58 protein-coding genes, 1 tRNA gene and 1 pseudogene are annotated in these 48,848 nt (G+C 71.2%); 29 read left to right on the top strand and 31 right to left on the bottom strand.

The genetic code is table 11. The features are described from left to right. Positions 1-32: 32 nt before the first annotated feature. Both OUY22_RS11760 and OUY22_RS11755 read right to left on the bottom strand, forming a co-directional pair. Positions 33-695, bottom strand: coding sequence for an HAD family hydrolase (locus tag OUY22_RS11760; protein WP_270154904.1), 663 nt, complete (start codon positions 693-695; stop codon positions 33-35). Then, complete coding sequence (locus OUY22_RS11755) at positions 692-1,534, bottom strand: GntR family transcriptional regulator (RefSeq protein ID WP_270154906.1); 843 nt, start codon at positions 1,532-1,534, stop codon at positions 692-694. Before OUY22_RS11755 ends, OUY22_RS11760 begins: the two co-directional genes overlap by 4 nt. A gap of 138 nt (positions 1,535-1,672) precedes the next feature. Between OUY22_RS11755 and OUY22_RS11750 the strand changes: the two genes are divergently transcribed. From OUY22_RS11750 to OUY22_RS11705, 10 genes are all read left to right on the top strand, one after another. Beyond that, on the top strand, positions 1,673-1,999 hold the full coding sequence (locus OUY22_RS11750; RefSeq protein ID WP_270154903.1) for an SCO3933 family regulatory protein: 327 nt from the start codon (positions 1,673-1,675) through the stop codon (positions 1,997-1,999). A gap of 97 nt (positions 2,000-2,096) precedes the next feature. Further along, positions 2,097-3,467: an FtsK/SpoIIIE domain-containing protein gene (locus tag OUY22_RS11745; protein ID WP_270154902.1), complete on the top strand. Its 1,371-nt coding sequence runs from the start codon at positions 2,097-2,099 to the stop codon at positions 3,465-3,467. Positions 3,468-3,552: 85 nt separating this feature from the next. Then, entirely contained in the window at positions 3,553-4,248 is a 696-nt protein-coding gene (locus tag OUY22_RS11740; RefSeq protein ID WP_270154901.1) for a DUF2637 domain-containing protein, read from the top strand. Then, positions 4,245-4,664 (top strand): hypothetical protein, encoded by a 420-nt coding sequence (locus OUY22_RS11735; protein ID WP_270154900.1) that lies wholly within the window; start codon positions 4,245-4,247, stop codon positions 4,662-4,664. Before OUY22_RS11740 ends, OUY22_RS11735 begins: the two co-directional genes overlap by 4 nt. Then, the gene (locus OUY22_RS11730; protein ID WP_270154899.1) at positions 4,661-4,801 is read left to right on the top strand and encodes a hypothetical protein; all 141 of its coding nucleotides are present in this window, start codon (positions 4,661-4,663) and stop codon (positions 4,799-4,801) included. Before OUY22_RS11735 ends, OUY22_RS11730 begins: the two co-directional genes overlap by 4 nt. Further along, a complete protein-coding gene (locus OUY22_RS11725) occupies positions 4,798-4,947 on the top strand; it encodes a hypothetical protein (RefSeq protein WP_270154898.1) in 150 nt (49 codons plus the stop codon). The genes OUY22_RS11730 and OUY22_RS11725 overlap by 4 nt, the downstream gene beginning before the upstream one ends. 451 nt (positions 4,948-5,398) lie before the next feature. Continuing rightward, positions 5,399-6,763: a replication initiator gene (locus tag OUY22_RS11720; RefSeq protein ID WP_270154897.1), complete on the top strand. Its 1,365-nt coding sequence runs from the start codon at positions 5,399-5,401 to the stop codon at positions 6,761-6,763. Then, positions 6,753-6,935 (top strand): helix-turn-helix transcriptional regulator, encoded by a 183-nt coding sequence (locus OUY22_RS11715; RefSeq protein WP_270154896.1) that lies wholly within the window; start codon positions 6,753-6,755, stop codon positions 6,933-6,935. Before OUY22_RS11720 ends, OUY22_RS11715 begins: the two co-directional genes overlap by 11 nt. Then, on the top strand, positions 6,935-8,167 hold the full coding sequence (locus OUY22_RS11710; protein WP_270154895.1) for a site-specific integrase: 1,233 nt from the start codon (positions 6,935-6,937) through the stop codon (positions 8,165-8,167). Before OUY22_RS11715 ends, OUY22_RS11710 begins: the two co-directional genes overlap by 1 nt. 138 nt (positions 8,168-8,305) lie before the next feature. Next, on the top strand, positions 8,306-8,689 hold the full coding sequence (locus tag OUY22_RS11705; RefSeq protein ID WP_270154894.1) for a hypothetical protein: 384 nt from the start codon (positions 8,306-8,308) through the stop codon (positions 8,687-8,689). A gap of 95 nt (positions 8,690-8,784) precedes the next feature. On the opposite strand, the gene OUY22_RS11700 is transcribed toward OUY22_RS11705, so the two are convergent. The 3 genes from OUY22_RS11700 to cysS all read right to left on the bottom strand — a co-directional run bounded on the left by OUY22_RS11700 (position 8,785) and on the right by cysS (position 11,304). Continuing rightward, positions 8,785-8,857: transfer RNA gene (locus tag OUY22_RS11700), tRNA-Thr, on the bottom strand. A gap of 21 nt (positions 8,858-8,878) precedes the next feature. Next, on the bottom strand, positions 8,879-9,835 hold the full coding sequence (rlmB, locus tag OUY22_RS11695) for a 23S rRNA (guanosine(2251)-2'-O)-methyltransferase RlmB (protein ID WP_270154893.1): 957 nt from the start codon (positions 9,833-9,835) through the stop codon (positions 8,879-8,881). 77 nt (positions 9,836-9,912) lie between these two features. Then, positions 9,913-11,304: a cysteine--tRNA ligase gene (gene cysS, locus OUY22_RS11690; RefSeq protein ID WP_270154892.1), complete on the bottom strand. Its 1,392-nt coding sequence runs from the start codon at positions 11,302-11,304 to the stop codon at positions 9,913-9,915. Between the two features lie 147 nt (positions 11,305-11,451). On the opposite strand from cysS, the gene OUY22_RS11685 reads away from it, so the two are divergent. Next, complete coding sequence (locus OUY22_RS11685; RefSeq protein ID WP_270154891.1) at positions 11,452-12,570, top strand: DUF2637 domain-containing protein; 1,119 nt, start codon at positions 11,452-11,454, stop codon at positions 12,568-12,570. A gap of 101 nt (positions 12,571-12,671) precedes the next feature. Here the strand turns inward: OUY22_RS11685 and OUY22_RS11680 are convergent, their stop codons facing one another. From OUY22_RS11680 to OUY22_RS11665, 4 genes are all read right to left on the bottom strand, one after another. Continuing rightward, a complete protein-coding gene (locus tag OUY22_RS11680; RefSeq protein ID WP_270154890.1) occupies positions 12,672-12,953 on the bottom strand; it encodes a GlsB/YeaQ/YmgE family stress response membrane protein in 282 nt (93 codons plus the stop codon). A gap of 93 nt (positions 12,954-13,046) precedes the next feature. Next, positions 13,047-13,334, bottom strand: a complete 288-nt coding sequence (locus tag OUY22_RS11675) for a GlsB/YeaQ/YmgE family stress response membrane protein (RefSeq protein ID WP_270154888.1) — start codon at positions 13,332-13,334, stop codon at positions 13,047-13,049. Between the two features lie 138 nt (positions 13,335-13,472). Further along, positions 13,473-13,952, bottom strand: a complete 480-nt coding sequence (gene ispF / locus OUY22_RS11670) for a 2-C-methyl-D-erythritol 2,4-cyclodiphosphate synthase (RefSeq protein WP_270154887.1) — start codon at positions 13,950-13,952, stop codon at positions 13,473-13,475. 17 nt (positions 13,953-13,969) lie between these two features. Next, positions 13,970-14,452, bottom strand: a complete 483-nt coding sequence (locus tag OUY22_RS11665) for a CarD family transcriptional regulator (RefSeq protein WP_043624891.1) — start codon at positions 14,450-14,452, stop codon at positions 13,970-13,972. Positions 14,453-14,690: 238 nt separating this feature from the next. Here OUY22_RS11665 and OUY22_RS11660 point away from each other — a divergent pair, with 238 nt between their 5' ends. Then, a complete protein-coding gene (locus OUY22_RS11660; protein WP_270154886.1) occupies positions 14,691-15,272 on the top strand; it encodes a copper chaperone PCu(A)C in 582 nt (193 codons plus the stop codon). 74 nt (positions 15,273-15,346) lie between these two features. On the opposite strand, the gene OUY22_RS11655 is transcribed toward OUY22_RS11660, so the two are convergent. Further along, positions 15,347-16,039, bottom strand: coding sequence for a response regulator transcription factor (locus OUY22_RS11655; RefSeq protein ID WP_270154885.1), 693 nt, complete (start codon positions 16,037-16,039; stop codon positions 15,347-15,349). Beyond that, positions 16,036-17,205 (bottom strand): sensor histidine kinase, encoded by a 1,170-nt coding sequence (locus OUY22_RS11650; protein WP_408638144.1) that lies wholly within the window; start codon positions 17,203-17,205, stop codon positions 16,036-16,038. Before OUY22_RS11650 ends, OUY22_RS11655 begins: the two co-directional genes overlap by 4 nt. Positions 17,206-17,337: 132 nt before the next feature. On the opposite strand from OUY22_RS11650, the gene phoU reads away from it, so the two are divergent. Beyond that, positions 17,338-17,982, top strand: a complete 645-nt coding sequence (phoU, locus tag OUY22_RS11645; RefSeq protein WP_270154883.1) for a phosphate signaling complex protein PhoU — start codon at positions 17,338-17,340, stop codon at positions 17,980-17,982. Here the strand turns inward: phoU and OUY22_RS11640 are convergent. Continuing rightward, on the bottom strand, positions 17,952-18,512 hold the full coding sequence (locus tag OUY22_RS11640) for a hypothetical protein (protein WP_270154882.1): 561 nt from the start codon (positions 18,510-18,512) through the stop codon (positions 17,952-17,954). The genes phoU and OUY22_RS11640 overlap by 31 nt on opposite strands. Before the next feature lie 61 nt (positions 18,513-18,573). Between OUY22_RS11640 and OUY22_RS11635 the strand changes: the two genes are divergently transcribed. Together OUY22_RS11635 and OUY22_RS11630 are read left to right on the top strand one after the other, a co-directional pair. Then, positions 18,574-18,810: a winged helix-turn-helix domain-containing protein gene (locus tag OUY22_RS11635; protein WP_270154881.1), complete on the top strand. Its 237-nt coding sequence runs from the start codon at positions 18,574-18,576 to the stop codon at positions 18,808-18,810. Continuing rightward, positions 18,807-19,802 (top strand): annotated as a pseudogene (locus tag OUY22_RS11630) (sensor histidine kinase); the annotation flags it as partial. The gene OUY22_RS11635 and the pseudogene OUY22_RS11630, both read left to right, overlap by 4 nt. 183 nt (positions 19,803-19,985) lie before the next feature. Here OUY22_RS11630 and OUY22_RS11625 read toward each other — a convergent pair. From OUY22_RS11625 to mshA, 3 genes are all read right to left on the bottom strand, one after another. Next, positions 19,986-20,729, bottom strand: a complete 744-nt coding sequence (locus OUY22_RS11625) for a phosphoglyceromutase (protein ID WP_270154880.1) — start codon at positions 20,727-20,729, stop codon at positions 19,986-19,988. A 24-nt stretch (positions 20,730-20,753) separates the two neighbouring features. Then, complete coding sequence (locus tag OUY22_RS11620; RefSeq protein ID WP_270154879.1) at positions 20,754-21,236, bottom strand: type III secretion system chaperone family protein; 483 nt, start codon at positions 21,234-21,236, stop codon at positions 20,754-20,756. A gap of 75 nt (positions 21,237-21,311) precedes the next feature. After that, entirely contained in the window at positions 21,312-22,589 is a 1,278-nt protein-coding gene (mshA, locus tag OUY22_RS11615) for a D-inositol-3-phosphate glycosyltransferase (protein WP_408638143.1), read from the bottom strand. Between the two features lie 106 nt (positions 22,590-22,695). On the opposite strand from mshA, the gene OUY22_RS11610 reads away from it, so the two are divergent. Together OUY22_RS11610 and OUY22_RS11605 are read left to right on the top strand one after the other, a co-directional pair. Beyond that, positions 22,696-23,439 carry an SDR family NAD(P)-dependent oxidoreductase gene (locus OUY22_RS11610; protein ID WP_270154878.1) on the top strand — a complete coding sequence of 248 codons (744 nt, stop codon included), beginning with the start codon at positions 22,696-22,698 and terminating at the stop codon, positions 23,437-23,439. Then, on the top strand, positions 23,432-24,247 hold the full coding sequence (locus OUY22_RS11605; RefSeq protein ID WP_270154877.1) for a class I SAM-dependent methyltransferase: 816 nt from the start codon (positions 23,432-23,434) through the stop codon (positions 24,245-24,247). Before OUY22_RS11610 ends, OUY22_RS11605 begins: the two co-directional genes overlap by 8 nt. A 6-nt stretch (positions 24,248-24,253) precedes the next feature. Here the strand turns inward: OUY22_RS11605 and OUY22_RS11600 are convergent, their stop codons facing one another. Next, a complete protein-coding gene (locus tag OUY22_RS11600) occupies positions 24,254-24,769 on the bottom strand; it encodes an O-acetyl-ADP-ribose deacetylase (RefSeq protein ID WP_270154876.1) in 516 nt (171 codons plus the stop codon). Positions 24,770-24,823: 54 nt separating this feature from the next. On the opposite strand from OUY22_RS11600, the gene OUY22_RS11595 reads away from it, so the two are divergent. The 7 genes from OUY22_RS11595 (at position 24,824) to OUY22_RS11565 (ending at position 30,013) form a co-directional block, all read left to right on the top strand. Further along, the gene (locus OUY22_RS11595; RefSeq protein WP_270154875.1) at positions 24,824-25,177 is read left to right on the top strand and encodes a BlaI/MecI/CopY family transcriptional regulator; all 354 of its coding nucleotides are present in this window, start codon (positions 24,824-24,826) and stop codon (positions 25,175-25,177) included. Continuing rightward, the gene (locus OUY22_RS11590) at positions 25,177-26,082 is read left to right on the top strand and encodes a M56 family metallopeptidase (RefSeq protein ID WP_270154874.1); all 906 of its coding nucleotides are present in this window, start codon (positions 25,177-25,179) and stop codon (positions 26,080-26,082) included. Before OUY22_RS11595 ends, OUY22_RS11590 begins: the two co-directional genes overlap by 1 nt. Positions 26,083-26,142: 60 nt before the next feature. Beyond that, positions 26,143-26,637, top strand: coding sequence for a helix-turn-helix domain-containing protein (locus tag OUY22_RS11585; RefSeq protein ID WP_270154873.1), 495 nt, complete (start codon positions 26,143-26,145; stop codon positions 26,635-26,637). Positions 26,638-26,643: 6 nt separating this feature from the next. Further along, positions 26,644-27,069, top strand: a complete 426-nt coding sequence (locus OUY22_RS11580) for a hypothetical protein (protein ID WP_270154872.1) — start codon at positions 26,644-26,646, stop codon at positions 27,067-27,069. 149 nt (positions 27,070-27,218) lie between these two features. Continuing rightward, positions 27,219-27,578 (top strand): DUF2516 family protein, encoded by a 360-nt coding sequence (locus tag OUY22_RS11575; RefSeq protein WP_270154871.1) that lies wholly within the window; start codon positions 27,219-27,221, stop codon positions 27,576-27,578. Positions 27,579-27,605: 27 nt separating this feature from the next. After that, complete coding sequence (locus OUY22_RS11570; protein WP_270154870.1) at positions 27,606-28,340, top strand: alanyl-tRNA editing protein; 735 nt, start codon at positions 27,606-27,608, stop codon at positions 28,338-28,340. Between the two features lie 62 nt (positions 28,341-28,402). After that, complete coding sequence (locus OUY22_RS11565; RefSeq protein ID WP_270154869.1) at positions 28,403-30,013, top strand: DUF2207 domain-containing protein; 1,611 nt, start codon at positions 28,403-28,405, stop codon at positions 30,011-30,013. A 6-nt stretch (positions 30,014-30,019) separates the two neighbouring features. Here OUY22_RS11565 and OUY22_RS11560 read toward each other — a convergent pair whose 3' ends face one another. Continuing rightward, positions 30,020-30,940, bottom strand: coding sequence for an asparaginase (locus tag OUY22_RS11560; protein ID WP_270154868.1), 921 nt, complete (start codon positions 30,938-30,940; stop codon positions 30,020-30,022). A 59-nt stretch (positions 30,941-30,999) separates the two neighbouring features. Between OUY22_RS11560 and dtd the strand changes: the two genes are divergently transcribed. Beyond that, the gene (gene dtd / locus OUY22_RS11555; RefSeq protein WP_270154867.1) at positions 31,000-31,425 is read left to right on the top strand and encodes a D-aminoacyl-tRNA deacylase; all 426 of its coding nucleotides are present in this window, start codon (positions 31,000-31,002) and stop codon (positions 31,423-31,425) included. A gap of 116 nt (positions 31,426-31,541) precedes the next feature. On the opposite strand, the gene ygfZ is transcribed toward dtd, so the two are convergent. From ygfZ to OUY22_RS11540, 3 genes are all read right to left on the bottom strand, one after another. Next, on the bottom strand, positions 31,542-32,480 hold the full coding sequence (ygfZ, locus tag OUY22_RS11550) for a CAF17-like 4Fe-4S cluster assembly/insertion protein YgfZ (protein ID WP_270154866.1): 939 nt from the start codon (positions 32,478-32,480) through the stop codon (positions 31,542-31,544). A gap of 10 nt (positions 32,481-32,490) precedes the next feature. Beyond that, a complete protein-coding gene (locus OUY22_RS11545; RefSeq protein ID WP_270154865.1) occupies positions 32,491-32,904 on the bottom strand; it encodes a Fur family transcriptional regulator in 414 nt (137 codons plus the stop codon). Between the two features lie 283 nt (positions 32,905-33,187). Then, positions 33,188-33,676, bottom strand: a complete 489-nt coding sequence (locus tag OUY22_RS11540) for an FABP family protein (RefSeq protein ID WP_270154864.1) — start codon at positions 33,674-33,676, stop codon at positions 33,188-33,190. A 53-nt stretch (positions 33,677-33,729) separates the two neighbouring features. Here OUY22_RS11540 and OUY22_RS11535 point away from each other — a divergent pair, with 53 nt between their 5' ends. Then, positions 33,730-34,092 (top strand): DsrE family protein, encoded by a 363-nt coding sequence (locus tag OUY22_RS11535; RefSeq protein ID WP_270154863.1) that lies wholly within the window; start codon positions 33,730-33,732, stop codon positions 34,090-34,092. Positions 34,093-34,134: 42 nt separating this feature from the next. Here the strand turns inward: OUY22_RS11535 and OUY22_RS11530 are convergent, their stop codons facing one another. From OUY22_RS11530 to OUY22_RS11515, 4 genes are all read right to left on the bottom strand, one after another. Further along, positions 34,135-34,848, bottom strand: a complete 714-nt coding sequence (locus tag OUY22_RS11530; protein WP_270154862.1) for a type 1 glutamine amidotransferase — start codon at positions 34,846-34,848, stop codon at positions 34,135-34,137. Then, positions 34,838-36,067 carry a MurT ligase domain-containing protein gene (locus OUY22_RS11525; RefSeq protein ID WP_270154861.1) on the bottom strand — a complete coding sequence of 410 codons (1,230 nt, stop codon included), beginning with the start codon at positions 36,065-36,067 and terminating at the stop codon, positions 34,838-34,840. Before OUY22_RS11525 ends, OUY22_RS11530 begins: the two co-directional genes overlap by 11 nt. A 49-nt stretch (positions 36,068-36,116) precedes the next feature. Next, a complete protein-coding gene (locus tag OUY22_RS11520) occupies positions 36,117-39,077 on the bottom strand; it encodes an ATP-binding protein (protein ID WP_270154860.1) in 2,961 nt (986 codons plus the stop codon). 81 nt (positions 39,078-39,158) lie between these two features. Next, positions 39,159-41,099 (bottom strand): hypothetical protein, encoded by a 1,941-nt coding sequence (locus tag OUY22_RS11515; protein ID WP_270154859.1) that lies wholly within the window; start codon positions 41,097-41,099, stop codon positions 39,159-39,161. Positions 41,100-41,267: 168 nt separating this feature from the next. On the opposite strand from OUY22_RS11515, the gene OUY22_RS11510 reads away from it, so the two are divergent. From OUY22_RS11510 to OUY22_RS11500, 3 genes are all read left to right on the top strand, one after another. Next, positions 41,268-41,927 carry a hypothetical protein gene (locus tag OUY22_RS11510; RefSeq protein ID WP_270154858.1) on the top strand — a complete coding sequence of 220 codons (660 nt, stop codon included), beginning with the start codon at positions 41,268-41,270 and terminating at the stop codon, positions 41,925-41,927. Further along, on the top strand, positions 41,924-42,559 hold the full coding sequence (locus OUY22_RS11505; protein ID WP_270154857.1) for a hypothetical protein: 636 nt from the start codon (positions 41,924-41,926) through the stop codon (positions 42,557-42,559). Before OUY22_RS11510 ends, OUY22_RS11505 begins: the two co-directional genes overlap by 4 nt. A gap of 1,476 nt (positions 42,560-44,035) precedes the next feature. After that, entirely contained in the window at positions 44,036-44,752 is a 717-nt protein-coding gene (locus OUY22_RS11500) for a hypothetical protein (protein WP_270154856.1), read from the top strand. Here OUY22_RS11500 and OUY22_RS11495 read toward each other — a convergent pair. The 7 genes from OUY22_RS11495 to OUY22_RS11470 all read right to left on the bottom strand — a co-directional run. Then, on the bottom strand, positions 44,739-45,962 hold the full coding sequence (locus OUY22_RS11495) for a hypothetical protein (protein ID WP_270154855.1): 1,224 nt from the start codon (positions 45,960-45,962) through the stop codon (positions 44,739-44,741). The genes OUY22_RS11500 and OUY22_RS11495 overlap by 14 nt on opposite strands. A 182-nt stretch (positions 45,963-46,144) precedes the next feature. Further along, positions 46,145-46,444 (bottom strand): DUF1416 domain-containing protein, encoded by a 300-nt coding sequence (locus tag OUY22_RS11490; protein ID WP_270154854.1) that lies wholly within the window; start codon positions 46,442-46,444, stop codon positions 46,145-46,147. Next, positions 46,441-47,280 (bottom strand): sulfurtransferase, encoded by an 840-nt coding sequence (locus tag OUY22_RS11485; protein ID WP_270154853.1) that lies wholly within the window; start codon positions 47,278-47,280, stop codon positions 46,441-46,443. Before OUY22_RS11485 ends, OUY22_RS11490 begins: the two co-directional genes overlap by 4 nt. Continuing rightward, a complete protein-coding gene (locus OUY22_RS11480; protein WP_270154852.1) occupies positions 47,277-47,690 on the bottom strand; it encodes a DUF4395 domain-containing protein in 414 nt (137 codons plus the stop codon). The genes OUY22_RS11485 and OUY22_RS11480 overlap by 4 nt, the downstream gene beginning before the upstream one ends. A gap of 61 nt (positions 47,691-47,751) precedes the next feature. Beyond that, positions 47,752-47,835: a putative leader peptide gene (locus OUY22_RS36875; protein WP_350668905.1), complete on the bottom strand. Its 84-nt coding sequence runs from the start codon at positions 47,833-47,835 to the stop codon at positions 47,752-47,754. Positions 47,836-47,867: 32 nt separating this feature from the next. Continuing rightward, positions 47,868-48,308 (bottom strand): TlpA family protein disulfide reductase, encoded by a 441-nt coding sequence (locus OUY22_RS11475; RefSeq protein ID WP_270154851.1) that lies wholly within the window; start codon positions 48,306-48,308, stop codon positions 47,868-47,870. 29 nt (positions 48,309-48,337) lie between these two features. After that, the coding region (locus tag OUY22_RS11470; protein WP_270154850.1) for a hypothetical protein at positions 48,338-48,848 on the bottom strand (511 nt) is incomplete at its 5' end.

Raw genomic sequence — 48,848 nt, 5'->3', positions numbered from 1 at the left:
GCACGGCTGTCGATCTTGTCTCGCTACTGCTGTTAGACCAGGTCAGCCATGCTGCCGATCATCGCGTCGGCCCCGGCCTGGGTGAGTCTGTCGGCCTTTCCCGGCTCGTTGGCGTAGGCGATGCTGCGGGTTCCGGCGTTGCGCGCGGCCTGCATGTCGAAGTCCGAGTCCCCGATCAGCACGGCCTTGGCTGGCTCGACTCCCAGCGCCTTGCATGCCCACAGCACTGACTGGGGGTGTGGCTTCATCTGCTCCGGTACGCCGATGGGGCGTCCGGAAACCGCGGTGACCCACTCCTCCAACTGGGCCACGGCAAGGAAGGTCTCGATGGCGGGTGCGGAGTTGTTGCTGACGATGCCGACCGGCTTGCCGGCCTCTGCGCACGCTTCGAAGAACTCTCGAACCCCTGGTGTGATCTCGGCGCTGGTTGCGGCCTCGACCTCGTTACCCATGAGCGCGGTCTCCACCTTGTCGACCAACTCCGGCGCGATCTCGGCGGTACGGCGCAGCACCTTGAGCGGGTCCTCTAGCGCCTCGACGTCCTCCGGCAGTTGCACGCCTTCCTTGACGAGCACCTGCTTGAGCCGGGCGGCGACCACGGGTGCGGGTAGTCCGGCGAAGATGCTGCATACGGGGCCGTCGAAGTCGAGCAGGACGGCGTCGGCCTGGCGGATGAGGTCGGCGGCGGTGGTCATAGCTCAATCTCGCGGCTGATGGTGGTCCACATGCTGTCGAACCAGCGGCGGGTTTCGGTGACGTACTGGGAGGCCATCGAGGTGGGGTCTTCGGTGATCTCGTAGTGGAAGAGCAGGGCGTCCTTGCCCATGACGTCGTACAGCTCGTGGGGTTCGCCCTTGATGCGGACGGTGTGCTTGACGACGGGGTAGAAGCCGAAGAACACCCGTTCGCGGTTGATCACGTAGAACTTGAACGCGGGTGCGGTCTGGTGGACGCGTACCTGGACGGTGGCGGTTTTGACCAGTCCGAGGTCTGCCAGCTCGTGTACGGCGTCGGCGATGGCCTGGACACTGCGCTGCTGGATACGCAAGGCACGGGTCCTGATCACCGGGTCGTCGGTGAGGTCCTCGGCCCGGCATGGCAGGGACATGGGGTGTTCCATGTCGGGGACCAGGATGCGGATGGCGATGGACTCGGGGGTGAGCCGTCCGAGCCGGATCTTGTCCAGGGGCTCTTGAAGCATCCCGTTGAGGGTCTCGCCGGAGAAGCCGGCGAAGTCGATGGAGACGTTGGGCTCCTCGAAGGCCCGTTCGATGTGGGGGCGCAGCTCGACCGGCCGTTCGGTGCGTTCGCGGACGAAGACGCCGCTGCCTTGGCGTGAGACGACCAGGCCCTCGTCGCGTAGCAGGCGGATGGCCTGCTGGATGGTCATGCGCGCCACGCCGTACTTCTTCGCGAGGTCGTGGCCTGAGGGGAGTTTCTCCCCCGGCTCGAACTTCTTGGTCAGGATCGCGGCGCGCAAGGCGTTGGCGACCTGCTGGTACGGCGGGCGGGGGTCGTCGGGATCGAGACTCATCACGCAAACCAGCGTAGTTCTCCTAGGTTGCCTAGTCCAGTTTCTCGATGATGCTTGACATGGCTAGCCATGCTGGGCAACATGATTCCTGTCAGCAAGATGCCTAGCCAAGTTAGGCAACCTTCAGAGGAGTTCACCATGCGTAACATCCCCGTCGACATCACCGGCCTGGCCTTCATCGTCGCCGGTGAGCCCGAGCCGAAGATCGTCGACCGCGCCACCGGCGAAGTCAAACGCGACGCCGAGGGGCGCGAGCTCTACACCATCCCGCTGCTGCCCAAGCCGAACGACGACCGGCGCAACCCGGTGCTCGTGGTGACGTTCCCGAGCGAGACGTTCCCGCAGATCCCCGAGGGCGTGCAGGTCCGCCCGGTCGGCCTGGCGGCCTTCTTCTGGCAGATGAACGGCCGGTCCGGGCTCGGCTTTCGCGCCGAGACCATCACTCTCGTCACGAAGGCGGCCTGACCCGAAAGTACCCCGGGAGCGGGCGCATCGCCTGGCAGCTACCCGCCCGCTCCCGGGTCCCGTCCCTTTTCGAAGCTTCGAAAGGAACGCTCCAAGTATGTCCGACTGGCTGATCCCGCTGGCCATCACCGTGGCCTTGGTCTGCACGGTCCTGCTGGTGTGGCGCGTGCTGCACCCCGCCTCGTTCTGGCTGGTCGTGGGCTACCCGGTCAAGACCGCTCACGTCTACTTCACCTGGGGCAACGTCGCCCTCGGCTGCTCACTCACCCGTAAACGGCGCCGCTGGCGCTACACCCTCGACGGCCTCCCGGTCGTCGGCAACGCCACCATCTCTCTGTCCCAGAAGCGGAAGGTCCGCAGGGTGCAGATCGACAAGCCGCCCCGCCTCGGCCTTGTCCGGCCCTGCCGTCTCGGCTTCCGCGTCAACATCACGCTCATGGACGGGCAGACGCCGGACGACTACACGGCCCGGCTGTCCAACCTCGCGCACGCCTGGCGGGTCCACTCGGTACGCCTCATCGCCTCCCGGCCGGGCCGGGTCACGCTGCTGGCCACCCGAGGTGATCCGCTGTCCGAGATCCGTATCCCGCTGCTGTCGGAAGGACTGCTGCGGGTGCGGGTCGGGCTACTGGAGACCGGCGCACCCTGGGTGATCGACTTCCGTACGGTGCCGCACTGGCTCAACACCGGAGCCACCCAATCCGGCAAGTCCACCCTGCTCAACGCACTGATCACCGGCCTGTCACCGCAACCGGTCGCCCTGGTCGGCTTCGACCTCAAGGGCGGCGTCGAACTCACCGCCTACGGCCGACGCCTGTCGGCCATCGCCACCGAGCGCGCCGAATGCGTCGGCCTGCTCAACGACCTGATCTGCCTGGTCAAGACCCGCATGGCGCTGTGCCGCGCGAACAAGGCCCGCAACGTCTGGAAGCTGCCCGAACACCTGCGGCCGACGCCGGTCGTGGTCCTGGTGGACGAGGTGGCCGAGCTGTTCCTGATGGCCCACAAGGGCGAGAAAGACGAGATCGCCACCACCGCCACCGCACTCCTGCGGCTCGCCCAGCTCGGCCGGGCGTTCGGCGTGTACCTGGTGGTCTGCGGGCAACGGGTCGGCTCCGACCTCGGCCCCGGCGTCACCGCCCTGCGCTCCCAACTATCCGGCCGGATCTGCCACCGGGTCAACGACCCGGAGACCGCCACCATGACCCTCGGCGACACCGACCCGGCCGCCCTCGACGCGGCCCGCCAGATCCCGGCCAGCATGCCCGGCACCGCCATCGTGGTCGGCGATGACGGCCGGTGGTACCGCGCTCGCTCCGTCTACGTCAGCGAAGAAGCGGCCGAAGCCGCCGCCACCCAGCATGCCCAGCTCGCGCCCGCCTGGGCCGACCTTCTTACCGGTGCCGAATCCGTGACCGTCACGGACGCCGAGCTGGAAGCCCTGGCCCGCGAAGGCGAACCCACCTAACCCATCTCCACCTCGGCCCGGCGCGGGCCTCATCGCGCCAGGTCCCTACCCGCCCCATGCCCGAAACCGAAAGGAGGTGCCACCCATGGGACGCATCCGCGCCCGGCTGCTCGACTCCGGCCCCGTCGTCGTCCTGGCGGTCATCGCTGCTGTCGGCTCGTTCACTCACATTAGCGACCTGGCCAACCGGCACGGGCAGCACGGCTGGCAGGCGTGGGCGGTCGCCGTGTGCATCGACCTGATGTGCGTGATGGCCGCCCGCGAACTCCAGCGCGACAAGCGCACCGGCCGCCACCGCCACGGGCTCATCTCGTGGCCGGCGCTTGTGCTGACCGGCGGCATCGTCCTCACCCTGGCCGCCAACCTCGCCACCGCACACCCGAGCGTGTGGGGCTGGATCACTGCCGCCACACCCGCCGTCGCCTTCCTCGTCGCGGTTTCCATGCTGGAGCGCCGCGCCTCCCACCGCTCTACCGCCCACGCGGCCGAGCTGGTGGCGGACGACGCCGACGAACAGCCCGGCCCCGCCGAGACGGTAACGGCTACCGAGGCACCGCAGCTCGACCCGGCTCCGCCACCCGGCTCCGGCCCGGCCGAGCCAGGTCACGCCGAGTCCGGTCCGTCGCCCGCCCTGCTGGCCTACGCCCGCCGCCTGGCCGACGACCACCACACCAGCCACCAGCGGCCCATCACCGGCGACCAGCTCGCCACCCGCATGCACGTCTCGCCCGACCTGGCCGCCGACCTGCTCACCCACCTCCGGAAGGAACCCGCCGCATGACCAGCAAGCCCACCCTCCACCACCTGATCGACGCCGCCCGCGCCTGGGCACGCGGCTCCTGCGCCCTGGAAGCCGCCGTCGAGTTGCTCGTCCAGCACGACGTGTGGCTGCACCGGCCGGAGTTCCGCCGCTACGCCGTCGACTACCTCACCGCCACCTACACCCGCACTCCGTACGCGGTCATCGACTGGCAGGCCGCCCACGCCGCACTCACCTACGGCCGCATGCCCTGCTCCGGCAGCGAGGCCGCCGTCCTGCGCATCGCCCTGTCGATCGCCGACGGGGTGCCGGTCGAACTCGGCCCCGCCATCACCTGCCTAGACGCCACCAACCTCGCCCGCGTCCTGGCCGCCATCAACCACGCCCACGGCAACCGCGCCGCCTGGCTCGCCACGAGAGGAGACGCCACGTCATGAACCGGCCCTACTGCCGCCGCTGCCTCGGCTTCGGCACCATCACCGCCTACCGCAGTCAGCCGCAGCACACCGGCCCGACGCTCGTGATCGAGGTCTCGGAGACCTGCCCCACCTGTCGAGGGGCGGGCACCCGATGACCACCAAGCGGCCCCGTACCCGAAAGCCCGTCTGCCGGACCTGCAACGGCGAAGGCCAGGTCGAGACCTTCCAGATCATCGGCCGGGGCAAGAACGTCACCCGCGTCGACACCTGGGCCTTGTGCCTGGACTGCTGCGGCACCTGATCATGACCCGTTTACCGTGCCCGTTCTGCGCCTGCTGCGCCCGCTACGGCTGCGACTTCGACGGCGACCCGCCCGACTGCGACACCACCACACCCGACCAGCCCTGCCCCTGCACAACCCAAGGAGGTGAACCCGAATGATCCACTTCTACGCCTGCGCCACCTGCAACGGCACCGGCCTGCACGACGACGACACCTGCCGCGACTGCTCCGGCACCGGCATCGACATCGACAGCCGCGACTAGCTCCGGCGACGCCACCACGGGACGGCTCAAGCCTGGCAGCCACGCCGTCCCCGTGGGGCGTCACCCTCCACTCTCACGAAGGAAGTCAAGTATGCGCCACCGGCCCTGTCCGGAATGCGGCGGCTACGGCTCCGTCCGCATCCGCCCGACCCACAACCTGATCGTCATCAACTGCCCGTGCTGCAAAGGCAGCGGAGAGGAGGCTCAGTGACCGAAGCACCCGCCCAGCTCGGCGACCTCATCGGCCCCGTCATCCGGGACCTGGCCCGCCGCTCCAACCACGACGTCACCCGCTGGCTTCACCAGGTCGACCGACTCCGCGGCTGCACCGACCCGATCCGCCTCACCGGCGAATCCACCACCCTGCACAGCACCAGCGGCGAACTCCTGCACACCTTCACCACCCGCGACGAACCACACGGCCAACTCCTGATCCGCTGCGGCAACCGCCGCGCCTCACGCTGCCCGGCCTGCGCCGAGACCTACCGCCAAGACACCTTCCACCTCATCCGCGCGGGCCTGCTCGGCGGAGACAAGGGAGTCCCCGACATCGTCCGCACCCACCCGCGAGTCCTCGCCACACTCACCGCCCCGTCCTTCGGCCCCGTCCACCGAGGCCCCGACAAGGACGGCACGCTCAACCTCTGCCACCCACGCCGAACCGGCCCGTCCTGCTTCACCCGCCACCAGAAAGGAGACCCCGCCATCGGCCAACCGCTCGACCCCGACACCTACGACCACACCGGCCACATCCTGTGGAACGCCCACGCAGCCGCCCTGTGGCACCGCTTCACCATCTACCTGCGCCAGCACCTGGCCGCCGCCACCGGCCTGACCCGCAAGGAGTTCGCCCGTACCACCCGCCTGTCCTTCGCCAAGGTCGCCGAGTACCAGGCCCGTGGCGTCGTTCACTTCCACGCCGTCATCCGCCTCGACGGCCGCGACGACGACACCCTCGCCAACCCGCCCGCCTGGGCCACCCTCGACCTGCTCACCGCCACCATCACCTCGGCCGCGAAGGCCGTCCGCCTGACCGCCCCGGAAACCGGACAACAGCTCACCTGGGGCACCATCGACGTCCGCCCGATCCAATCCGCCGGCCTCGACGCCGATGCCCTGTCCGAGGCCGCCGTCGCGGGCTACATCGCCAAATACGCCACCAAAGCCGCCGAGACCTCCGGCACCCTGGACCGCCGCGTCACCCGGCAAGACCTGGCCCGCCTGCACACCCACGGCGTCACCGAGCACGCCGCCCGCCTGATCCGCACCGCCTGGGACCTCGGCAACACCGACGTCCATCCTGACCTGGCGCCGCTCCGGCTGCGCCAGTGGGCTCACATGCTCGGCTTCCGAGGCCACTTCTCCACCAAGAGCCGCGCCTACTCCACCACCCTGACCGCCCTGCGGCGCGTCCGCCTGGAGTACCGCGAGGCCCAAGAGCTGCAACGCCTGCGCCACGACCCGACCAGCACCCTCGTCCTGGCCCACTGGAAGTACGCCGGACAAGGCTTCACACCCGGCGAATCCGCCCTGGCCGCCACGGTCAACGGAGGGGGCAAGGATGACCACTGACCTCCTCACCGTCCCGGAAGCCATGGCCGCGCTCAAGGTCAGCCGGTGGACCCTCTACAACCTGATCCGCTCCGGCGAGATCACATCCATCCTCGTCGGCGCCCGCTGCCGCCGCATCCCGTCGTCCGCCTTGGACGCCTACATCACCCGTCTATGCGAGGAGGCCGCCTGATGGGCAAGCGCTCCAACGGTGAAGGCTCGATCTTCCCGTACAAGGGCGGCTGGGCAGGCTACGTCTGGGTCACCACCCCAGAGGGCAAGCGCACCCGCAAATGGGCGTACGGCAAGACCCGCGAGGAAACCCACGAGAAGTGGCTCAACCTCCACGACCAGGCCCGCAAGGGACCCGTGGCCACCAAACACGAGACCGTGGCCGCGTTCCTCAAGCGCTGGCTCGCCGAAGTCGTCGAACCCAATCGGGAGCCAACCACGTACGTCGCCTACGAACCGCTCGTGCGGCTGTACATCATCCCTGGCCTGGGCAAGAAGCGGCTCGACAAGCTGACCGTCCGCGACGTTCAGGCCTGGCTCAACACCCTCCCAACGCTCTGCACCTGCTGTGACCAGAAGAAGGACCACAAGCGTCCTGAGGCAAAGCGTCGATGCTGTGCCATCGGAAAGTGCTGCGAGGGGTACCCGGCCCGGTACACCATCATCGGCATCCGTCGCACGCTCCGAGCTGCCCTCAGCCACGCCATCCGTGAGGAACTGATCTCGAAGAACGTCGCCGCCCTGACCACACTGCCCAGCACGAGCAAGACCAAGAAGAAGCGGCAACAGGTCGTCTGGAGCGTGGACGAGGCTCGTCGGTTCCTGGAGCACGTCCAAGACGATCCGCTGTACGCCGCGTACGTGCTCATCCTCGTCCTCGGCCTGCGCCGTGGTGAAGTCCTCGGCCTGGCCTGGGACTGCGTAGACCTCGACGGCGAGGAACTCCACATCGCCCGCCAGCTCACCAGAGTCGGTGGGCAGCTCCTGCACCGTGAGAAGACCAAGACCGATGACTCGGCGGCTTCGCTCCCGCTCCTGGGCTTGTGTGTCTCGGCCCTCAAGCAGCGCCGCGAGTCACAGGACGAGGCACGCGCAAAGGCCGGCGACAAGTGGAAGGACTCGGACCTGGTCTTCACCACCAGAAACGGCACGCCCATCGAACCGCGGAACTTCAACCGGGCCTTCGAAGTGCACTGCAAGAACGCTGGTGTCCCACGCATCCGCGTCCATGACACCCGGCACACTTGCGCCTCACTCCTGGCCGCCCTCGACGTCCATCCGCGCGTGGCTATGCGCGTCCTCAGGCACTCGCAGATCAGTGTGACCATGAACGTCTACACCCAGATCCCGAGCCCGGAGACCCGCAAGGCCCTAGATCGACTCGCGCAAACACTCCACCAACCTGAGACCTAGATCAATTCAGGCCTGCCCCGCTGCTCTCGGCGGTGCATTTTTCTTGATCGGCCCTGAGGCCAACGGTTGTGCTGGCACCGTGGGGGGATTAGCCCTCGATCAGAGAAGGATGATATGTGGCAGGTCATTCTCGGAGCAGTGAGCGCGCTCGGCGGAGTCGCGCTGACGCAGTTCTGGCAGGACCGTAGGGAGACCATCGCTCGCTCCTACGAGCACCGCCGAGAGGCTCACGTCCAATTCCTGAAGACCTTCAACGGGTACTGGAACGCGACGGCATTCCACACGATGTACAGCGAGGGACCGGCCCCATCCGACCTCGATCCAGACCAGTTCGAGGCCCTGTTCAACGCACTACTGACGGTCCAGGTCTTCGCTTCGGCAGAAAGCTACCGGGCGGCTGAGAAGGCGAGGGATCAACTCATGGCCTACATGCAGACGAATGGAATGAAGCATCTCGATGATCTCCAAGCTGCCTTCGACAACTACGTCCGTGCAGTGCGTAAGGAGCTCGGCGTGAAGTAGCACGTTGGATCGGTGCGAGGCCGTTGCTGTACAACGCTGCTGTACGGAGATCCCAAAGGCCCTCCGTGATCTCCCCGGAGGGCCTTTGAGCTGCGAGCCGACGTGGGGAATCGAACCCCAAACCTTCTGTTTACAAGACAGATGCTCTGCCGATTGAGCTACGTCGGCACGGCCTAACAGTGTAGACGCTCACCGCCGTCGGTGACGAGCGACTTCGTACAAGGTCACTCCCGCCGCGACCCCGGCGTTGAGTGACTCCGCCGCCGCGCGCATCGGGATGCGGGCGACCGCGTCGCACTGCTCGCGTACCAGCCTCGACAGGCCCTTGCCCTCGGACCCGATGACCACGACCAGCGGCTCCGTCAGCAGGTCGACGTCGCCGATCTCCACGTCGCCGGCGCCGTCGAGACCGATGACGAAGAGCCCGTCCTCGCGGTATTCGCGCAGGGCGGCGGTGAGGTTGGCGGCGCGGGCCACGCGCAGGTTGGCGAGGGTGCCGGCGGAGGTCTTCCAGGCGCCGCCGGTCACGCCGGCCGAGCGGCGGGACGGGACGAGCAGGCCGTGGGCGCCGAAGGCGGTGGCGGAACGGGCGATGGCGCCCAGGTTACGGGGGTCGGTGACGCCGTCGAGGGCGACGATGAGCGGGATCTCCGCCGCGTCGCGGGCCAGGTCGACGAGCTCCTCCGGGTGGGCGTAGTCGTAGGCCGGGATCTGAAGGGCCACACCCTGGTGGACGGCGCCTTCGGTCAGTCTGTCGAGCTTGTCGCGGGTGACCTCCATGAGGGCGATCCCGCGGTCGGCGGCGACCTTGATGCTGTCCCGTACGCGGTCGTCGTTGTCGACGCGGTGGGCGACGTAGAGGGCGCTGGCCGGGACGCCCGCCTGGAGGGCCTCCAGGACGGGGTTGCGGCCGCCGATGTACTCGGGCGCGTCGTCGGAGCGCTTGGCGCGCACCGGGGCCCGCCGGGCGCCGCCTCGGTCCTCGCGGGCTACACGCTCGGCCCTGGCCTTGTCCTTGTACCAGTGGCGCATCTCGGCAGGCGGGGTCGCGCCCTTGCCTTCGAGCCCGCGGCGACGCTGACCGCCGGCGCCCTTGCTCGGGCCCTTCTTCTTGGCGGGCCTGCCCGCCTTACCCCCTGCTGCCATGGAATCAAGGGTACTTGCGTCGCCAAGTCCCCACGCCCGCCTGGACAGGCGGGCGTGGGCCTGAACTCAGGCCGCGGTCAGCGGCTCAGCTCCCAGCGGGCGCCGTTGGGGGTGTCCTCGACGGTGATGCCCGCCGCGGCGAGCTGGTTCCGGATGTCGTCGGCCGCCGCGTAGTCCTTGCGGGCCCTGGCCGCCTTGCGCTGCTCCAGCGCCACCGCCACCAGCGCGTCGACCACCGGCTTGAGGTCGGAGCCGGCCGACCGCCACTGGGGCGAGCGCGGGTCGAGGCCCAGCACGTCGAGCATGTTCTGGGTCTCGGCCAGGAGCCGGGCCACCGCCTCCTTGTCGCCCTTGGACAGCGCGACGTTGCCCTCGCGGACCACCTCGTGCACGACCGCGAGGGCCTGCGGGGTGCCGAGGTCGTCGTCGAGCGCGTCGGAGAACGCCTGCGGGAGCGGCGCGTCGGCGTCGACGTCGTGGATCACCTCGGCGGCGCGGGTCACGAACCCCTCGATCCGCTGGTAGGCGGCCGCGGCTTCCTGCAGCGCCTCCTCCGAGTAGTCGATGGAGGACCGGTAGTGGGGCGCGGCCAGGTAGTACCGCAGCTCGACCGGGCGGACCTTCTGCACCATCTCCGGGATGAGCAGCGAGTTGCCCAGCGACTTGCTCATCTTCTCGGTGCCGATCTTGAGCAGGCCGTTGTGCATCCAGTAGCGGGCGAAGCCGTCGCCCGCCGCCTGCGACTGCGCGATCTCGTTCTCGTGGTGCGGGAAGATCAGGTCGAGACCGCCGCCGTGGATGTCGAACGTCGGACCGAGGTATTTGGTCGCCATCGCCGAGCATTCGAGGTGCCAGCCGGGGCGGCCGGGGCCCCACGGCGTCGGCCAGGTGGGCTCGCCGGGCTTCTCGCCCTTCCACAGCGCGAAGTCGCGCGAGTCGCGCTTGCACGACTCGTCGTCGGTGTCGGCCGCCGCCCGCATGTTGGCGAGCTTCTGGTTGGAGAGCTTGCCGTACTCGTCCTCCCAGGAGCGCACGTCGAAGTAGACGTCGCCGCCGGAGGCGTAGGCGTGGCCGCGGTCGATGAGGCGCCGCATGAGCACGATCATCTCCGGCACGTGGCCGGTGGCGCGCGGCTCGACGGTCGGCGGCAGGCAGCCGAGCGTGTCGTAGGCCCAGGTGAAGGCGCGCTGGTTGCGCTCGGCGACGACGAACCAGGGCACCTGCTCCTCGGCCGACACCCTGATGATCTTGTCGTCGATGTCGGTCACGTTGCGGCAGAACGTCACGTCGTAGCCGGAGCGCATGAGCCAGCGCCGCAGCACGTCGAAGTTGACGCCCGAGCGGATGTGGCCGATGTGCGGAGGGGCCTGCACGGTCGCGCCACACAGGTAGATCGACGCACGGCCGGCCTCGAGCGGGACGAATTCGCGAATGCCGCGGGTGGCGGTGTCGTAAAGGTGCAGGCTCACGAAAGAAAGGCTAACGCCTCAGGCCGCGTCGCGGACCTGATACCGCGCCACCTCGTTGCTCGCCGGTTGGCGAGATCGGCCGGGCAACGCATTGTTCTGTAGGCTCGGACCGCCATGGACGTGACTCCCCCCTTCACTCTCCGGCACGTGGGCATCGCCCTGGCCGGACTCGCCGTCGCCGCCCTGACGGGCGCCGCGTGCGTGCTCTCGTTCGACGACCTGCGGGCGCTGGCCGTGCACGGCGGCGCCCGTCCCGACCTCGCCTACCTCTACCCGGCGGGGTTCGACGCGCTGCTCGTGATCACGCTGCTCGGCGTGCTGCTGCTGCGTCCCGCCCGGGTCCTGGTGCGCCTCCAGGCCGCCCTGGCGCTGGTGCTGCTCATCCTGGCGGCCGCCGCGGTGAACGTCGCCACGGCCCTGGACTACCCGTTCCCCGCCTCTCCCTCGGCCGTGGGCGTGGCCGTCGCGCCGTGGGTGATGCTGGCGCTGGGGCTCTGGCTCTGGCTGCTGCTGATCAAGCACGTGCGGGCCGGGCGGAGATCCGCGCACGAGGACGACGGTACGGAGGAGCGCGACCTCGTGCCGTTCCGCCGGGGCGTCGAGGCCGACAGGACGGCCGAGCCGCCCCGTCCGGCCGCAGGACCGCGTCCCGGGGAGGAGCCGCCGCCCCTGGAGAGCGTCGCGCCGGTCACCCCCGCCCTGCTGGAAACGCCGATCGCGGGCCCCACGCCGGCGCCCGAGACCCCTCCGGTGTCGGAGCCGCTCACCCGCCCCGAGCCGGCCGCGTCGTCCTCCGCACCGGAGCGCGCGCCCACCCCGGAGCCGGAGCTCGAACGCCCTGTGTCCTCCCCCGTACCGGAGCCGGAGCCGGCACGACCGGTCTCCTCAGCCGAACCGGAGCCGGAGCCGCAACCGGAGCCGGAGCCGGGGTCCGGACGACCCGCGTCCCCTCCCGTACCGGAAGCCGAACCACAGCCCGAGCGGCCCGTGCGGTGGGGTGACCGGGTCAAGCCGAGGGACGTGCTGGTCCACCCGCGCACGGCCCCGGACGGCGAGCAGAGCGCCGACACGCAGCCCGTCCCCGCGGTGCGGGGCGACGAGCCCGCCCCGCGTCACGGCGGAGAGGCCGCCGACGCGGACGAGGGCCGGAGCGGACGAAGCGAGCGGGAGGGCGGCCACGACGGGCCTCTGGACGACCGCCGCCCCCTTCCCGGTGAGGCCCCGTCGGGCCGGCTGCGCAGCACGCCCCTGCCGCCCGAGGACTGAGAGCATGACGAAGCCCGCCCGGCGATGCTGCCGGGCGGGCTTTGCGCACGTTGTTCCGTGCTCTCGGGATCAGGCACGGGTGCGGGCGTCACAGGCCCCGGTTAGATCCGGGTGGAGCCGCGGGGGCCACGGCGTAGACCGGCGACGATGCCGACACCCACGACGGCCAGGACGACCTGGAGCACCAGCTCTATCCAATCGATGCCGGGAGTCGTCTCCACGCCGATGACCTGCGCGATCAGCGTACCGATGAGCGCGGCGACGATGCCGACGACGATGGTGAGGATCCACCCGATGGCCTGCCGGCCCGGAAGCAGCAGACGCCCGATCGCGCCGATGACGGCGCCGATCACGATGGCGCCCAGGATGGACTGGATTGTCATGACAAACCTCCCCATGAGGCTGAGCCGTTCAGCCTCACGGGGAGTGGATACCCGATCTCCAGCCTTTATGCCGGACTTTTGCAAAATTCCAGATCAGGTGGTGGTTCGACCTCTCGGACCACCACTCCCCTTGGCCGATCCCGCCACGATGGCCACACCGATCACGGCCAGGACGAGCTGGAGGATGTGCTCGATCCAGTCGATGCCCTTGGTGTCGGCCCAGCCGAACATCTGGGCGATCAACGTGCCGAGCAGAGCCGCGACGATGCCGACGATCAGCGTGAGCCCGATGGACATGTTCTGCTTGCCCGGCAGGATGAGCCGGGCCAGTGCGCCGACGATGGCGCCGATGATTATCGCGGAAACGATCGCGCCGATCATGTAAAGCTCCCCCCGAAGCGTCTTTCGAGGTGAGCTACCCGGCAATATGGCTCGTTATCCCTGGTAGACGGCGATCCGCACCGCGCCAGCGCAGACCGCCGCCGACCATGGAACGGCGGGCGGCAGGTTGCCCGCCGTTTACTCGACGCCTGATCCCGGCGCGAGGTTGACGACGAGCGCGGTCGCGATCGCCGCGACGCCCTCGCCACGGCCGGTCAGGCCGAGTCCGTCGGTGGTGGTGGCGCTGAGGCTCACAGACGCCCCCAGAGCGGCGCCGAGCGCGAGTTCGGCCTCCAGGCGCCGGGGGGCCAGTTTCGGGCGGTTACCGATCACCTGGACGGCCACGTTGCCGATCTCGAAGCCGGCGGCCCTGACCGTGCGCGCGGTCTCCCGCAGCAGAGTGGCGCCGGACGCGCCCGCCCAACGGGGGTCGCCGGTGCCGAACAGGCCGCCCAGATCGCCCAGGCCCGCGGCCGAGAGCAGCGCGTCGCAGGCCGCGTGCGCGGCGACGTCGCCGTCGGAGTGGCCGGACAGGCCGGTCTCGCCCGGCCAGTGGAGGCCGGCGAGATGCAGCTCACGGCCCGATGCGAACGGGTGGACGTCGACTCCGACGCCCACCCGTGGAACGATCGTGTTCAGGAGTTGAGAACCTCGTCGAGAAGGGCTTCCGCCTTGTCCTCATTGGTCTTCTCGGCGAGTGCCAGCTCGCTGACGAGGATCTGGCGGGCCTTGGCGAGCATGCGCTTCTCACCGGCGGACAGACCGCGCTCGCGGTCCCGCCGCCACAGGTCGCGGACGACCTCGGCGACCTTGTTCACGTCGCCGGACGCGAGCTTCTCCAGATTGGCCTTGTAGCGCCGCGACCAGTTGGTCGGCTCCTCCGTGTGCGGCATGCGCAGGACGTCGAAAACGCGCTCGAGGCCCTCCTGGCCGACAACATCGCGCACACCGACGAGTTCCGCGTTTTCCGCTGGCACCTGGACGGTAAGGTCGCCCTTGTCGACCTTGAGCACCAGGTAGGTCTTTTCCTCACCCTTGATGGATCGCTTCGTGATTGCTTCGATCCGAGCAGCCCCATGGTGGGGGTAGACGACAGTGTCGCCGACCTGGAAAGTCATGTGACAAGTACCCCTTCCGCTGTACTCCAGAGTACCACGCATCCACAGGCTCCCGGAACAGTGAAATCATCATAACTGCAGGTCAAAGCCGCATATTGGGGATTGACAAGAGGTCAACTCTGTGAATCGCATATCCGGACATACCTAATGACCTGCAGGGGCGCGGATATGACCATGGAAACGGGTGGATATGGTAGGCGCTGCCCATCCCCATGCGCAGACCAAGGAGTACCCGCCCGTGACCAGCCGTCGCTGGATTGCCGCCGCAGCCGCGTTCCTGGCAGCCCCCGTACTCGCCGGGTGTTCTGCAGGTTTCGACGCCAACACCAACCAGCCGTACGCGCCGGTGGAGGCGGCGGCCCTGATCGACCAGGGCGCCTACGGCAAGCAGAACATCCACATCCCCCAGGCGTTCATCCTCGGGCCCGAGTCCGGCGGCCAGATCCCCTGGCGCGGCTCCGTGCCCGTCTACCTGACGCTGCTCAACGACGGCTCCTCCGCCGACACGCTGCAGGGCGTCAGCGCCGGCGACGCCGGGACCGCGAAGCTGACCGCGCCCGTGCAGCTGCCGCCGGGGCAGCTCGTCCAGGCCGAGCCCACCAAGCCGCAGATCACGCTGGAAGGACTCGGAAAGGCCCTCAGGGGCGGCGAGACCATCCGCCTGGACCTCCAGTTCGCCGGCGCCGGCACGATCACCCTGAACGTCCCCGTGGTGCCCCGCAACCGCGAGTACGCGTCCTTCCCGGCGGTCGAGGGCGCCGTGCCGCCGCCCACCCCGACGCCCACGCCGACCGGCGCGGCCGACGAAGAGGCCCACTGACCCGCGAACGCGTCGGGTCCCGTACGAGATCGGCGACAGGATCTCGTACGGGACCCGTACGGACGCAGGAACCCTCAGGCGTCCACGGCGTCGAACTTGTAGCCGAGGCCGCGCACGGTGAGGATGCAGCGCGGGCTTGACGGATCGACCTCGATCTTCGCGCGCAGCCGCTTGACGTGCACGTCCAGGGTCTTGGTGTCGCCCACGTAGTCGGCGCCCCACACGCGGTCGATGAGCTGACTGCGGGTGAGCACCCGGCCGGCGTTGCGCAGCAGCACCTCCAGCAGCTCGAACTCCTTCAGCGGGAACTGCACCGGTTCGCCGCGCACCGCGACCACGTGGCGGTCGACGTCCATGCGCACCGGGCCGACGGTGAGCACCGCGGTCTCCGGCTCCTCTCCCACGTCGCCCCGGCGGCGCAGCACCGCGCGGATGCGCGCCACCAGCTCGCGCGAGGAGAACGGCTTGGTCACATAGTCGTCGGCGCCCAGTTCCAGGCCCACGACCTTGTCGATCTCGCTGTCCTTCGCGGTCAGCATGATCACCGGGACCTTGGAGCGCTGCCGCAGCGAGCGGCACACCTCGGTGCCGGGCAGGCCGGGCAGCATCAGGTCGAGCAGCACCAGGTCGGCGCCGTGGCGGTCGAAGGCGTCGAGCGCGTCGGGCCCGGTCGCCGCGACGGAGACCTCGAAGCCCTCCTTGCGGAGCATGTAGGACAGGGCGTCGGAGAAGGACTCCTCGTCTTCCACGACGAGCACACGGGTCACTGAGCGGCCTCCAGGGAGATGTCGGGGTGTGCCGGGATGGCCGTCCCGCCGAAGGCGGGCAGGCGCAGGGTGAAGGTGGAGCCGGAGCCTTCCTTGCTCCAGACCGACACCTCTCCCGCGTGCGAGGCGGCCACGTGCTTGACGATGGCCAGGCCCAGGCCGGTGCCGCCGGTGGCGCGCGAGCGGGCGGTGTCGACCCGGAAGAAGCGTTCGAAGATGCGCTCCTGCAGGTCCTCGGGGATGCCGATGCCCTGGTCGCTGACGCTGATCTCGACGCTCTCCCCGGCGGGGCGGGTGCTGACCACCACGCGGGTGTGCTCCGGGCTGTAGGCGATGGCGTTGTCGATGAGGTTGCGCAGCGCGGTCACCAGCAGTTCCTCGTCGCCCCAGGCGCGCAGCCCTTCCGCGCCGCCGGTGACGAGCGTGATGTCCTTGGCGCCGGCCCGGGTGTTGCAGTGGTCGACGGCGTCGCCGATGACCTCGTCGATGGAGACCTGGGTGGGCGCGGGGACCGGCTCGGCGCCCTGGATCCGGCTCAGCGTGATGATGTCCTTCACCAGGTAGGTGAGCCGGGCCGCCTCGTGCTGCATGCGGGCGGCGAACCGGGTGACGGCCTCGGGGTCGTCGGCCGCGTCCTGGATCGTCTCGGCCAGCAGGCTCAGCGCCCCGACGGGGGTCTTCAGTTCGTGGCTCACGTTCGCCACGAAGTCGCGGCGCACGGCCTCGACCCTGCGCCGCTCGGTCTGGTCCTCCGCCAGCACCAGCACCTGGCCGACCGAGCCGAGAGGGGCCACCCGGACCGCGAAGCTGGTGATCTCCTGGCCGAACTTGGTGCCGGCCACGTCGATCCCGGTCTCCCTGATCTCGCCGTCGCGCCGTACCTTCCGCGCCAGCGCGAGCAGTTCGGCGACCATCAGCCGGTCGCCCTTGACGAGCCCGAACGCGCGGGCGGCCGAGCTGGCGCGGAGCACGCGGTCGTGCGCGTCCAGCACCACCGCCGAGGAGGGCAGCACCGCCAGCACCGAGGCGATCCCCTGCGGCAGTGCCGTCACCCCCGGGTCGGAGACGTCGTCCCGTCTGCGGGGCGCCTCGATCTGGTCACGGTAGACGATCACTGCCAGAGCCCCCACGACGAAGCCGGCCAGGGCGGTGAAGCTCATGGCCATCTCACTCATGCTCCCGATGGTAGGCGGCGCCCCGGTGAAAACCCGCCCGTCACCTGGGGACGGGCCTCGCCTTCGCGGAAAGTTCATCTTCGCGTCGGAGTTCGTTCACGGCCGCCCTCGTACGGTGACGGCATGCGCGACGCGTACCACGAAGAACTAGACGCCCTCACCGGCAGGCTGGTCGAGATGACCAGGCTCGTCCGCTCCGCCATCTCCCGCGCCACCACGGCGCTGCTGGACGCCGACCTCCAGCTCGCCGAGCAGGTCATCTCGCGCGACGAGGAGGTGAACGCGCTCTTCGCGGGCGTCGAGGGGTCCATCTTCGACCTGATGGCCAGGCAGCAGCCCGTCGCCGTCGACCTGCGCCTGGTCATCACCGCGCTGCGGATGGGCGGCGACCTGGAACGCATGGGCGACCTCGCGGTGCACGTCGCCAAGGTGGCCCGGCTGCGTCACCCCGACTCCGCCATCCCCGCCGAGGTCCGCTCCACGATCGTCGAGATGGGGCAGATCGCCGAGAACCTGGTCACCAAGGCGGGCGGCTGCATCGCCTCCCGCGACGTGGCGTCCGCCCTGGAGCTGGAGCAGGACGACGACGCGATGGACCGGCTGCACCGGCGGTTGTTCCGCACCATCCTCGGCGAGGACTGGCAGCACGGCGTGGAGCCGGCGATCGACATCACGCTGATCGGGCGCTACTACGAGCGGTACGCGGACCACGCGGTGAGCGTGGCTCGGGATGTCGTCTACCTGGTGACGGGGACGCGCCCGGACTGAGACGCGCTCCGCGTGCACCTGGCCGCCGCCAGGGCGAGCGCGGCGTATCCGCAGGCCACGGCCAGCCCCGCCCAGGGCGGCAGGGGGTAGTGGCCCACGATCGGCGACCGGTCCACGTCCACGTGCGCGAAGGTGGGCACGCCCTGGGTGATCGCGAACCCGGCGGCGGGAGTGATCGTCAGCAGCCACGGCGCCAGCCCCGCGGTGGCCAGCAGGTAGGGCACGACGATGAGCGCGACGGCCGGCACGACGGCGACGACGGCCCGCTTGACCAGTACGGCGAGGCCCGCGGTCAGCACGGCGGCGACCGCGGTGAACACCGCCCAGCCGACGACCACCCGGAGCCCGGTGGCCAAGGTGATCGGCTGGATCGGGTTCTGGTTGGCGCGCAGCAGGGCCAGGCCGACGGGGATCACCGATCCCGAGGCCATCAGTCCCGCCGCGAACGCGGCACCGCCGACCACCACGCCCGTGGCCGCCGGGGTGCGCCCGCCTCCGGCCGTGACGAACGCGGCGGCCGCCACGAGCACCGGGACCAGCCCCAGGGCCCCGCCGGTCAGCAGGAGGTCGGCGCGCAGACCGCCACTCGTCGTGGCGGGCCGTCGCCTGGAGCTGAGCCCGAGGGAGTTCGGGCTGCTCGAATGCCTGCTCGCCGTGCCCGGCCGGGTCATCCCCGCCGAGGAACTGCTCGAACGCGTGTGGGACGAGGCCGCCGACCCTTTCAGCAGCGCCGTCAAGCATGCCGTGCACCGGCTGCGGGCCAAGCTCGGCGACCCGCCCGCGATCGAGACCGTCCGCGAGGCCGGCTACCGTCTCCGGCCGTCATGACGACCCGGCGGCTCGCCAGGAGGTCCCTGCAGAAGCGGCTCGCCCTCGCCTACGCGGCGGGCATCTACGCCGCCGGGGCCTTCGTGCTCGTTTTCGTCGGCGTCCCGCTCGTCAGCATCGACGCGGGCACGCCCGACGGCGCCACCTCGGGGCCGGTCGTGGAGACCGGGATCAGCCTGCCCCAGTTCCTCGTCGGATCCGCCGTGGCCCTGGTCCTTCTGGTGCCGGTCGCGCTGGCTCTCGGCTGGTACGTGGCCGGACGGTTCCTGCAGCCGCTGCGCGCCATCACGGGCACGGCCAAGAGCATCTCCGCCGGGGACCTGCACCGGCGTCTCGACCTCGGTGAGCCGACGGACGAGCTGACCGAGCTCGGCCGCACCCTCGACGACCTGTTCGCCCGTCTGCAGGCCGCCTTCGACGCCCAGCGCCACTTCGTCGCCAACGCCTCGCACGAGCTGCGCACCCCTCTCGCGGGCCTGCGCACCCTTCTCGAAGTGGCCCTCGCCGACCCGGACGCCGACGCCGACACGCTGCGCTCGGCCTGCACGGAGGCGCTCGCGCTGGGCGAGCACCAGGAGCGGCTCGTCCAGGCCCTGCTCGAACTGGCCGTCAGCGAGCGTGGCGCGGCCCGCTGGGACGACCTCGACCTCGCCCGGGTGGCGGAACGCGTGCTCGCGGCACGCCGTGACCAGGTCGCGGAGCGGGACCTCGACCTCGCCGAACACCTCGCGCCCGCGCTGACGGCCGGAGACGTTGGACTGGTGGAGAGCCTCGTCTCCAACCTCGTCGACAACGCCATCCGGCACAGCCGTCAAGGTGGGGACATCCGGGTCACCACCGGGACCTCCGGCACGCAGGCGACGCTCACGGTCGTCAACAACGGGCCGGTCATCCCCGGCGACCAGATCCCGCGCCTCTTCCAGCCCTTCCAGAGACTCGCGAAGGATCGCCACGGCCGGCACGGCTACGGACTCGGCCTCGCCATCGTCCACGCCGTCGCCCAGGCCCACCACGCCGACCTGACGGCCGCGGCCCGCCCGGAAGGCGGCGCCTGGTGGTCACCGTGCGGTTCACGGCCTCTACGGCGGGCTGAGCGGGCCGCAGGCACGCATCACGGCGCCCAGCCCGAGGGGGTTCCCAAAAGATCTTCAGGTTTTCCGGAAGCGGCGGTCCGGTCAGCGGCCCTGGTTGGCGACGGCCTCGGCGGCTGCCTTGGCGGCCTCCGGGTCGAGGTACTCGCCGCCGCGCCGCAGCGGCCGGAAGTGCTCGTCCAGGTCGTAGCGGAGCGGGATGCCGGTGGGGATGTTGAGCCCGGCGATGTCCTCGTCGCTGATGCCGTCGAGGTGCTTGACCAGGGCGCGCAGGGAGTTGCCGTGCGCGGCCACGAGGACGGTCCGGCCCGCCGACAGGTCCGGCACGATCGCGTCGTACCAGTAGGGCAGCATCCGGTCGACCACGTCCTTGAGGCACTCGGTACGCGGCATCAGCTCGGGCGGGAGGAGGGCGTAGCGGCGGTCGCCGGTCTGGGAGTATTCGTCGTCGTCGGCGATGGGCGGCGGCGGCGTGTCGTAGGAGCGCCGCCAGAGCATGAACTGCTCCTCGCCGAACTCCTCCCGGGTCTGGGCCTTGTTCTTGCCCTGGAGGGCGCCGTAGTGGCGCTCGTTGAGCCGCCAGGAGCGCTGGACCGGGAGCCAGAGGAGGTCGGCCTCGCCGAGCGCGAGCTGGGCGGTCTGGATGGCCCGGGTCAGGAGGCTGGTGTGGACGACGTCGGGGTAGAGGCCGGCGTCGATGAGGAGCTTGCCGCCCCTGCGGGCCTCGTCCTCGCCCTTGGCCGACAGGCTCACGTCCACCCAGCCGGTGAACAGACCCTTCGCGTTCCAGTCGCTCTCGCCATGCCGCAGCAGCACCAAAGTCGCCATACGGTCATCCTAGAGCGGCGGGGCTCAGGACCGATCCGGGTCCGCGAAGCGGGCGAAGGCCTGCAGGTTGGCGAGGGACTCGCCGCGCTTCTTGCGCCACTCCCACTCGCGTCTGATGGACGAGGCGAAGCCGATCTCCAGGGCGCGGTCGAAGGACTCGTCGGAGTAGGTGAGCACGCAGCCGAGCACGCGGTCGATCTCGTCCTCGGTGATGGCGGTGAGGGGCAGGCGGCCGACCAGGTAGACGTCGCCGACGGGGTCGACGGAGAAGTGGACCCCGTACATCGCGCCGTTCTTGGCGAGCAGCCACCGGTAGAACTCGGCGTGGTTCTCGTCGGGCTGGCGGCAGAAGAACGCCTCGATGTGCAGGACCCGCTCGCCGACGATCAGCCAGGTCATCGTGGCGAGCTTGTGCCGGCCCGGCAGCTTGGCGAGGAACGCTCCCGGCCGCGGTTCGTCGTGCTCGACGTCCGCGGCCTTGAGCGCGGCTTCGATGACGTCGCGCATGCCTACAGCCTACTGACGGGCAGCCTGCTGACGGGCAGCCTGCTGACAGGCCCGGTACGGGGTCCGTCGCGCCGGTCAGTAGTTGACCGCCACGGGCTGCCGGTGCAGGTGGGCGACGGCTTGCGCGTACACCTCCATGAGGCGGGCGGCGGTGGCCTGCCAGCCGAAGGCGGCGGCGTGCTCGCGCGCGCCCTCGGCGAGGAGGGCGAGGCGGGCCGGGGCGGCGAGGAGTCCGGCGATGACCCGCGCCCAGTCGTGCGGGTCGTGCCCGTCGACGAGGAGCCCGGACGCGCCGTCGCGGACGGCGGTGCGCAGCCCGCCGACGGCGGCGGCGACGACGGGGGTGCCGCACGCCTGGGACTCCAGCGCGACGAGGCCGAACGACTCGCTGTGGGAGGGGACGATGGTGAGGTCGGCGGCGCGGTACCAGTCGGCGAGCAGGTGCTGCGGCGCGGGCGGCACGAGGCGGACGGTGTCCTGGATGCCGAGTTCGGTGGCGAGTTCGGTGAGGATGGAGGGCCTGGCCAGGCCGTTGCCCGAGGGCCCGCCGACGCAGGCGACGACGAGGCGGCCGCGCAGCGACGGGTCGTCGATGAGCATCCGGGAGGCGGCGCGCAGCAGCACGTCGGGGGCCTTGAGCGGCTGGATGCGGCCGACGAAGAGCAGGACGCGGGCGCTCTGCGGCAGGCCGAGCCGGTGCCGGGCGGCGCCCTGGGAGGCGGGCTGGAAGACGGTGAGGTTTACGCCGGGGTTGACGACGGCGACGCGCTGCTCGGCGGCCCCGTACAGGTCGATGAGCTCGTGCGCCTCGTCGGCGGTGTTGGCCACGAGGCGGTCGGCGATCTGCACGACCTGTTCCTCGCCGACCACGCGGGCCTGCGGCTCGGGGCGGTCTCCTGCGGCCAGGAGCCGGTTCTTGACCTTGGCCATGGTGTGCATGGTGTGCACCAGGGGGACGCCCCAGCGTTCCTTGGCGAGCCAGCCGACCTGGCCGGACAGCCAGTAGTGGGAGTGGATGGCGTCGTAGTGGCCCGGCTCGTGCATGGCCTCGGTGCGCAGCACCTCCGACAGGAACGCGCACATCTGGCCGGGCAGGTCGGCCCGGTCCATCTCCTCGTACGGTCCGGCGGTCAGGTGGCGGACCAGGACGCCGGGAGCGAGCTCGGTGACCGGTGGCAGGTCGCGGGCGGTGGCGCGGGTGAAGATGTCCACCTCCACGCCGAGCTGGGCGAGTCGTTTGGCCGATTCGACGATGTACACGTTCATGCCGCCGGCGTCGCCCGTGCCGGGCTGGTCGAGCGGTGAGGTGTGCATGCTGATCGTCGCGACCCGGTTGACCCGTCGTCGCCTCACCCGACATCACCTCCAAAAGAGCTATAACTGTCACGATTTTTCCGACATTCCCGACAGCAGGTCACAGCGGGGGGTGCCCAACCGGCAACCTGGCAGGATGAGGCGCATGAAGAGAACGGCCATGGTGACCGGCGCGAGCAGCGGCATCGGCGAGGCGACAGCGCGGCGGCTGGCCGCCGAGGGCTACCACGTGGTCGCCGGGGCCCGGCGGCGCGACCGGCTGGAGAAGCTCGCCGCCGAGGTGCCGGGCCTCACCCCCGTGACGCTGGACGTCACCTCCCAGGAGTCCGTCGACGCGCTGGCCGCCTCCCTGGAGCGCTGCGACGTCCTGGTCAACAACGCGGGCGGCGCACTCGGCCTGGAGCCGGTGTCCGAGGGCCGGGTCGACGACTGGCAGCGGATGTACGACACGAACGTGCTCGGCTCCCTGCGCGTCACCCAGGCGCTGCTGCCCAAGCTGGTCGGGTCGGGCGACGGCGTGCTGGTGATGCTGACCTCGACGGCCGGCCTGGTCTCGTACGAGGGAGGCGGCGGCTACTGCGCGGCCAAGCACGCCCAGACGTCGATGACCGAGACGCTCAGGCTGGAGCTGGTGGGGCAGCCGGTGCGGATCGTGGAGATCGCGCCCGGCATGGTGCGGACGGAGGGGTTCGCGCTGACCCGGTTCCGCGGCGACGCCGAACGGGCGGACCAGGTGTACGAGGGCGTGCCCGGCCCGCTCACCGCCGACGACGTCGCCGACGCCATCGCCTGGTGCGTGACCCGGCCCGCGCACGTGAACGTCGACCGCCTGGTCATCCGCCCCCGCGCCCAGGCCGCCCAGCACAAGGTGCACCGCGTCGGTGGCTAGACCGGTCGGCTCCATCACCCGGGGCACGACCGCGCACAACCGTCTGCGCCGCGCCGACCGGTGGATCGCCGCCGTCCACGGCCGCCTGCTGCGCGCCGCCGCCCGGCCGCTCGTGGTGGACCTGGGGTACGGGGCTTCGCACGTGACCACGCTGGAGCTGTTCACCCGGCTGCGGCGGGTGGCGCCGGACGTCGAGGTGGTGGGCGTCGAGATCGACCCGGCCAGGGTGGCGGCGGCCAGGCCGTACGAGCGCGCGGGGCTGAGCTTCGTGCTCGGCGGTTTCGAGCTGCCCGTCGCGCGGCCTCCGGTGCTGGTGCGCGCCTTCAACGTGCTGCGCCAGTACGGGGAGGCGGAGGCGTGGCACTACTGGGAGGTGCTGCGGACGGGGCTGGCGCCAGGAGGCGTGCTGGTCGAGGGGACCTGCTCGGAGGTCGGGCACCGGGCCGTCTGGGTGGGACTGGACACGGAGGGGCCGCGGACGCTGACGTTCTCGGCCCGGTTCGACGCCTTCGAACGCCCCTCCGACCTGGCCGACCGGCTGCCGAAGACGCTCATCCACCGCAACGTGCCCGGGGAGCGGATCCACGCGTTCCTGCGCGACTGGGACCACGCCTGGGCGGTCAGCGCCCCGTACGGCTCTCATGGGGCCCGCCAGCGCTGGCTCGCCGCCGCGGAGACGCTCGCGGCCTCCTGGCCGGTCGCGCGCCGCCCGCCGCTCGGCGGGCGGGCCCGCTGGCGGCTCGGCGAGCTGACCGTCCCCTGGCAGGCGGTCGCCCCGCCGCACCCCGCGGGCAGTCCCGCCCGGTAGCGGGTCTCACAGCGCCGCTTCGAAGACGCCGTACGCGCCCGCGTCGAACAGCACGAACCGCACCTCCACCAGCGACGGGGAAGCCTCGGCCGCCCACCCGCGGACCGCCTCGACGGCGACGCGGGCGCCCTCGGGCAGCGGCCAGCCGAAGATGCCCGTGCCGATCGCCGGGAACGCCACCGTCTCGGCGCCCAGCGACTCCGCCACCCGCAGTGACTCCCGGTAGCACGAGGCCAGCAGCTCCGACCGGTCCTCGAACGGCGAGTGGACCGGGCCGACGGTGTGGATGACCCAGCGGGCGGGAAGCCGGCCGGCGGTGGTGGCGACGGCCTGGCCGGTCGGCAGGCCGGACCCGTAGCGTGAGGCGCGCAGCTTGCGGCACTCCTCGATGATCTCCGGTCCGCCGTGGCGGTGGATCGCCCCGTCCACCCCGCCGCCGCCCATGAGCGAGGAGTTCGCGGCGTTCACGATCGCGTCAACTCGCTGCCGGGTGATATCTCCCCGCACCAGCGTGATATCCATCTCACCAACCTCCTGGATAGCTGCTCGACGATGTGTAGTACTACGCTGAAGAGTGTGAAGGGTCTTGGCGAGCTCGAACGCAGCATCATGGACATCCTGTGGGCGGAGAAGGCCGCGCTGACCGCCCGCGAGGTCGGCCGCCTCATCGCCGACCGCGACCTGGCGCCGACCACGGTCATGACCGTTCTCGACCGTCTCACCCGCAAAGGCTTCCTGAGGCGGACCCGTGACGGGCGCGCCTGGCGCTACGAACCCGCGGAAAGCCGTGACAGCTACATCGCCGAGCTTATGCTTGGTGCTCTCGACATGACGGGCGACCGTTCCGCCGCCCTGACCCGCTTCGCCAAGGCCGTGTCCGGAGACGAGGCGGAGATCCTGCGCAGAGCCCTCACGGAGCTGGAGGATTAGTGATCACGGCAGCGGTGCTGGCCGCGCTCGCCGCAGCGTGCGCGATCGGCTCCTGGCGTCTCACCACCGCTCGCTGGACCTCCCGCGCACCCCGGCCGGCCATCATCCTGTGGCAGTCGCTCGGCGTGGCGTGGGGGCTGGCCACCACCGGGGCCATGCTCGCCTTCGGCGTGCAGCCCTACGGGATCGGCGTGCTGCCCGGTCTGGTCGCCTTCGCCCGGGGCGAGGCGCCGCTGCAGGCGTGGGACCCGCTGCACGTGCTGGCCATGATCGCCGGGCTCACCGCGCTGACCGTGCTGGTCGTGGTCCTGATCGCGGCAGGGGTGCACGCGCTGCGCGCCCGCAGGCGCCACCGCACGCTCCTGGCGCTGATCTCCCGTGACGATCCCGGCGTGCCGGGGGTGCGGGTGCTCGACCATCCGGGCGCGGCGGCGTACTGCGTGCCGGGGCTGCGCTCGCAGGTGGTGGTGAGCGAGGGCGCGCTGCGGCTGTGGTCGCGCGACGAGCTGGCCGCGGTGCTCGCGCACGAGGCGGCCCACGTACGTGAGCGGCACGATCTGGTGCTGCTGCCGTTCGCCGCGCTGCGCCGGGCGCTGCCCTGGTCCAAGGTCGTGTGCGAGGCGCAGGAGCAGGTGGAGCTGCTCATCGAGATGGCCGCCGACGACCGGGCGCGCCGCTACTGCTCGCCCCGGCGGCTGGCCACGGCCCTGCTGCGGTTCGGCACCGCGGGCGCCATGCCGGCCCCGAGCGGGATGCTGGGCCTGCACGCCAGCAACGTCATGGCCAGGGTCGACCGGCTGATCAAGCCCGCGCCGGAGCTGCCGCGCAGGACCAGGGCGGGCATCATCGCGCTGTCCGTGAGCTTGGTCACATCCACGCCGTTCCTGTGGATTATCCAGCTCTGATGCTTGCAGGTGTTAACCGCCGCGTTTGCAATTGCAAGCAGCGGGCCGCATAATCGAGGTATGGCACTTCCGAAAGTCGGCTCGATCGGCGAATACATCCGCGAGCAGCGGCAGCAGGCGAAGATCTCGCTGCGCCAGCTGGCTGCCGCGGCGGGGGTGTCCAATCCCTACCTGAGTCAGATCGAGCGCGGCCTGCGCAAACCGAGCGCGGAGATCCTCAACCAGATAGCCAAGGGTCTGCGCATCTCCTCGCAGGTGCTCTACGTCCAGGCCGGCCTCATCGAGGATCACGAGCCTCCCAGCGACGTCATCACGGCCATCAGAGAAGACCCGAACATCACCGAGCGGCAACGCCAGGTGCTGATCGATATCTACGAGTCGTTCCGCAAGGAAGGACCGGCCGAGGGCGGGCAGACCTCCCAGAACGCCCACCCCCGGACGGCCTCCGCACCGGACGACGAACAGCCGCTGCCGCCTGAGCTCCTCGCCGCACTTGAGCCCTACGCGGCGAGAAACGGCGGCGGCCCCGCCAGCCAGGAAACGAAGGAAGGTTAACCCATCATGACGCTCGCCACCGAAGTCAGGAAACTCACCGACACCAAGCCGTTCTACGCGGTCGCGGGGGCCGGCGACTACGCCGTCGAGAAGCTGCGCGAGCTGCCCGAGCAGCTGCAGAAGCTGCAGTCGCGCCGCGCCGAGCTGAGCAAGGAGCTGCCGGAGTGGGCCCGCGAGTACGCGGGCAAGGCCGAGGGCATCGCCAAGGAGCTGCCCGAGAAGGCCCGCGAGTACGCCGACCAGCTCGGCCACCGGGCCGTCGAGCTCTACGAGGAGTTCACGGTCCGCGGCCGCAAGGTCGTCAGCAAGACCAGCGGCGAGGCCGCCCTGGAGCTGGAGGAGATGTCGGAGGCCGCCGAGCCGGCCGCCGCCGCCACCACCGCGCCCGCCAAGACCGCCAAGAAGCCCCGCGCCGCCAAGGCCAAGGCCTGACCTTCCGCGCGAGCCCGCCTCCGCATGGAGGCGGGCTTCCGCGTTCCCGGCATCGGTACCCGACCGTAGCGACGTTTCCGGTGCCCGGGGAGCGCGGGCGGCCATTAGGCTGAAGCCGACTCATCGCGGCATTGGGCGGGAGCCAACACATGCAATTCGTCAACCTGGTCTTCAACCTCCTCTTCTCGGTGCTGTCCCTGATCGTTCTGGGCATGGCGGGATACGCCCTGGTGCACGCGCTCCGGGTGCCCGCCGCCGCGTTCGTCTCGGCGGGCAAGCTGCAGAAGAACATCTGGCTGATCATCCTGATCCTGGCCACGCTGTTCTCCGCGGCGGGCGCCTGGGCCTACGTGACCACCTTCATGCTGGTCGGCGGCGCTCAGTTCATGGGGATCGGCCTGGGGCTGTTCTCCATCGCCGCGGTGATCGCCGCCACGATCTACATCGTGGACGTCAAGCCCGCGGTGAAGGGCATGGGCCGGGGCGGCGGCCCGTACGGCCCCTGGTGACGTGCCGCCTGATCTAGGCTCCGGGTCATGACCACCGATCTGCACGGGCGCACCGAGCGCCTCGAACTCTCCGACCAGAGCCTGCGTGACTTCGAGGCCGTGGTGCTCGACGCGACGCCCGACGGCATCGTGGTGAACAGGTCGGCCTTCTACCCCGGCGGCGGCGGCCAGCCCGCCGACCACGGCGTGCTCATATGGCAGGGGGTCGAGACCCGTGTCGTCGGCGTGCGCAAGGGCGACGACCTCTACCTGATCCCGGCCGAGGGCGACCCGGTCCCGCCGGTGGGCACGGTCGTGCGCGCCGCCGTCGAGGACGAGCGCCGCTCCGCGCTGATGCGCACCCACTCCGGTCTGCACGTGCTGTGCGGGGTGGTGTTCCGCGACTTCCGCTGCCCGGTCACCGGCGGCAACATGGAGCCGCTGACGGCGCGGATGGACTTCAACCTGCCCGAGGTGCCGCCCGGTTTCAAGGAGGCCGTGGAGGACGCCTGCAACGCCGAGGTCCTCGCCGACCGCCGCATCGACGTGCGGGTGCTGCCGCGGGAGGAGGCGTTCGCGATCCCCGACATCATCCGCACCGCGACCAACCTGGTGCCGCCGGAGGTGCGGGACGTGCGCGTCGTCGACATCGTCGGCCTCGACACCCAGGCCGACGGCGGCACCCACGTCGCCTCCACCAAGCAGATCGGCCGCATCAAGGTGACCAAGGTGGAGAGCAAGGGCCGCGGCTTCCGGCGACTGCGCATCGCGATCTCCGACTGATCGTTGCCCGGCAAACCCGACATTTGCGGATGCGTCGGACGGACCCGATACGATGACCGGCCATGACCGGTATCAGGCTCGTGCTCGCCGCACTGGTGACGACCGCCCTGGCGCTGACCGCCGCGCCGGCCCTGGCGGCGAACGCCGGGATCACCGCCGAGGTGACCATGACCCTGGGCAAGGACGGCACGCTCCACGTGGCCGAGAAGATCACCGGCGGCTCGGGTGAGCTGAAGCGGACGCTGGTGACCCGTACCCGTCACGACGACACCCACGACCGCCTGTACGAGATCACGAACGTCAAGGGCGGCGCCTACGCCGACGGCGTGCTGACCGTCACCACGCCGGCGACCGTCGAGTACGACGTGAAGGGCGCCGTCACCCCCACCGGCAAGGTGGAGGAGCTGCGCTGGTTCGCGGTGGGCGGCTGGAACGTCTCCGTCGACCGGGCCGCCGTCGTGGTCACCGGTCCCGGCCAGGTGCAGAACCTGTCGTGCTTCGCCGGTGAGCTCACCTCCGCGATCGGCTGCACCACGGCCGCGATGGACCACACCGGGACCCGGGCCGAGTTCGAACAGCAGGGCCTGGCGCCCGGCCAGGCGCTCACCGTCGTGGTGGGCTTCCCCGAGGGCGCGAGCGGCGGGCGGCCGATCCTCGACGAGCGCTTCTCGCTGGCCAACGCCTTCGCGCTGAACCCGGTGACCGGCGGCGCGCTGGCGGCCCTGCTGCTGCTGCTCCTCGGCGGCGTCGGGCTGCTCTACTGGACGCGGGGCCGCGACGCCCGGGTCATCGGCCACGAGCAGGGTGCGGTCAACCCCGTGCAGAACGGTCACTTCTCCCCGCCCGACGGCGTCCGTCCCGGCCAGATCGGCACGCTCGTCGACGAGCAGGCCGACGTGATCGACGTGACCGCCACCATCGTCGACCTGGCCGTGCGCGGCTACCTGCGGATCGACGAGCAGCCGAGGCAGACCTACGACGCGCCCGACTGGCTGCTGGTGCGGCTGCCGCACGCGCCCGCCAACACGCTGCTGCCGTACGAGCAGGCGCTCCACGACGCCATCTTCGACGGCCGGGACGCGGTGCTGCTGTCGCAGCTGTCCGGCTCGTTCGCCGCCCATCTGGGCGAGGTCCGCGACGCCCTCTACGCCGACGTGGTCCGGCAGGGCTGGTTCGCCCGCCGCCCCGACGCCGAGCGGACCCGGTGGACCACGATCGGGATCGCGCTCATGGTCGCCGGCGTGCTGGCCACGGCCGCGCTCGCCTGGTTCACCTCCTACGGCCTGCTCGGGCTGGCCGTCATCATCGCGGGTGGCGCGCTGGCCGTCGGCGGCCAGTACATGCCGGCCAAGACCGCCAAGGGGGCCGCGGCGCTGGCGCACACGCTGGGCTTCCGCGAGTTCCTCTTCTCCGCCGACCTGGGCAACGTGCCGGAGAAGGACCGGGTCGAACTGTTCTCCCGCTATCTCCCGTACGCGGTGATCTTCGACGGGGTGGAGCACTGGTCGCGGCTGGTCGCCTCGGTGACCGGCAACGGCCACCAGGCCGACAACCTCTACTGGTATCACGGCCCGGCGGAGTGGGACCTGTCCAAGTTCGCCGGCTCGATGCGCACGTTCACCACGACCACCTCGGGCGCCATCTCCGCCACCCGGCAGTTCCGCACGTTCTGACCCGGGTCAGCGCTGGACGGTGCGCACCCGCAGCTCGCCCACCGGTTCGCCGCCGCCCGTCACGTGGTGGACGGCGAGCGCGTCCAGCGCCGGCGAGGTGAGGCCGAGCGAGCGCAGCGCGGCCACGGTGAGCGGGGTGCGGGCCCGGCCGGAGCCGTCCTCGACCTTGATGACGCCGACCCGGCCGTCCTCGAACGCGAACGCCTGGAAGCCCTCCGCGCCCGCCTTCACCATCAGGCCCGGCAGCGCCCGCATGAGCGCGGCCTCGTGCCGGTCGGTGCCGGACGTCCACTCGGGGTGGGCGCGCATGGTGTCGAACACCGCGCGCTCCAGGCTGTCGCCCGCGCCCAGCGCAAGCGACCGGAACGCCCTGGCCACGCCCAGCATCGAGACGAAGAACAGCGGCGCCCCGCACCCGTCGACCCCGGAGGCGGCGATCCGCTCCCCGGTCAGCTCCTCCACGGCGGCGCGGACCGCGCGCTGCAACGGGTGGGTCACCTCCAGGTAGGAGGCGGTGGGCCAGCCGTTCGCTACGCAGGTGGCGAGCATGGCGGCGTGCTTGCCGGAGCAGTTCATGTGGACGCGGCCGCGCTCGGTCACCCGCCGGTCCTCCGGGTAGTCCTCGGGGCAGCGCAGCGCCGCCTCGTCGAGCCCCGCCCCGGCCAGGATCTTCCTGACCCCTTCGACGTGGTAGGGCTCGCCCGAGTGGGAGGCGCAGGCCAGCGCCAGCGGCTCACCGGTCAGGTCGAGACCGTTGCGGAGCATGGCCAGCACCTGCAGCGGCTTCATCGCCGAACGGGGCGAGGCCGGCACGTGGACCGCGCCGTGCACCTCGACCGGGCTGCCCACGGCGTCGAGGGCGAGCATGCGCGCCTCGTGCCTGGACTCCACGAACCCGGACCGGACGACCTCCACGACCAGCGCCATCAGCACTCCTTTCGCCCCGAGTCTACGGAGGTCCTGCGGCTGGGCCAGAATGGGATCCCATGCGAGCAGTCGTCCAGCGGGTGAGTTCCGCTTCCGTGGCCGTCGACGGCCGGACGGTCGGCGCGATCGACGAGCCCGGCCTCCTCGTCCTGGTGGGCGTCACCCACACCGACACCCGGTCCCAGGCGGTCAAGCTGGCCGCCAAGCTGTGGGGCCTGCGCGTCCTGCACGGCGAGAAGTCCTGCTCCGACGTGTCGGCGCCGCTCCTGGTGATCAGCCAGTTCACCCTCTACGGCGACGCCCGCAAGGGCCGTCGCCCCACCTGGCAGGCCGCCGCGCCGGGCCCCGTCGCCGAGCCGCTGGTCGACGCGGTGGTCGAGGAGCTGCGCGGGCTGGGCGCGCACGTCGAGACGGGCAGCTTCGGCGCCGACATGAAGGTGTCGCTGGTCAACGACGGCCCGATCACGCTGATCCTGGACGTCTAGCTCACACCCCCGGCCGCTCCCCCGCCACTCCCGGCCGTTCCCGGCAGCCCGCTCCGCCGGCTTCGCGTCCGGCGGCCGGGCTCGGCCGGGTTGAGGGCCGGCGGCAGGCGCCGGGACTACCGGACGCGCCGCCGCAGCGCGGGGTCGATGCTGACGTTGCGCCCCGCGTCGGGCGGGACCACGACCTCCTGAGCGGCCGCCACGCCGCCGGCCAGCAGTTGGGCGTCGACCGGGACCGTCCGCTTGATCAGGGCCAGCGCGATCGGCCCCAGCTCGTAGTGGCGGGCCGCCGAGCCGACGAAGCCCACCTCCTGGCTCTCGAAGATGACCGGAGCGCCGTGCGGGGGAAGCGTGTCGACGCTCCCGTCGAGGTGCAGGAAGACCAGCCGGCGCGGCGGGTGGCCTAGGTTGTGGACGCGGGCGACCGTCTCCTGCCCGCGGTAGCAGCCCTTGGCGAGGTGGACGGCCGGGCCGATCCAGCCCACTTCGTGCGGGATCGTCTTGTGGTCGGTCTCCAGCCCCAGCCGGGGCCGGTGCGCCGCGATGCGCAGCGCCTCGTACGCCCACAGGCCCGCGAGCGGCCTGCCCAGATGCTCGCTGAGCTCGGCGCGCGGCACGAACACGTCGCCGTCGGCCGTGGACAGCACCGCGAGGTCGTCGGCCCGCGTCACCTCGACCCTGAGCATGAACCGCATCCGGTCGAGATAGCCGATCAGGGCGTCGGCGGCGCCGGGCTCGACGTGGGCCAGCACGGTCTCGCCGTCGTCGACCAGTGTCAGGTGGTGCTCCACGCGGCCCTGCGGGTCGAGGACGAGCGTCTGCGTCCACTCGCCCGGCCGGAGGGTGTCGAGCTTCTGCGAGGTCAGGTCGTTGAGCCAGGTCAGCCGGTCGGCTCCGGTGACGCGGACCACCTCGCGGTTGCCGCGGTCGACGACCGCCTCACCCTTGACCAGCGCGCGCTGCTCGGCGAACAGGTCGCCGTAATGAGCCGCGACGTCGGCGTCGGGAGCGTCGGCGGCGACGGCTCCCCGCAGATCCAGCAGTGGGCTACGCATGCCTCACAGGCTATCTGCACTCCCGGCAGCGGCCGAAGACGGTCAGGTGGTGGATGTCGGCGGCGAACCCCAGCTCGTCGTCGAGCCCCCGCACCAGCCCGTCGGCCAGCTCGGGCCGGACCTCGATGACCTGGCCGCAGCCCCGGCACACCAGGTGGACGTGGTCGGCCTCGGCCGCCAGATGGTAGGTGGGCGCGCCGTGACCCAGGTGGGTGTGGGTCACCATGCCGAGCTCTTCGAGGAGTTCGAGCGTCCGGTAGACGGTGGAGATGTTGACCCCGCGAGCCGTCTCGCGGACCTTGCCGCAGATCTCCTCGGGCGTGGCGTGCTCCAGCTCCTTGACCGCCTCCAGGACGAGCTGGCGCTGCGGAGTGACCCGGTAACCCTTGGCGCGAAGCTCCTCATGCCACTGCGTCTCCGTCATGTCAACGAGTCTAAGGCCCGCTTTAATCGCTTGCCCTGTTCGCGGCCGAGCGCATAGCTTCATGAGTACGCGGAAAGGAGGTGGTCCACACAATGGGTAGTCATAGTCGGACCAGCGAGGTGGTTGTCCGCTGAGACGCGGGCTGTTGTCTCGCAGTCGTACGCGAATACGAGGCAACCACCGGGGCCCCTGGCAGCCGGAGGGCGCGACCGCAGGTCGCCGCCTTTGGTCCATCCGGCCCGCTCCTGGCGAGCGGAGCGCCGCCCGGGGCCCTTTCTCATGTTCAGCCGACCTTCTTGAGCTCCGCCGACATGTGCGACGTGAGCGGCTGCCCGACCGCGGCCATGTCGTAGGCCCACATCAGGTTGCCGTTGACCAGCCCGTAGAGCCGGCGGCCCGCGCTGTAGTCCTTGGCTGAGACCGTGCGCGCCACCACGTCGGTCCGCAGGTCGATCTTGTGGAAGACGACCTCGCCCACGTAGATCTCCACGATGCCGGTCGGATGCGCCAGCACCACCTCCAGCTGCCGCTCGGGCAGCGCCCGCCAGTAGCCCGACTCGGTGGCCAGCGGCCTGACCGGGTTGCCGTCCTGGTCGAGCAGCCAGGTGCGGCTCACGTACGTCAGGAAGGGCTTGCCGTTGTGGCCGAACTCGATCTCCTGACCGAAGTTGAAGCTCTCGATCGTCGGATAGCCGCCGACGCCCGCGCCCTCCCACCGTCCGAGCAGGAAGGCGATCGGCTCCAGGTCGGGATGCACCTGTGGTTCTTCCATAGGCGCCACCCTAGTGGCGCGGGACGGGCCGGTGACGTTCTAGGGTGGCGGGCATGGCACGATCACTGGTGATCAAGGTGACGGCGGGGGCCGACGACCCCGAACGGTGCAACCAGGCGTTCACGGTCGCGGCCGCGGCGCTCGCGAGCGGGGTTCCGGTCTCGCTCTGGCTGACCGGGGAGTCCTCGTGGTTCGCGCTCCCCGGCCGGGCCAAGGACTTCGCGCTGCCGCACGCGGTGCCGCTCGCCGACCTGCTCGAAGCGGTGCTGGCCGGCGGCCGGCTGACGCTCTGCACGCAGTGCGCGGCCCGGCGCGAGATCACGGTCGACGACGTGATCGAGGGCGTGCGCATCGCCGGGGCGCCCACGTTCGTCGAGGAGGTGACGGCCGAGGGCGCGCAGGCGCTCGTCTACTGAGACACGGCTACTGAGCCCATCACGGCTACTGAGCCATCACGGCTATTGAGCCATCACGGCGCTGAACCGCTCCTGCCGGAGCTGCTCGTAGCGGGTGTCGTCGAGCGGGCCCAGCTCGCCCACCCGCCACGACAGCAGCAGGTCGGCCAGCGCCGGGTTGCGGGCCAGGGCGGGGCCGTGGAGGTAGGTGCCGACGACGTGACCGGCGTAGCAGCCCTCGAAGCCGTCGCCGTTGCCGACGCCCTTGACCACCTTGGACAGCGGCTTGACGCCGGGGCCGAGGCGGGTGACGCCCATGTGGTTCTCGAACCCGGTCAGCGTCGGCAGGCCGAGCGCGGCGTCCACCTCGGCGACCAGCTCGCCCACGGCCCGCGCGGGGCCCCGGGCGCTGGACAGGTCGAGCAGGCCGATGCCGTCGACCGGCTGGCCCTCCTCGCCGCCGAACGTGCTGCCCATGATCTGGTAGCCGGCGCAGACGGCGAGCAGCGAGGCGCCCCGGGCGACCGCCCGCTGCAGTCCGCCGTCGCGGCGCAGCCGCTCGGCCGCGAGGATCTGCGGCCGGTCCTCGCCGCCGCCGATGAGGTAGACGTCGCCGGTCTCCGGCACCGGGTCGGAGGAGCGGACGTGGACGGTCTCGGTCCGGATGCCGCGACGCTGGGCGCGATGCTCCAGGACGAGGGCGTTGCCCTGGTCGCCGTAGGTGCTCAGCAGGTCGGGGTAGATCCAGACGATGCTCAGGGCGCTGTCAGACGGCACGGCCGAACTCCGATCGGATCTGCTGGAAGGCGGTGTAGTTGGCGATCACGTCGACGCGGCCGGGTGGCTGCATGGCCAGCGCCTCCGCGAACGACGCGCACAGCGCGAACGGCACGTCGGCCACCTCCAGCCGGAGCGCCAGGTCGAGGCGGCGCTCGCCGGTCACGAAGACGGGCCGGCCGCGCAGGATGCGGTAGTCGACGTCCCACAGCCAGGAGGTGTCGCGGCCGTCGGGACCCTGCGCGTTGACCGACAGGATGATCGGCAGGTGCGGGTCGGAGACGTCGAACGCCTCCAGCCAGCCCGCGGGGTTCTTGGCCAGCAGCAGCCGGGCGTGGCGGCCGTCACGCTCGACCGTCGTGTAGCGGCCGGCGACCGACGTCACCTCGCGCAGCCGGGGCAGCGCCCGCTCCACCGGCAGCCCGAACGCGTCGGCGACGGCCAGCGCCATCGCCGCGTTGGACCGGTTGGCCAGGCCGGGGAGCTGGATGTCGATCAGCCAGCGCTGGCCGCGCGGGTCGATCACCGCGTCGTCGTCGAGCACCCACTGCGGCTCGGGCCGGTGGAAGGTGCACTCGCGGCACGCCCAGTGGACGCCCTTGCGCTCCAGCGGCCCGCCGCACTCGGGGCAGCTCCAGGAGTCCTCCTTCCAGCGCTGCCCGCCGGCGACCCAGGTGACCTTGGCCGCCGTGGAGGCGCCCCAGGTGACCAGTGGGTCGTCGCAGTTGGCGATGACGTGGGTGGGCTTGCCGGACAGCGCCTTGCGCCACTTCTGCGCCAGCAGCCAGATCTCGGCGGCGCGGTCCATCTGGTCGCGGCTGAGGTTCATCAGGCACACGACGCCGGCGCCGGTGGTGTCGAGCACCTCGGGCAGGTACTTCTCGTCGACCTCCAGCACCCCGTAGGGGGCGTGCTTGTGCTCGGAGAGGGCGGAGACGTGGCCGGCGGGCATATTGGCGCCGAACGCGTTGGTGGCCACCTCCCCCAGGTCCAGCAGGGCGGAGGTGATCAGCCGCGTGGTGGTGGTCTTGCCGTTGGTCGCGCTGACCAGGGCCAGCTTGCGGTCACGGGCAAGCTGGCGGAGCAGGTCGGGCTCGAGCATCAGGCCGACCCGCCCGCCGATCACCGAGCCGTCGCCGCGCCCGGTCATCCTGGACAGCGTGGCGGCACTGCGGCCCAGGGCGCTCGCGAGCTGAGCCCGCAGTGGAAGCTGGGTCATGCTGACAAATCCTAGTCGTGATCGGCCGTGCCACACCGCTTACCGGAGATCACCGCGCCTGTTCGGCCAGGTGAGGCTCGGCGAACGAGATCGCCGGCGCGTCGTCGTGGCCGAACGGCAGCACGAACCGGTGCGGCCACGCCAGCACCCCCTCCAGCCAGCCGGCGCCCATGGTCTGGCCGACGTGCCGGAGCCTGGCCTGCGGCTCGACGCCGAGTGCCACCGCGTCGACGTCGCGCCGGACGCTCTCCAGCTCGTCGTCGCCGAGGATGACCCGCCAGGCCAGCTCCCTGTTGTGGTCCATCTCCATCGACAGCGGGTGGCGGCGCAGCGCCTTGGCCCGGTGGCCGAGCAGCTCGCCCTGCGGCGCGGGGTGGTCGCCGTTCTGCTGGAAGATCGCGTACTCCAGCGGCGGGGCCGGGGTGCGCAGGTCCGGCGCGGGCCGCCCGTACGGGAAGAGCCTGTCGACCTCGTGCAGCCAGCGCACCTGCGGGAGCACCCACGACGCGTCGGGGCGCTCGCCGCCTCCCTGGCCGCCGAGCAGGCGGGTGGCGGCCGCGGCGGCCTTCTCGGTGAGCAGCGCCGGGTCGAACCAGCTGCGCAGCGCCCAGGCGCGCCGCCGCACCGAACGCTCGACCAGCGTGGCGAGCAGGCACTCGGCGCGCCGGGCCGGCAGCTCGCCCCAGGCGGCGGCCAGGGCGCGCGGCACGCCGGGCAGCGACCGGCCGGTCACGAAGGCGAGCACGACCGTGTCGCACCAGATGCGCAGCCAGGCCCAGTCGGGGGCGTCGGCGAGCACGTCGGCCTCGCGCAGCTCCACCAGCGTGCACGCCTGGCCGGTGCGGCACGGCGCGCCGCAGGCGGCGGAGCGGCGGCCCCTGATCGGCGGCGGCGGGCCGGCCAGCGGCTTCTCCCGCGACTCGCCGAGCGGCACGCGGACCCGCAGCGGCCGGTCCATCCCGTCGGCGAACACGGCCGCGTCGCCGGGCGGCAGCGAGACGACCTGGCGGGACTGCTCCTCGCTCAGGTTCATGGCCGCGCCGACGAGCTGCCGGTCGTCCTCGGCGGGCAGCCGGTGCACGACCTTGAGCGCGGTGTTCTTGACCACGTCGGCGACGAGCTTGGTGGGGATCTGCTCGGCCACCACGATGCCCTCGCCGTACGCCCTGATCTCGGCGAGCATGCCGGCCAGCAGCTCCACCGCGTGCGTGGCGGCCCGGCCGGTGCCGCGGTCGCGCAGCAGCCGGTGCGCCTCCTCGATGACGATGACGTGCCGCAGGCCGGTGCTCTTCTCCTGGCGGGCGCGCATCCGCAGGTGCTCCACGATCCGGATGATCAGCGTGCCCATGAGGAACGCCTTGTCCTCGTCGTTGGCCACGTCCTCGATCGCCAGCACCACGTTGCGGCGCAGCAGCCCGCCGATGTCGGCCGGGTGCCCGCCCTCGAAGAACCGGCCCGCCGAGCCGACCCGCAGCGAGCGCAGCCGCAGCGAGATGAACCCCTCCACGTCGGCCTGCACCTCGCGGCCGTAGCCGATCTCCTGGATGACGTCCATCGCGTGCTGCTGGAGCTGCTCCAGGGTCGGCACGCTGGGCGGCACCTTCGACCCGGGCACCGCGCCTCCGGTGACCACGTCCCAGCCTGTGGCCTCGTACACGCGCTGCAACGCCAGCGACATGATCTGCGGGAACGGCTCCTCGGCGTCGAACGCCGCCATGAACAGCGCCCTGATCATGTCGATGTGCGCCTGCACCGGGTAGCCGGGCTCGGGCTCCAGCGGGTTCACGCTGAACGGCACGCCCTCCGGCGCCGACGGGTTGATCACCGTGACCTGCGCCGGCTCGATCCGGCCGGCCATGGCGGCGTACTCGGACTTGGCCGCCTCGATGGCCAGCCACGGGATGCGGGCCTGGCTGAGCTGCTCCAGCAGGTGCCTGACGGTCTGCGACTTGCCGGAGCCGGTGGCGCCGGTGACGAACGCGTGCCGGTTGAGCGTGGCCAGCGGCACCCGGAACGAGCCGACCGGCCGGTCCTGGCCGTCGAGGATCTCGCCCAGCTCCAGCTCGCCCTCGCCGGCCTCGGAGGTCACGTCGAAGAACCCGGCGTCGAGCACCCGCACACCCGGCACCTCGCGCCTGGGCAGGCCGGCCAGCGCCGCCAGCGTGCCCGCCGTGGCCGCGAACGGGGCCGCCGCGCCGTCGCCCGGGTCCTGCATGGTCAGCTCCAGCGCCTCCGGCAGCGGGTGCACCACGCCGTGCGCGCTGCGCAGCCGGTACGGATGATGGCTCATCTCCACCGACCCGACCAGGACGGGCGCGATCTGCCGCAGTTCGTCGGGGTTGGCGGCGCCGGCCAGCACGCGCACGTTCCAGAGCCCGGCCTCGCGGAAGGCGTCGAGCTCCTGCATGCGCCGTTCGGCCCGCTCGGCGTCGAACCTGGACCGCTCGGACGCGTCGCCGTACTGCCGCAGCACGTTGAGCTGGGTGCGCAGGTGCGCCACCTCCGCGTCCAGCAGGTCGGTCGGCTCGGCCACGACCAGCCACGCGAACGGCCGCGACATGAGCGTGACGAGCGTCGCCTCGAACAGCGTCGGCCGCTTCAGCTCGTCGGCGTCGGGCTCCCTGCGCCCGCCGAGCGGGGGCGCCTGGCGGCCGGGGCACGGCGTCCAGACGAGGTCCGCCAGGTCGGCCAGGTAGCCGTCGTCGAGCTCGACACCGCGCGCGCCGCCGGGGAAGAGCAGCGGCTGCGGTCCGGCGGGCCGGTCGGGCGTCTCGGGCGCGCGGCGCGGCTGCCGGGGCGGGGAGAGCGGCCCGGCGTTCGTGATGAGCTCCAGCGGCGCGCCGGAGCCGCGTGAGAGCCAGCCGATGACGAACGGCCTGCCGCGCGCCGCCGCCGACAGCGCGGCGGGCAGCACGGTGACGAAGTCCCATTCGGCCGACGAGCTGCGTGAGGGCGCCGCGATCGACTGGATCCGGTACCACGGCCCGCTGAGCGACACACTGGGCTGCATCTCATCCCCCCACAGACGGTTGTCAGTAAACTCCCGCCGAAAGCCAGCGCACCACGTGGGCTTTGACCATTTCCTTGCCTGTCATTGCCTGTCCTTGCGCCAGTCGAGGCGCGGGGGCGGTGGTCCGAGGTTCGGCGGGGGGTCGGGCCTGCCGTTCTCGTGGGGCTGCGCGAGCGGGGTTTCGGGGACGTCCTCCAGCTCGGCCAGCGTCGTCTTGGGGAAGGTCAGGATGGCCGGGTTGGCGTCGGCCAGCCGGACCCGCCGTCCGTGCGCGGTGGCGTCGGTGACGATCACCGACGTGGTGGGGAGCTGCTGGAGCTGGTGCGGCTCGACGAGGAACTCGCGCGAGCGCTGCAGCACCCGCTCCTTCTCCGAGATCTTGTCGGCGGTGCGGCCCCACTCGGTCGACTCGGTGATGTCCTCGGCCAGGTCCGCGCCGCTCTCGTCGGGCCGCTCGGCGGTGTCGTCGAGCTGCTCGATGGTGGAGGTGTAGCCGCCGTCCAGCCGCGGCAGCGAGTCGCTGATCGTCTCGGTGAGCTGAGCCAGCTCCAGCCGGTGCTCGGTGCCGACGTGCTCGCTGGCCACCCGGGCGTCCTCGGCGTTGCCCAGCCGCATGAACGCGACCGCCGCGTGTCCCCGGCCGAGCCGCTCGCGGACGGTCGGGGTGAGCGAGCGGTAGGTCAGCACCAGCCCGGTACGGGACGTCTCGCAGGCGTCCATGAGCCGGTCGAGCACGTCGCCGCGGAGCTTGTCGGCGCCCGCCACGATGATCGTGTGGTACCACGGCCGGTCGGCGGCGGGCGACTGGCGCAGGATGTGGGTGAGCGCGGTCGCCACGTACGTGCCGAGCACCCGGTTGCCGAACACCCCGGCCTGCCGGTCCATGCTGACCACCCGCAGCCGCGCGGGCGGCAGCCGGACGGCCTGCGTGCCGAGCGTCTCCAGCTTGCGCAGCTGCGACTCCAGCGCCCAGGCCCGCTCGATCACCACCCGGTCGCTCACCCCGCGCCCGAACAGGGTGCCGATGCGCTCCAGCTGGGTTGCGGTGATGAGGCCGAACCGCAGGTCCTCGCGTGGGTCGCCGACCTGCGCCAGGGCCCGCAGCGCGGCCGTCACCTGACTGATCGTGGCGTTCTCGCCGAGCACCTCCAGCACCCGCTCCAGGATCGCGTTGTCGAAGCTGAGGTCGCGGGTGGTGCGGTGCTCCTCGCTCACGCTCACCACGTGCGCGAGTACGTCGGCGAACGCCTCCGGCTTGAGCGTCGCCCCCAGGTCGAGCCGGGGCAGGTCGACCGGCAGCACCCACACCAGCGGGTCGTCGCCGCCCTTGCGGGCCAGCTCGATCAGGTCCTTGGCGATCGCCCCCTCCGACAGGTCGAGCACGGTCAGGTGGCCGCCGCTGTAGAGGCGGGTCGCGCCGACCAGCGTGATCAGCGCCGACCAGCCGGGCAGCGTGCCGCCCGCCACGTCGATCCGGTCGATCTCGTCGGGCACCGCGACCGCGTACCAGGTGAGCTGGCGGTCGAAGCGCTCCTTCTCCTCCTGCCACTCGCGGTAGCGCTGGGCGTGCTCCTCCTGCGCCTGGAACAGCTCCCTGTCCCGTTCCTGGCGCTGGCGGTCGTTCCTCGCCTGCTGCTCCGACACGCGGTAGCGGACCGCCCGGTCGCCCTGGACGAGCGCGTACGCGCAGATGCCGGCGACGCCGCCGGCGGCGAGCACGCCGAGCAGCGCGAACTGCCAGGCGAGATAGCCGGCCACGGCCGACACGACGATCAGCCCGGCCAGCACGAGCATGAACATGCGCACCAGCCGCACCGGCCGGTTGAGCATGTCCTCCTGGAGCCGCTCGCGGCGCAGGAGCGCGGCCCGCTCCTGCTCGTCCCGCTCGGCGACCTGCGACTCCTCGGCGGGGGACGGCCGTTTCGGCGGCGGGCCGGGATCGGGGTGCGGCAGGATGTACTGCCAGCCCAGGTAGATGCGATCGGCCTGGAGCTGCGCGTGATCGGGATGCACGTCCGCCACGTGACCCCCTCCGGCTGCGCTATGTCGTTAGCAGGGCCCTGTTCCCCTTCACTCCGTGACAGCGTATGAGCTACAACCCCTGCTGCGGCAGGGTTCTCGGCAATTCCGCCAGCCCGATGGGCGTATTGGGGTGGGTGGGACAAGGCTCACCTATTACCATCACTAGCCATGACGGAACCCCACGACGGCCGCGGCACCCCCCGGCGTCCGGTCGCGGTGCCCGTCGCCAGTCTGCTGATCGTGACCGTCGTCGGGATCATCACGCTGCTCGGCGGGCTGGAGGAGGCCGAGGCCCGGCCCGAGCCGCTCGGCCAGGGCGCGGTGCTCGATCAGGGCCTCTACTCCACCGCCTTCGTCGAGGCGCGGGTGAACGTCGAGAAGGCCGAGCTGTCCTTCGAGGAGGACAAGCGGTTCGTGGAGATGGTCTTCGACGTCACCAACCTCGGCGAGGAGACCGTGAGCGTCGGCCTGCCGCCCGCCAAGCCCGAGGAGGCCGGGTTCGGTCACTCCTTCGCCAACTCCCTCGTCAGGATCTCGCCGGCGATCAAGAAGGACAAGGGGCCGTTCGCCTTCGCCCTGGCCGGTGACGAGCAGACGAACCAGCTCCACCCCGGCCTCAAGACCAAGGTCATCGTCCGCTACCGGCTCGACCCCGGCGAGCAGCCACCCGACAAGATCACGCTGGACGTGGCGTCCTTCGAGTACGCCCCCGGCTTCCAGGACGAGACCGTCAGATGGCAGCTGATCAGCGAAGCCGCCGGAGAGAGCTACGTGCCGACCGTCCAGGCCCAGGTGACGCTCCCCGTCAAGGCCGGAGACCCGCCATGACCGCCACCGCGCGACGCCCCGACGCCCCCGGCCGCCGCGCCCGGCCGCCGCGCAGGGCCGGCGAGTCGCGGCTGCTCAACGCCGCCGTCGGACTCGTCCTCGTGGGCGCCGCTATCGGCCTGCAGGCCATGGACCTCAGCCACAACGAGTACACCGCCCCGCTGACCTACACCGGCGACCTGGGCAAGGACATCGACGCCACCCGCTTCGTCGTCCGGGTCAACTCGGTGACCGCCGCCAAGGCCGTCCAGCACCGCTCCGACACCGTCAAGACCGACCACCTGTTCCTCATCGTCGACGTCTCCGCCAAGTCCAAGCTTCAGCCGTACAAACTCGGGCCGGCCGTGCTGCTGACCGCCGACGGCAGGAAGTTCTCCGCCACCGACCGGGTCGACAGCTCCCTATCCATCACCAGCAAGTGGGTGCAGCCCGACATCTGGGCCCGCGGCCCCTACTTCTTCGAGGTGCCCGCCTCCGCGCTCCCCGGCGCCCGCGTGGTCGTCGGCCTGCCGCCGACGGCGCTGGTCGAGCCCTACCAGCCGGAAGCCGAGATCGACCTCGCGGTGGACGCCGCGGCGGCGCGCAAACTCGCCGACTCGGCCCCGGACGTCCACTCCACCGACGCGAAGTGACCCGACGGTGACCTCCTCCCCACGCCGGCAGGCGGCACCCCGCGGATCGGGCCCCCCGTCGCCTCCGCCCGCTTCCCGTCCCGCGGCAGGTTCGCTTTCCCCCAGGGTGACGACCGGGGTCCCAGCGAAGGAAATCCGATGAGCAGCAACGACCGCGACTGGTTCGCGCCCAAGAAGAGCCACCGGCGCCCCGAGGACCCCGACACCGCCCACCCGCCCTCCGACGACCCGAACACCCCAGCCGAGCCCGGCGGCACGTACGACCCGGGCACCGCGTACAGGTCAGACGCGGCGTACGGGCCAGATGCGGCGTACGGGCCAGATGCGGCGTACGAACCCGGCGCGGCGTACGGACCGGGCACGGCATACAGGTCAGACCTGCCCTACGAACCCGGCGCTGCTCACGATCCGGGCGCGCCACCGCCGGGCGGAAGCCGACCAGCCGGACAGCCGCCCCACCATCGGCGCGCGACCCCGGCCACCGACCCCGGCCAGCCCGCGTACCCCGGGGGCCAAGCAATCCCCGGCCGGCCCGCGTCCTTCGGGGGGCACAGCACGCCCGGTCAGCCGACGTACCCCGGGGAGCACAGCACACCCGGCGAGCGAGTCACGCCCGGCCAGGCCCCGCACCTCCCGCAACAAACCGATCCTGGGCAGCCGTCACACCCCGGGCAACAAGCCGCGTACCCGGAGCGGCGGACAAACCGGCCTGGACACCAAGCGCGACCTGACCACCCGCGATCGGGACAGCCGCAACCGGGCCATCCGGGATGGGCGGCCGGCCCGGAAAGTGACCATCCGCACGGGCAGGCCCCGGGTGGACAGCGCGCCCCGGGCGGACCGGCGTACGGGCGAGGCGCTCCCGGCGAGCGGAGTGATCCAGGCGGGCAGGGAGTGCCGGGTGCGCCGACGCGTGGGCGGGGTGCTTTCGGCGGGCGGAGCAGGCCGCCCATGATGCCGCCTGTCCGAGGACGTGATTTTCCGCCTGACCAGCAGGTGTGGCCGCCTGTGCCGCGTCGCGAGGCGATGGGCTCCACGCAACCCATCCCGGTCGTACGAACCAGCCTGCCCTTGCCTCCCAGCGGGACCCGGGAGAGCGGCAGGCCGTTCCTGGGAGACGCGGAGCCCACCTCGGGAACCGGCGCTGCCGCACCCGCCCCGAGGACGGCCGCACCGGGAGCCGATCCCGGCGCCCCCGGCGCCGGTGCGGCGGCAGGACCTGCCGAAGCAGGGGCCACGGGACCGGGTGGCGCCATGGGTGCCACCGGACCCGGCAGCGTCATGGGGGCGACCGGCCCCGGTGGCCCAGCCGACGCCGCCGGAACCGTCACCGGAACCGGCGATGTGGCCGGGGCCACGGGAATGAGCGGAACAGCGGGGCCCGGCGGAGCAGCTGGAGGAGGCCCGGAGCCGGGAACCGCCGGGCACGGCACCGGGCACGGCCCGAGGACCGACGGAACCGCCGGGCACCGCGCGATGACCGAAGGGACCGCCACCGGGCACGGTGCGGTGGTGGGAGTCGGTGGGGTGGCCGCGGGCGGCGGGCGTACCGATGCGGTCGGGCGGGCCGAGCCGGGGGCGAGAGGGACGGGCGCGGCGGAGGCCGGGCCGGGGAAGGGCGCGCGGAGGAAGCGGACGGTGCTGGTCGCCGTGGCCGCCGTGGTGGTGTCGTTGCTCGCCGTCGCCGCGGACGGGTTCGACGGTTACCGGTTCCACGAGTCCGTCATCACCCGAGGGCTGTACCCGAAGGAGGTGACGGTCCCGGCCGGCGGCTCGTACGAGGTCTACGACACCGAGTGGAAGGCCGACGTGGCCGTCACGGATCCGCCGCAGGACAACAGGCATGGCCCCGACGTCACCTGGCTCGCGATCGACATCAGGCAGAAGGTCCTGGACGAGGGCAGCGCGACCATGACGGGTCTGCCCGAGGAGCCGGAGCTGGCCGACCGGGCGGGCCGGACGTGGGTGGTGGAGCTGTCGCCGGGCGACCGGCCGAACGACCGGTTGAAGGTGGGCGAGGAGTATCGGATCCAGGGGCTGGCCGTGGTGCCGACCGCGGTGAAGGACGAGGTCGAGCTCTCGTTCAGGCCGAGCTCGTACCGCTCCGACACCCCCAGCGAGGACTACTTCAAGAAGGACTCGGAGGCGGTCAGGATCGACAATCTGGTCCGGTTGACGTTCAGGAGGCGTTGAGCGGCCGGCCGCGCAGGCGGGCGCGGGTGGCGGCGAGGTCGAAGGTGGCGGCCAGGAGCGCCATGGTCAGGGCGGTCACCAGGAGGTCGCGGACGAAGCCGACCGGCACGCCGACGTACATCCAGGTCCATTCGGCCTCGGAGCCGATGAGGGTGCGGACGGCGCGGTCGGCGTAGCGGGAGCCCACCTCGATGGCCACGTAGCACAGGCACATCATGCCGAACAGCGGCGCGCCACCCCTGATGATCATGCGCAGGGAGTTGGCCAGTGGCAACCAGCGGTCTGTGAAGCCGCTGGTGACGTGGTCGAACGACTTGCGGGTGAGGTCGTGGCTGCTCTCCAGCCGGTCCACGCCCTTCTCCAGGCGGGTGCCCTTGACCAGGGTGCGCCTGTCGTCGGAGAAGGCGCCGAAGACGAGCATGGCCACGGTGAGCCAGGCCAGCGGGATGGCCACGGCGTCCAGGAACAGCGGCCAGAAGGCGCCGAACGCCTCGGTGAACGCCTCCCAGGCCGGGACCGTCTCCTTGGCGTTGTCCAGCGCCTGCTTGGTGCCGACCACGACCGCGCGGCTGTCGGTCCATTCGGCGCGGGCGTCGGCGAAGGCGACGGTCGCGTTCAGCCCGTAGAAGACGAAGCCGAACTCGGAGAAGGCGGCGGCGAACCCGTAGAAGCGGCCCTTGCCCTTCTCCACCAGCTTGGCGAAGAGCGTCTTCAGCAGGAACATGACCGCCATCGCGCCCAGCGACACCCGCCAGTCGAGGTCGGCGAGGCTCGCGCCGACGTCGGTCTCCTCGCCGAACCATTGGGCTTCGGTCATCTCGTAGAAGTGGTGCAGCAGGTCCATCTGCTGGAAGTCGCGCGCGTCCTCGGCGTGGAAGCCCCAGGCGAGGTAGAGGACGGCGAACGCGGGAGCCATCCGGTCGAGCGTGCGGAAGAACCGCTCGTCCGAAACTCCTTCGGCGGCTCGGGCGCGTATCTCCCAGAGGGCGCCGCGCAGGCTGTGCAGCATGCCGGTGGTGACCGTCATGGCCGCCAGCACCACCAGGGTGAGCAGCGTCATCACGGCGACGAGGCGGACCTGCCGCCACTCGCCGTAGGCGACTTCGGTGCCCGCGTACAGCAGCGCGTAACGGGCCAGCTCGCCGGCGGCGAACCAGAGGATCAGGGGCAGCGCGCACTTCCCGGCCACCCGCACGGTGTGCAGGGGCAACGAGAAAGGCGACGGCAGTCGCTGACCCGATGCGGGGCCGGGCCGGTTCGGTGCCATCACACCAGACGTTCCGGACATCGGTGGAATCGTAGCGGCCCGCCCTCACCGGCCGCAGCCGCATCCCGACAGGCACGCGAAGGGCCCGCGTCCCTCAAAGGACGCGGGCCCCCGTCGCGTGTGCGTCAGACGGCGATCGCGAGCTCGGCCACCTCGCCGAGCCGGGCCTGCACCCGGACGTCGCGGGTGACGCCGCCGCCCGCGATGATGCGTACGGTCCAGTCGCCGGGACCGGCGAAGAAGCGGAAGACTCCCTCGTCCGACACCACGACCTCGCCGGTGAACTCGCCGGTGTGGTCGAGCAGCCGCGCGTAGGCGGTGCCCGCGCCGGTGACCCTGCCCTGGATCACGGCCTGGTTGGACAGATCGATCCCGGCCGGCAGCGCGATGGTCTGCTCCGGCGCTCCGCAACCCTGCGCGGTCATCGGGCCTCCCCCAGCTCGATCGGCACGCCCACGAGCGAGCCGTACTCGGTCCACGAACCGTCGTAGTTCTTCACGTTCTCCTGGTCGAGCAGCTCGTGCAGGACGAACCAGGTGTGGGCGGAACGCTCGCCGATGCGGCAGTAGGCGATGGTGTCCTTGCCGAAGTCGACGCCGGCCTCGCCGTAGAGGGCGCGCAGTTCGTCGTCGGACTTGAAGGTGCCGTCGTCGTTGGCCGCCTTGGACCACGGGATGTTGCGGGCCGTGGGCACGTGGCCGCCGCGCTGCGCCGACTCCTGCGGCAGGTGGGCGGGGGCGAGCAGCTTGCCGGTGAACTCGTCGGGCGAGCGGACGTCCACCAGGTTGAGCTTGCCGATCGCGGCCACCACGTCGTCGCGGAAGGCGCGGATCGCGGTGTTCTCCTTGTTGACGACGTACTGGGTCTTGGCCCGCTCGGGGACGTCCTTGACCAGCTCGCGGGACTCCAGCTCCCACTTCTTGCGGCCGCCGTCGAGGAGCTTGACGTTGTCGTGGCCGTAAAGCTTGAAATACCAGTAGGCGTAGGCCGCGAACCAGTTGTTGTTGCCACCGTAGAGGACGACGGTGTCGTCGTTGGAGATGCCCCGGTCGGAGAGCAGAGCCTCGAAACCGGTCTTGTCCACGAAGTCGCGGCGGACCGGGTCCTGCAGGTCCTGCCTCCAGTCGATCTTCACTGCGCCACGGATGTGGCCCTTGTCGTAGGCGCTGGTGTCTTCGTCGACCTCGACGAAGACGACACCCGGGGTGTCGAGGTTGGCCTCGACCCAGTCGGCATCCACCAGGACGGCGGAGCGGCTCATTGTGGTACCTCCATGTTGGCGGCGGGCAATATACGGCGAATCAGCAGATACATGTCGCAGCCAAGGCAGAATCCGAAGGCTGCGTTGAGGAAGGCGGCGAGGAGGGCCGCGGCCGTGGCCCCGAGGGCCAGCGGCGTGATCCCCACGGCGAACCCGGCCACCCCCACGACCGCGAAGACGAGCCCCACCCCCTGCGCGAAACGCGGCGGGCGGGAGTCTTCGGTCTCCTTCGGAGCGCTCGTCACGAGCGCCTGGAAAAGCATCCCGTACGGTGATCTGCCCGCGATGCCGAACGCGAACACCACGGCCTGGGCGGCAAGCAGCCAAGCGCTGCCCGTCACCAGGACGAGGACGAGGATCAACGTGGTGATGGCCGCGCCGAAGCGCAGCGCCCTGGGGTCGGCACGCATCGTGGGATGCTCCTGAAGGATTCGGAAAGGGGGCGGGCCGCAAGCCCGCGCGAGACCGTCCTCAGGCAGCGCGACAGAGCGCGGTCGCGACGCGGCAGAAATCAACCGCGCGCCGCTTCGTCAGCAGCTCCGTCGATGGGTTCATGCCGAGAAGACTACTCGGCGTCTCGACATCTGTCACATGTCGTCCGGCTTGTGAGACGAATCCCGAGACACGACCTGGGCGAGCGAGTGCAGCACGGCGGCCTTCGTGGGCTGCCCGGACGCCCTGCGCACCACGGCCCCGCGGGCGTCGAGCACGAACACGGTCGGCGTCCGCATCACGTCGAGCCGCCGTACGAGGTCGAGCCTGGACTCGGCGTCGATCTCCACGTGCGCCACGCCCGGCACCAGGGCGCTCACGTCGGCGAGCACCCGCCGCGTGGCCCGGCACGGCTGGCAGAAGGCGGTGGAGAACTGCACGAGCGTGGCCCGCTCCCCCAGCTCGGCGCCCAGCTCACCGGGGCCCAGCAGGGGGCCGGGCTCGCCGTCGCCCACGCGTCCGTCCGTGCGCAGCCGAACCACTCCGATCGCCGCTCCGAGCGCCAGCGTGGCCAGCGCGACCCACAGTCCCGTCATCCCCCGGTGCAACCACCGGTCCCGCCGGTTTAGTTCCCGGTCCCGGTCACCGGGATCCGCACCAGCAGCTCGCCGTCCCCGATGATCTCGAACGCGGCGATGTCCGCCAGCGCGGTGCCCGTCTCGTGCCGGAAGACCACGCCGTCCTCGTACGTCGCCCGGTTGATCCGCCACGGCCCGGTCCGCTCCCGGGTGCCGTCCTTGCCGATGATGACGAGCCTGGACTCGGTGCCCACCCGGGCTCCTTCGATGCGCACCGTCAGGTCGGTGCGCGGGCCGGTGGGCACGGCCGTCACGGTCACCCGGTGACGGGCGGCCGAGCCGGTGAACGCGCGGCCCAGCGGAGAGCGCAGCGGGGACGCCGTGGGACTCGCCATGGAACTCGCCATGGGCGCGGGCGAGGTCTTCTCGCCGTGCTCCTGCCGGGTCGAGAACTCCTCCGCGTCCTCGGCCTCGTCCTCGGCCTCGGCCGAATCGGCCGCGTCGTCCCCGGCGCCGGACTGGCCGGTGGGCCCGGTGTCCGGCGCGGACGCGGTCGTC

It is taken from the genome of Nonomuraea corallina (assembly GCF_027620315.1).
Lineage (GTDB): Bacteria > Actinomycetota > Actinomycetes > Streptosporangiales > Streptosporangiaceae > Nonomuraea > Nonomuraea corallina.
This window is presented reverse-complemented; position numbering and strand designations above follow the sequence as displayed.

What these genes read in the sequence shown, in the direction of transcription:
- OUY22_RS11760 (WP_270154904.1), bottom strand. Translation starts at nt 695, where the DNA reads ATGACCACCGCCGCCGACCTCATCCGCCAGGCCGACGCCGTCCTGCTC.
- OUY22_RS11755 (WP_270154906.1), bottom strand. Translation starts at nt 1,534, where the DNA reads ATGAGTCTCGATCCCGACGACCCCCGCCCGCCGTACCAGCAGGTCGCC.
- OUY22_RS11750 (WP_270154903.1), top strand. Translation starts at nt 1,673, where the DNA reads ATGCGTAACATCCCCGTCGACATCACCGGCCTGGCCTTCATCGTCGCC.
- OUY22_RS11745 (WP_270154902.1), top strand. Translation starts at nt 2,097, where the DNA reads ATGTCCGACTGGCTGATCCCGCTGGCCATCACCGTGGCCTTGGTCTGC.
- OUY22_RS11740 (WP_270154901.1), top strand. Translation starts at nt 3,553, where the DNA reads ATGGGACGCATCCGCGCCCGGCTGCTCGACTCCGGCCCCGTCGTCGTC.
- OUY22_RS11735 (WP_270154900.1), top strand. Translation starts at nt 4,245, where the DNA reads ATGACCAGCAAGCCCACCCTCCACCACCTGATCGACGCCGCCCGCGCC.
- OUY22_RS11730 (WP_270154899.1), top strand. Translation starts at nt 4,661, where the DNA reads ATGAACCGGCCCTACTGCCGCCGCTGCCTCGGCTTCGGCACCATCACC.
- OUY22_RS11725 (WP_270154898.1), top strand. Translation starts at nt 4,798, where the DNA reads ATGACCACCAAGCGGCCCCGTACCCGAAAGCCCGTCTGCCGGACCTGC.
- OUY22_RS11715 (WP_270154896.1), top strand. Translation starts at nt 6,753, where the DNA reads ATGACCACTGACCTCCTCACCGTCCCGGAAGCCATGGCCGCGCTCAAG.
- OUY22_RS11710 (WP_270154895.1), top strand. Translation starts at nt 6,935, where the DNA reads ATGGGCAAGCGCTCCAACGGTGAAGGCTCGATCTTCCCGTACAAGGGC.
- rlmB (WP_270154893.1), bottom strand. Translation starts at nt 9,835, where the DNA reads ATGGCAGCAGGGGGTAAGGCGGGCAGGCCCGCCAAGAAGAAGGGCCCG.
- OUY22_RS11680 (WP_270154890.1), bottom strand. Translation starts at nt 12,953, where the DNA reads ATGACAATCCAGTCCATCCTGGGCGCCATCGTGATCGGCGCCGTCATC.
- OUY22_RS11675 (WP_270154888.1), bottom strand. Translation starts at nt 13,334, where the DNA reads ATGATCGGCGCGATCGTTTCCGCGATAATCATCGGCGCCATCGTCGGC.
- OUY22_RS11665 (WP_043624891.1), bottom strand. Translation starts at nt 14,452, where the DNA reads ATGACTTTCCAGGTCGGCGACACTGTCGTCTACCCCCACCATGGGGCT.
- OUY22_RS11650 (WP_408638144.1), bottom strand. Translation starts at nt 17,205, where the DNA reads ATGGCCATGAGCTTCACCGCCCTGGCCGGCTTCGTCGTGGGGGCTCTG.
- phoU (WP_270154883.1), top strand. Translation starts at nt 17,338, where the DNA reads ATGCGCGACGCGTACCACGAAGAACTAGACGCCCTCACCGGCAGGCTG.
- OUY22_RS11625 (WP_270154880.1), bottom strand. Translation starts at nt 20,729, where the DNA reads ATGGCGACTTTGGTGCTGCTGCGGCATGGCGAGAGCGACTGGAACGCG.
- OUY22_RS11620 (WP_270154879.1), bottom strand. Translation starts at nt 21,236, where the DNA reads ATGCGCGACGTCATCGAAGCCGCGCTCAAGGCCGCGGACGTCGAGCAC.
- OUY22_RS11610 (WP_270154878.1), top strand. Translation starts at nt 22,696, where the DNA reads ATGAAGAGAACGGCCATGGTGACCGGCGCGAGCAGCGGCATCGGCGAG.
- OUY22_RS11600 (WP_270154876.1), bottom strand. Translation starts at nt 24,769, where the DNA reads ATGGATATCACGCTGGTGCGGGGAGATATCACCCGGCAGCGAGTTGAC.
- OUY22_RS11585 (WP_270154873.1), top strand. Translation starts at nt 26,143, where the DNA reads ATGGCACTTCCGAAAGTCGGCTCGATCGGCGAATACATCCGCGAGCAG.
- OUY22_RS11580 (WP_270154872.1), top strand. Translation starts at nt 26,644, where the DNA reads ATGACGCTCGCCACCGAAGTCAGGAAACTCACCGACACCAAGCCGTTC.
- OUY22_RS11575 (WP_270154871.1), top strand. Translation starts at nt 27,219, where the DNA reads ATGCAATTCGTCAACCTGGTCTTCAACCTCCTCTTCTCGGTGCTGTCC.
- OUY22_RS11570 (WP_270154870.1), top strand. Translation starts at nt 27,606, where the DNA reads ATGACCACCGATCTGCACGGGCGCACCGAGCGCCTCGAACTCTCCGAC.
- OUY22_RS11565 (WP_270154869.1), top strand. Translation starts at nt 28,403, where the DNA reads ATGACCGGTATCAGGCTCGTGCTCGCCGCACTGGTGACGACCGCCCTG.
- OUY22_RS11560 (WP_270154868.1), bottom strand. Translation starts at nt 30,940, where the DNA reads ATGGCGCTGGTCGTGGAGGTCGTCCGGTCCGGGTTCGTGGAGTCCAGG.
- dtd (WP_270154867.1), top strand. Translation starts at nt 31,000, where the DNA reads ATGCGAGCAGTCGTCCAGCGGGTGAGTTCCGCTTCCGTGGCCGTCGAC.
- ygfZ (WP_270154866.1), bottom strand. Translation starts at nt 32,480, where the DNA reads ATGCGTAGCCCACTGCTGGATCTGCGGGGAGCCGTCGCCGCCGACGCT.
- OUY22_RS11545 (WP_270154865.1), bottom strand. Translation starts at nt 32,904, where the DNA reads ATGACGGAGACGCAGTGGCATGAGGAGCTTCGCGCCAAGGGTTACCGG.
- OUY22_RS11540 (WP_270154864.1), bottom strand. Translation starts at nt 33,676, where the DNA reads ATGGAAGAACCACAGGTGCATCCCGACCTGGAGCCGATCGCCTTCCTG.
- OUY22_RS11535 (WP_270154863.1), top strand. Translation starts at nt 33,730, where the DNA reads ATGGCACGATCACTGGTGATCAAGGTGACGGCGGGGGCCGACGACCCC.
- OUY22_RS11525 (WP_270154861.1), bottom strand. Translation starts at nt 36,067, where the DNA reads ATGACCCAGCTTCCACTGCGGGCTCAGCTCGCGAGCGCCCTGGGCCGC.
- OUY22_RS11520 (WP_270154860.1), bottom strand. Translation starts at nt 39,077, where the DNA reads ATGCAGCCCAGTGTGTCGCTCAGCGGGCCGTGGTACCGGATCCAGTCG.
- OUY22_RS11510 (WP_270154858.1), top strand. Translation starts at nt 41,268, where the DNA reads ATGACGGAACCCCACGACGGCCGCGGCACCCCCCGGCGTCCGGTCGCG.
- OUY22_RS11505 (WP_270154857.1), top strand. Translation starts at nt 41,924, where the DNA reads ATGACCGCCACCGCGCGACGCCCCGACGCCCCCGGCCGCCGCGCCCGG.
- OUY22_RS11500 (WP_270154856.1), top strand. Translation starts at nt 44,036, where the DNA reads ATGACCGAAGGGACCGCCACCGGGCACGGTGCGGTGGTGGGAGTCGGT.
- OUY22_RS11490 (WP_270154854.1), bottom strand. Translation starts at nt 46,444, where the DNA reads ATGACCGCGCAGGGTTGCGGAGCGCCGGAGCAGACCATCGCGCTGCCG.
- OUY22_RS11485 (WP_270154853.1), bottom strand. Translation starts at nt 47,280, where the DNA reads ATGAGCCGCTCCGCCGTCCTGGTGGATGCCGACTGGGTCGAGGCCAAC.
- OUY22_RS11480 (WP_270154852.1), bottom strand. Translation starts at nt 47,690, where the DNA reads ATGCGTGCCGACCCCAGGGCGCTGCGCTTCGGCGCGGCCATCACCACG.
- OUY22_RS36875 (WP_350668905.1), bottom strand. Translation starts at nt 47,835, where the DNA reads ATGAACCCATCGACGGAGCTGCTGACGAAGCGGCGCGCGGTTGATTTC.
- OUY22_RS11475 (WP_270154851.1), bottom strand. Translation starts at nt 48,308, where the DNA reads ATGACGGGACTGTGGGTCGCGCTGGCCACGCTGGCGCTCGGAGCGGCG.